Origin of the sequence: Pseudothauera nasutitermitis (genome assembly GCF_004801295.1) — a bacterium.
Taxonomy (GTDB): Bacteria; Pseudomonadota; Gammaproteobacteria; order Burkholderiales; family Rhodocyclaceae; genus Pseudothauera; species Pseudothauera nasutitermitis.
On record NZ_SSOC01000002.1, the window covers coordinates 458704 to 515810 of the forward strand.

A 57107-nucleotide genomic window follows, 5' to 3' on the forward strand; every position below is an offset into this window, starting at 1 on the left:
TTTTCGAGCAGCCTGCTGGAAAACTCGTAGCGCAGGCCGAATTCGATCTTGCACGCCGTGTCGCCCAGCGCGATGAAGCGCCAGTGGCCGTTCAGATGCTTGAACGGGCCTTCCTTCAGGCGGATCAGCATTTCCTCGGGCCGGCGCTTTGCGTTCTCGGTGCTGAACTGCGCCTTGATGCCGTGGTAGTTGATGTGCAGCGTGGCGGCGGTGTGGGTGTCGTTGCGCACATGCACCTCGGCCCCGCCGCACCAGGGCAGGAAGGCCGGGTAATCCTCGCAGCGGTCGACCAGGTCGAACATCTGCGCGGGGGTGAATTCGATCAGAACGGTCTTGTTGACTTCGGCCATCTTGGGGGAGACTCGGGCGCCATGGCGAACTGCTAGAATGCCCGATTCTACCGCAAAGGCGCGAGCGCCCGCCCGCACGCGCCGGACGATCCAGAACCATGAGCATCATCGACAACCGCAAGGCCTTCCACGACTACTTCATCGAGGAAAAGCACGAGGCCGGCATCGTCCTCGAAGGCTGGGAGGTGAAGGCCATCCGCGCGGGGCGCGCGAACATCAAGGAATCCTACGTGGTGATCCGCAATGGGGAGATCTTTCTTTTCGGCATGCACATCACCCCGCTGGCCAGCGCCTCCACGCACATCCATGCCGACCCCACGCGCACGCGCAAGCTGCTGCTGCACGCCCACGAGATCGACAAGCTGATCGGCAAGGTGGAACGTGCCGGCTACTCGCTGATCCCGCTCGACCTGCACTACAGCAAAGGCCGCGTGAAGGCCACCGTGGGCCTCGCCAAGGGCAAGAAACAGTACGACAAGCGCGAGGACGAGAAGAAGCGCGACTGGGAGCGCGAGAAGCAGCGCCTGATGCGCGTGAAGGCCTGAGCCCCCACCGGCTTGCGACCCACCGAACCTCACAAGGAGCACCCCGCATGACCCTGTTGATTCTCGGCCTCGCGCTGTTCCTCGCCGTGCATTCTGTGCGTCTCTTCGCCGACGGCTGGCGTACCCGGCAGATCGCCCGCGTGGGCACGCTGCAGTACCGCATCGGCCATTCCGTGCTGGCGCTCGCCGGGCTGGTGCTGATCGTCATCGGCTACGCGCAGGCCCGCCTGGATCCGCTGTGGCTGTGGCAGACGCCGATCTGGACGCGCCACCTGGCCGCCCTGCTCACCCTGCCGGCCTTCCTCCTGCTGGCCGCGGCCTGTGTGCCGGGCACGCACCTGAAGGCGCGCATCAGTCATCCGCTGCTGGCCGCCGTGAAGCTGTGGGCGCTGGCGCACCTGCTGGCCAACAACACGCTGGCCGACCTGCTGCTGTTCGGCGGCTTCCTGGTCTGGTCGGTGGCGGCCTTCGCGGTCTCACGCCGGCGCGACCGCCGCGAGGGCAAGGCGCGCCCGGCGGCTGCCGTGCGCAACGACGCGATCGCGGTGGTGCTCGGCGTGCTGGCCTGGGGCGTCATGGCGCGCTTCCTCCACGCCCCGCTGTTCGGCGTCGCGCCGTTCGGCGGCTGAAATACCCGACGGCTCAGGAACTGCAGGACAGCATCGAGCAGCCGGCGCGCTCGCGCGCCCAGTCCGGCCGGCGCGCGGCATGGGCTTGCGCGCCGGGCTGTTCCTCGTAGGGCCGGCGCAGCACTTCCATCAGCATCCTGGTCGGCGCCAGATCGCCCTGCTCCGCCGCGTCGATGGCCTGCTGGGCCAGCCAGTTGCGCGGCACGTAGAGCGGATTGGCGGCGTGCATGCGCGCCACGCGTTCGGCAACTGGGCGGTTTTCCATACGCAGGCGAGCGGCGTGCGTGCCGAGCCAAGCAAGCAACTCCTCGCCGTACTCGGCCCGCCGCTGCGGGGAATAGAAAGCCTCTTCCAGCGGGGCCAGCGAGGGCGTGCCGATATCCACGTCCGCCAGGTAGCGGAAAAACAAGGTCATGTCGATTTCCGCGCGCGTCATCAGCCGGTGCAGCGCGTCGAGACGGTCGGCATCGTCGTCGTTCAGGGCCTCGGCCAGCCCCAGCTTGTCGGCCTGCATGCGCCGGCTGGCGGCCTCGTAGCTCGCCACATAATGCTCCAGCCCGGCATGCAGCGGCTTCACATCGCCGAACAGCGGATACAGCGCATTGGCCAGTTGCAGCAGATTCCAGTGCGCCACGCGCGGCTGGTGGCCGAAGCGGTAGCGCCGCCCGCCGGCATCGGTGGTGTTGGGCGTCCAGCCCGGATCGAAGTTGTCGATCCAGCCATACGGGCCGTAATCGATGGTCAGGCCCAGGATGGACATGTTGTCGGTGTTCATCACCCCATGCACGAAGCCCACGCGCATCCAGTGCGCCACCATGCGCGCGGTGCGCTCGCAGACCTCCAGGAACCACGCTGCGCGGCGCTCCGCCGGGCTGCCGTCGATCCACGGAAAATCGCGCGCGATGACGAAGTCGGCCAGCCGTTCGAGCACCTCCAGTTCGCCGCGCGCGGTGAAGATCTCGAAGTTGCCGAAGCGCACGAAGGATGGCGCCAGCCGGCACACCACCGCGCCCGGTTCCGGGCGCGGATGACCGTCGTAGAACATGTCGCGCACTACCTCCTCGCCGGTGCCCACCAGGCACAGGGCCCGCGTGGTGGGCACGCCGAGATGGTGCATGGCCTCGCTGCACAGGAATTCGCGCAACGAGGAACGCAGCACCGCGCGGCCATCGGCATGGCGCGCGTAGGGCGTGGGGCCGGCGCCCTTCAGTTGCAGCTCCTGGCGGCCGTGGCGGGCGGTGAGCACCTCGCCCAGGCTGATCGCCCGGCCGTCGCCCAACTGCCCTGCCCACTGGCCGAACTGGTGGCCGCCGTAGCACGCGGCGTAGGGCTGCATGCCGGGCAGCAGGCGGTTGCCGGCGAACACCTCGGCGAAGGCCGGCGAGTGCCCCCCGACCTCGTCGAAGCCGAGCATGTCCGCCACTTCGCGCGACCAGGCGAGCAATTCCGGCGCGGCCACCGGCGTGGGCAATACGCGCGAGTAGCACGCGCCGGATACCTGGCGCACGCCCGGCGCCGCGCTGGGGTCGGCGGGCAGTTCGCGCACGAAACGGTTGTCGAAGACGAGATGGTCCATCGGGGTCGGAGGCAGGATCGTTATGGTTGATGTGATTGAGAGTGGCGCCCCCGCGCGCCGGTTCTCCGCTCAACGGCTGGGCGGTGGCGGGAGACGCTCCAGGAAGGCCACCGCGTCGGCCTCCACGCGGCTGCGGCGCATCGGCGGCAGGCTGCGCCACACCACCTTGCCGTAGGGCTTGTCGATCATGCGCGGGTCGCAGATGCACAGCACGCCCAGATCCCGCTCGCTGCGGATGAGCCGCCCGGCGCCCTGCTTCATGTTGATCACTGTACGCGGCAATTGATAGTGCATGAACGGGCTGTGGCCGCTCTTCTGCAGGTGCTCGATGCGCGCAGCGAGCACCGGATCGTCCGGCGGCGCGAACGGCAGCTTGTCGATGATCACCAGCGACAGTGCGTCGCCCGGCACATCCACGCCTTCCCAGAAGCTCTGGCTGGCCACCAGCACGGCGTTGCCGAGGCGGCGGAAACGGTCCAGCAATTCACTGCGCGAGCCTTCGCCCTGCAGCAGCACCGGCAAGTCTTCGTTGGCATCTTCCAGGCCGGCGACGATCAGTTCGTGGATGCGCCGCATCGCGCGCAGCGAAGTGCACAGCACGAAGGTGCGCCCGCGCGCCGCGCGGATCAACGGCAAGGCGCGCCGGGCCACGGCCTCGGCATAGGTCGGCGCGTTGGGGTCGGGCATGCCTTCGGGGGCGTAGAGCAAGGCCTGCTCGGCGTAATCGAAGGGGCTGCCCCACACGGCGGTGAGCGGCGGTGGTTCCAGCCAGGCCAGGCCGAGCTCGCGGCAGTAGTGGCCGAAATCCTGCCCCACCGCGAGCGTGGCGGAGGTGAAGATCCACGCGCGCGGATGCCCTTCCAGTTGGCGGCGGAACACGTTGGCGACGTGCAGCGGCGTGGCGTTGAGTGCGATGGACTGGGCGAACACTTCCACCCAGCGGATCACCTCGGTTTCTTCCGGGGAGCGCCAGCGCTGCAGGCATTCGCCCGCTTCCTGGGTGCGCCGCAGGCAGGCGGCGAGCCCCTCGGAACGTTCGGCCTGCAAGGCCAGGATGGTTTCCAGCCGTGCGAACTCCTCGGCCAGCGCTTCCACCCGGGCGCCAAACTCCGGTTTGCCCTCGGCCTGCGCGGCGGCCATGCGCGCGCTTTCGGCGCCGAACACCAGGCGCAGATCGCGCGCGGCCTTTTCCAGTGACCGGCTGGCATCGATGAGATCACGGCAGTCGGGGGCCCCGGCGATGGTTTCCGAGCGCGTGTCGCGCGCCAGGTCGAGCACCTGCCCGGTGGACAGGCTTTCGCCGAAGAACAGGCTGGCGGTTTCCGGCAGTTGGTGGGCCTCGTCGAAGATCACCGCGTTGCAGGCCGGCAGCAGCTCCCCGGCGCCTTCGTCGCGCAGCACCAGATCAGCGAAGAACAGATGGTGGTTGACCACCACCACGTCCGCCTCCATGGCCGTGCGGCGGGCGGCGAGTACGAAGCATTCCTTGACGTCCGGGCATTCCTGCCCCAGGCAGTTGTCGCGCGTGGAGGTGGCCGCCATCCAGGCCGGCGAATCCTCGCGCACATCGGTGCATTCGGCCTTGTCGCCGGTCTGCGTGACGCGCGCGAAGCGCGCGATGGCGCGCAGGTCGGCGGCGTCCTGCGGACTCTGGAAGCGGCCATCCTGGGCGTTGCGCGCCAGATGATAGGGGCACACGTAGTTGGCCCGCCCCTTCAGCAGGGCGATGCTCACCGGCACCTTGAGGGCGGCGCGCACCACCGGCAGGTCGCGGTTGAAGAGCTGATCCTGCAGGGTCTTGGTGCCGGTGGAGACAATCACCTTGCCGCCGGACAGCAGCGCGGGCACCAGATAGGCGAAGGTCTTGCCCGTGCCGGTGCCGGCTTCGGCGACCAGCACGCGGTTTTCGCGCAGCGCTTCGTCGATCCGTTGCGCCATCTCGATCTGCTGCGCGCGCGCGCTGAAAGACGGGATGGCGCTCGCCAGCGGGCCATCCGGCGAGAAAGCCTGGTCGACAGCACTCATATGGCATGAATCAGGATTACGGCGGAGCCGCAATCCTACCATCGCGGAGCCCTGTTCCGCGCCCCGTGCCGGGATCGATCCGCAGCGGCCCGGCAACACGCATGGAATTAAAGTATCCGCTAATACGCCGATATAATGAACATGCACCCGCCCCGTTACGCATGGCCGGCAGAACGGCAAGGACGGCGGGCAATCCGACGGCCCCTCCAGAAGAAGAAATCATGCAGACAAAACAATCATCCGTCCGTGCCCAGTTGCTCTTTCTCGCCGCCGTCACCTGCGGCCTGTTCATTGCGGCCCTTGCCGGCTCACTGTGGCAGATGCGCGGCAGCCAGGACAAGCTGCTCGATTTCGTCGATGTGGAACTGGCCGTGGAGCGCGACCTCACCACGCTCTACTCCCAAGCACTGCAGAAAGGCCAGGCGGTACGCAACATCCTGCTGGACCCGAGCAACCAGCGCGCCTACAGCAATTTCGACAATGCCCGCAAGCGCTTCGAAGAAGCCCTCGCCCGGCTCGGGCAGCGGCCGGAGATTCTCCAGGGTGGCAGCGCGGCGCTGGCCGACGTGGAGGAAATCTACCGCCGCTGGGGGCCCCTGCAGGACAACGTGATCGCACGGGTACGCGCCGGCGACCTGGACGGCGCGAAGGACATCCTGGTGCGCAGCGAAACCCCCGCATGGCGCGAGATGCGCACCATCCTGCTGGAGCAGATATCCCATCTGGAAAATCTCTCCGGCGAGGTCAAGGGCGAGGCGCTGCGCGGGCTCGAACGCGCCAACCTGATTGCGCTGGCGCTGGCGCTGGTCGCGCTGGGCGCCTGCATCGGCGTCTTGCTGTACGTCATGCGCGGCCTGTTCCGCCAGCTCGGCGGCGAGCCCGCCTATGCCGTCGAGGTGGCGCAGCGCATCGCCGCCGGGCGCCTGGACGAGGATGTACGGGTACAGGCGACGGACCGCGACAGTCTGCTGTCCACGATGAACACCATGCAGAGCGGACTGATCGCGACCATCGGGGAAATCCGCCGGCTCGCCGGCCAGGTGGCTTCATCCATGTCCACCCTGTGCGCCAACGAGGAACACATCGCCGATGCATCGCTGCAGCAGAGCGAGGCCGGCAACGCCATCGCCGCGGCGGTGGAAGAAATGACCGTGAGCATCTCACAGGTCTCCGAACATGCCGACGATGCCAACCGGCTCAGCGAGGAAGCCGCCGGGCAGCTCCAGCACAGCATGCGGGTGATCCACGAGGCTGCCGACACCATCGGCAAGATCGCCGCGCGCATGTCCGCCTCGACCCAGGTCATGACCGATCTGGGCGCCAGTGCGGAAGGCATCTCCGACATCGTCAAGGTCATCCAGGAGGTCGCCGAGCAGACCAACCTGCTGGCCCTGAATGCGGCCATCGAGGCGGCGCGCGCCGGCGACCACGGACGCGGCTTCGCGGTGGTTGCCGACGAAGTGCGCAAACTGGCCGAACGCACGGCGCAATCCACCCATGAGATCACCCGTATGATCCAGCGCGTGCAGGCCAGCACCACCGAGGCCATACACAGCATGGAAGAAGGCCGCGAACTCGCCGACCAGGGCGCACGCAGTGCCGAAGAGGCCCGCGATGCCGTCCTCGCCCTGGAGAACGGCTCCGCTCAGGTACGTGCGGCGGTCGCATCGATCGATGGCGCGCTGCGCGAACAGCGCTCCGCGAGCAACGAGATCGCGCAAAGCATCGAACACATCGCACAGATGAGTGAACAGAACCACACCGCCACGCGCGATTCACTCGCCCGCGCGGATGAACTGAGGGGCCTCGCCCAATCGTTGGAGGCCAGCGTGGGGCGTTTCCACCTGAAATCGTGACCGGCGCCGAGCATCCCTGATACACCATGCGGCGCCCCAGGCCGGGCGGGGATCGGTATACTGGCCCGGTCAGTTTGCTCAAAGGAGCCCCGAGATGGACGTCTCCAGCATCGCCAGCCTGTCCACCGATCTCGCCCAGGCGCGCGTCGGCGACGCCGTGGGCCTGACCGTGCTCAAGAAAGCACTGGATATCCAGGAACAGCACGCCCTGCAATTGATCGCGGCCCTGCCGCAGGTCCCCTCCAACCCGCCGCATCTTGGCCAGAACATCGACGTACGCGCCTGACTTTCCGGCCGGACCTGCAAATGAAAACGCCGCATTTCTCTGCGGCGTTTTCGTTTTTCCAGCCAGCCAGTCGCGGAACAGCTCAGGCCATCCGGTGCGCCTCGGCCAGATAGTCGCGCGTGCGCATCTCGATCAGACGGCTGACCGTGCGGGTGAATTCATGGGCATTGTGCCCTTCGGTGTAGAGCTCATGGGCCTCCACCGCCGCGCTCATCACCAGCTTGACCCGGTGGTCGTACAGTACGTCGATCAACCAGGTGAAACGGCGCGCTTCCGAAGCGTGGCGAGCGTCCATCTTCGGCACATCCGAAAGCAGCAGCGTATGGTGCTCGCGGGCGATCTCCAGATAGTCGTTCTGCGAGCGCGGACCGCCGCACAGCGTGGCGAAGTCGAACCAGATCACCCCCGGCGCCCGGCGCAGCACCGGCAGGCTGCGCTCCAGCACCTCCAGTTCGCCGGCTTCGCCCTCCACGCCGGCCAGACGGCGGAAATCCTGCGCCATGCGCTGCTCGGCGGCCGCATCGTGCGGCACCAGATAGATTTCCATTTTCTCCAGCGTACGCAGACGGTAGTCGGTGCCGTGGTCGACTTCCAGCACGTCGAAGCGGCGCTTGAGCATCTCGATGGTGGGCAGGAAGTTGATGCGCATCAGCCCGTTCGGATACAGGCCGTCCGGCGGATAGTTGGAGGTCATCACGAAGATCACCCCGCGAGCGAGCAGCGCATCGAGGAGCCGCCCGAGAATCATCGCGTCGGCGATGTCCGAGACGTGGAACTCGTCGAAACACAGCAGACGGGTCTGCCGGGCGATGCGGTCGGCCACCTTCTGCAGCGGATCGGGCTCGTGATTGAGCTGGCGCAGATCGTTCTGCACTTCCTGCATGAAGGCATGAAAGTGCACGCGCCGCTTGCGCTGGTAGGGGACCGAGTCGAAGAAGCAGTCCATCAGGAAGCTCTTGCCGCGCCCCACTCCGCCCCAGAAATACACGCTGCGCGGCATGCGCGGACGGGCGAACACCTTGCGCAGGGCCGTCCGGCGGGCCGCCTTGAAGGCGACAAGCTCGGTATACAGCTGCTGCAGGCGTTGTGCCGCGGCGCGTTGCGCCGGGTCGGATTTGTAGCCGCGCGCCTTGAGCTGGGATTCGTAGGCATTCAGCATGCCGTTTTCGGCAACATCGAGAATACGGTGGGGCATGGTGGCGAAAACCTGGCGAAGATGAAAAAGGGAGAAGCTCCCGGGCCGAACCGCGCCCGAAGCTTCTCCCCTGTGCTGCCGTAGCGCGTATCAGGCGTGCAGCGGACGCTTGTCCACCGCCAGCGCGGCTTCGTGCAGCACTTCCGACAGCGTCGGGTGGGCGTGGCAGATGCGCGCCAGGTCTTCCGAGGCCGCGGAGAACTCGATGGCTACCACGCCTTCGGCGATCAGGTCCGAGGCGCCCGCGCCGATGATGTGCACGCCCAGCACGCGGTCGGTGGCCGCGTCGGCGAGGATCTTCACGAAGCCGTCGGTCGCCGCCATGCCCATCGCCCGGCCGTTGAAGGCGAACGGGATCTTGCCCGCCTTGTAGGCCACGCCGGCCGCCTTGAGCTCCTGCTCGGTCTTGCCGACCCAGGCGATCTCGGGGCTGGTGTAGAGGACGTAGGGGATGGCGTCGAAGTTGATGTGGCCGGCCTGCCCGGCGATGGTCTCGGCCACCGCCACGGCTTCTTCCATGGCCTTGTGCGCCAGCATCGGGCCGCGCACCACGTCGCCCACCGCCCATACGCCGGGCAGGTTGGTACGACCGTGGCCGTCGACTTCGATCTGCCCGCGCTCGTTGAGCTTCAGGCCCACCGCCTCGGCGTTCAGGCCGTCGGTGTTGGGCACGCGGCCTACCGAGACGATCAGGCGGTCGGCGTCCAGCTTCTGCGCCGCGCCGTCCTTGTCGGTGTAGGCGATGCTCACGCCCTTCTTGCCGGTCTTCACTTCGCCGATCTTCACACCCAGGCTGATCTTCAGGCCCTGCTTGGTGAGCAGCTTGAGCGCTTCCTTGGCGACGTCCTGATCGGCTGCGGCGAGGAACTCCGGCAGGCCTTCCAGCACGGTCACCTCGGCGCCCAGGCGGCGCCACACCGAGCCGAGTTCGAGGCCGATCACGCCGGCACCGATGACCGCAAGCTTCTTCGGTACGGTGTCGAAATCGAGCGCGCCGACGTTGTCGCAGATCACCTTGTTATCCACCGGAATCCCCGGCAGATGGCGAGCCTTGGAACCGGTGGAAACGATGACCTGCTTGGCCAGCACGGTCTCCTCGCCCACCTTCAGTTCCCAGCCGTCCGGCGCCTGCTTGACGAAGGAGCCGTGGCCGTTGATCAGGGTGACCTTGTTCTTCTTGAACAGCCCCTTGATGCCGCCGGTGAGCTGGTCGACGATGCCGTTCTTGCGCGCCAGCATCTTGCCGACCTCGATCTTCGGCGTGCCCACGCTGATGCCTTGCTCGGCGAAGGCGTGGCCGGCCTCCTCGAACAGGTGCGAGGTGTGCAGCAGCGCCTTCGAGGGGATGCAGCCGACGTTCAGGCAGGTGCCGCCCAGACGCGGTTCGCCCTTGGGATCGGCGTAGGGATTGGATTCGCAGCAGGCGACCTTGAAGCCGAGCTGGGCCGCGCGGATGGCGGCGGCGTAGCCGCCGGGGCCCCCGCCGATGACGAGGACGTCGAATTGCTTGGACATTGGGTTCTCTCCCTTTGAGGATGCGCGCGGGGCGCGCGGCGCGCGCCCCGTCCGGCGTGGGTTACACGTCGAGGATCAGGCGGGCCGGATCTTCCAGCGCTTCCTTCATGGTCACCAGGCCGAGCACCGCTTCGCGGCCGTCGATGATGCGGTGGTCGTAGGACATCGCCAGGTAGTTGATCGGGCGGATGACGATCTGGCCGTTCTCCACCACCGGGCGGTCCTTGGTGGCGTGGATGCCGAGGATGGCCGACTGCGGCGGGTTGATGATCGGGGTGGACATCATGGAGCCGAACACGCCGCCGTTGGAGATCGAGAAGGTGCCGCCGGAGAGCTCTTCCAGCGACAGCTTGCCGTCCTTGGCCTTCTGGCCGAACTCGGCGATCTTCAGCTCGATCTCGGCGATCGACAGGGATTCGGCGCTGCGCAGGATGGGCACCACCAGGCCGCGCGGCGAACCCACCGCGATACCGATGTCGATGTAGCCGTGGTAGACGATGTCGTTGCCGTCGACCGAGGCGTTGAGGATGGGGAACTTCTTCAGCGCGGCCACGGCGGCCTTGACGAAAAAGCCCATGAAGCCCAGGCGTACGCCGTGGGCCTTCTCGAACTTCTCGCCGTACTGCTTGCGCAGGGCCATCACCGGCGCCATGTTCACCTCGTTGAAGGTGGTCAGGATGGCGTTCTCGTTCTTCGACTGCAGCAGGCGCTCGGCAATGCGCGCGCGCAGACGGGTCATCGGCACGCGCTCTTCCGGACGGTCGCCGGTCAGCGTGACGGCGGCCGGCGCGGCGGCGGGCCGGGACTGGGCGGCCACGGCGTCTTCCTTGGTGACCCGGCCGCCACGGCCGGAACCCGCTACGTCGGCGGCGGCAATGCCCTTTTCTTCCAGGATCTTGCGCGCGGCCGGGCTGGCGGCGCCCGCCGGCGCGGCGGCTGCGGCAGCCGGGGCGGCCGGCGGCGGGGTCACCGCCTGTACCGGCGCGGCCGGCTTGGCACCGGCGGCGGCCTTGGCTTCGGTGTCGATCTGCGCGATCAGATCGCCGGAGGCAACGGTTTCCCCATCGCCCTTGATGATCTTGACCAGCACGCCGTCGGCCGGCGCGGGGGTTTCGAGCACGACCTTGTCGGTCTCGATGTCGATCAGGTTCTCGTCACGAGAAACGGCCTCGCCCTCCTTCTTGTGCCACGACACCAGCGTGGCTTCGGAAACGGACTCGGACAGCTGCGGTACCTTGACTTCGATCAGCATGATGGAATTCTCTCCCGGTGTGCGTCGTTATTGATTGGGGGTCTGCGGCGTGGTGTCCTTGATCGGACCGAAAGCGTGCTCGATGACGGACTTCTGCTGCGCGTTGTGCTTGGCGTAGTAGCCCACCGCCGGCGAGGCGGCCGCCGGGCGGCTGACCAGCAGCAGCTTGCGCTTGCCGAGCACGTTGACCAGATGCTGGCGCGAGGCGAGCCAGTACCAGGCACCCTGGTTGCGCGGCTCTTCCTGAACCCACACCACTTCCTTGGCGTTGGGGAACTCGCTGATCGCCTTGGCGAATTCCTCGGCCGGGAAGGGATAGAGCTGTTCGATGCGCACCAGGGCGGTGTCCTTGATGCCCTGCTCGCGGCGGTGCGCCAGCAGTTCGTAGTAGATCTTGCCCTGGCACAGCACGATGCGCTTGACCTTCTTGGGATCGAGCGCCTCGGTTTCGCCGATCACCGTACGGAAGCGGCCCTGGGCCAGTTCGTCGATGGAAGACACCGCTTCCTTGTGGCGCAGCAGCGACTTCGGCGTGATGATCACCAGCGGCTTGCGCACCGGGCGGATCATCTGGCGGCGCAGCAGGTGGAAGATCTGGCTGGGCGTGGTGGGCACGCAGATCTGCCAGTTATTTTCCGCCGCGTTGTTCATCAGGCGCTCCAGACGCGCGGAGGAGTGCTCCGGCCCCTGCCCTTCGTAGCCGTGCGGCAGCATCAGCGTGAGGCCGGTCAAGCGGCCCCACTTGGCCTCGCCGGAGCTGATGAACTGGTCGAGCACGACCTGGGCGCCGTTCACGAAGTCGCCGAACTGTGCTTCCCAGATCACCAGCTCATTGGGCTCGGCGGTGGAATAACCATACTCGAAGGCCAGCACGGCTTCTTCGGAAAGCACCGAGTCGAAGCACTGGAACGCTGCCTGGCCATCCTGGATGTGATCCAGCGGACGGTAGCTGCCCTCGGCCCAATTCTCGCGCTTCTGGTCGTGCAGCACGGCATGGCGGTGGAAGAAGGTGCCGCGGCCGACGTCCTCGCCGGAGATGCGCACCGGATAACCCTGCGCCAGCAGGCTGGCGTAGGCCAGATTCTCGCCCATGCCCCAGTCCAGCGGCAGTTCGCCCTTGCCCATGGCGGCGCGGTCTTCGATGATCTTCTTGACCCGCGAGTGCAGCGTGAAGCCTTCCGGCAGCGTGGTCAGACGCTCGGACAGGCGGCGGATCTCCTGCACCGGAATGGCGGTATCGGCCTCGTCGGTATAGGGCTGCTTGTGGAACGGCGACCAATCCACCGAGAACTGGCGGCTGTGCCCGGACAGCACCGGGTTGTACAGCAGTTCGCCCTTGTCCAGATGCTCGCGGTACTCCTTGATCATCTGCTCGGGTTCATCGGCGGCCAGCGTGCCCTCGGCGACCAGGCGATCGGCGTACAGCTTGCGGGTGCCCGGATGTTGATTGACCTTGCGGTACATCAGCGGCTGGGTGACCATCGGCTCGTCCTGCTCGTTGTGGCCGAGCTTGCGGAAGCAGACGATATCGACCACCACGTCCTTCTTGAATTCCTGGCGGAATTCCACGGCCAGCGCGGTGACGAAGGCCACCGCTTCCGGATCGTCGCCATTGACGTGGAAGATCGGCGCCTCGACCATCTTGAAGATCTCGGTGCAGTACAGCCCGGAGCGGTAGTCGCGCGGATCGGAGGTGGTGAAGCCGATCTGGTTGTTGATGACGATGTGCACCGTGCCGCCGGTGCCGTAGCCGCGCGTCTGGGAGAAGTTGAGCATCTCCTGGTTCACGCCCTGGCCGGCCACCGCGGAGTCGCCGTGGATCAGCACCGGCACGACCTGGATCTTCTCGGTGTCCTTGCGGCGCACCTGGCGAGCATATACCGAGCCTTCGACCACCGGGTTGATGATTTCCAGGTGGGAGGGGTTGAACGCCAGGGTGAGGTGCACCGGGCCACCCGGGCTCATCACGTCGGACGAGAAGCCCATGTGGTACTTCACATCGCCGGCGGAGAGATCGCCGCCGGCCTTGCCCTCGAACTCGGCGAACAGCATCTTGGGCGACTTGCCCAGGGTGTTGACCAGCACGTTGAGGCGGCCGCGGTGGGCCATGCCGATGACGATTTCCTGCGCGCCCAGGCCGCCGGCCACGCGGATCACCTCGTCCATCGCCACGATGGTCGATTCGCCGCCTTCCAGCGAGAAGCGCTTCTGGCCGACGTAGCGGGTATGCAGATACTTCTCCAGGGTTTCCGCGGCGGTGGTGCGCTCGAGGATGCGGCGCTTGGTTTCCACCGAGAAACGCGGCGTGGCGCGAATGCTTTCCAGGCGGCTCTGGATCCAGCGCTTCTGCTGGATGTCGGAGATGTACATGTACTCCGAGCCGACCGAACCGCAGTAGGTCTGGCGCAGCGCTTCGAGGATCTCGCGCAGGGTGGCGTGATCGGTGGAGAAGCCGTGGAAGGAGCCGACGTTGAACTGCTGGTTCAGATCGGCTTCGGTGAAGCCGTAGTAGGACGGCTCCAGTTCGGCGATCTGCGGACGTTCGGTGCGCTTGAGCGGATCCAGGTTGGCCCAGCGGTTGCCCAGGAAGCGGTAGGCATTGATCAGTTGCAGCGTGCTGACCTGGCGCTTCTCGCCACCATCGGCGGAAACCACGGTGCGCACCGGGCCGCGCTTGGCCATCTGCTCGAAGGCGGCGATGACCGGGCCATGCGCCACGTCGCGCACGGCGGCGCCGGCCTGGGCCTGCAGCTGGTCGAAATAGGTCCGCCAGTTTTCCGGCACCGAGGCCGGATCGGCGAGGTAATTCTCGTAGAGCTCTTCGATGAACGGTGCGTTGGCGCCGAACAGATGCGAAGTGGAAAGATGCTGCTTCATCATGATGAAAGCCACCTGTATGTCTTGTGTTCCGTCCAGAGGAATCGTTGCGCCTCAGAGCGCGACAATGCCCAGCCGAAGGAAAAACGGGATGGCCACGCTCGCGCTGGACCACCCCGGAATGCGGTTCTTGTTTACCGCTGTTCGTATCTCCCTACCCTCTCCACCTCCGCATCCTTACTGACGCTGCGCGAGTTCCGGAACGTCGCGCCGCGCCGCGCCGATGTACAGCTGGCGCGGACGGCCGATCTTGTATTCCGGATCGGTGATCATCTCTTCCCACTGGGTGATCCAGCCCACCGTGCGCGCCAGCGCGAAGATGCAGGTGAACATGGAGGTCGGGATGCCCAGGGCCTTCTGCACGATGCCGGAGTAGAAGTCCACGTTGGGATAGAGCTTCTTCTCGACGAAGTACTCGTCTTCCAGCGCGATCTTTTCCAGTTCCTTGGCGAGCTTGAACAGGCGGTCGTTCTCCAGGCCCAGCTCGCCCAGCACCTCGGCGCACACCGTGCCCATCAGCTTGGCGCGCGGGTCGAAGTTCTTGTACACGCGGTGGCCGAAGCCCATCAGCTTGAAGCTGTCGTTCTTGTCCTTGGCGCGCTTGATGTATTCGCCGACGCGGGAGACGTCACCGATCTCTTCCAGCATCTGCAGGCAGGCCTCGTTGGCGCCGCCGTGGGCCGGACCCCACAGGCAGGCGATGCCGGCCGAGATGCAGGCGAAGGGATTGGCGCCCGAGGAACCGGCCAGACGCACCGTGGAGGTAGAGGCGTTCTGCTCGTGGTCGGCGTGCAGCGTGAAGATCACGTCCAGCGCGCGCACCAGTACCGGGTTCGGCTCATAGCGTTCGCACGGCGTGCCGAACATCATGTGCATGAAGTTGGCGGTGTAGTCCAGATCGTTGCGCGGGTACATGAAGGGCTCGCCCTTGTTGTACTTGTAGGCCATCGCGACGATCGTCGGCAGCTTGGCGATCAGGCGGTTGATCGAGATGCTGCGGTGCTCGGCGTCGGAGAAGTCCATCGCATCGTGGTAGAAGGCCGACAGCGCGCCGACCACGCCCACCATGACCGCCATCGGGTGTGCGTCGCGACGGAAGCCCGAGTAGAACTTGGTCATCTGATCGTGCAGCATGGTGTGCTGCTTGATCGTGGTCTCGAAATTGACCTTCTGCTCGGCGTTCGGCAGTTCGCCGTTCTTCAGCAGATAGGCCACTTCCAGGAAGTTGCACTTGTCCGCCAGTTGCTCGATGGGGTAGCCGCGGTACAGCAATTCGCCCTTGTCGCCGTCGATGAAGGTGATCTTGGACTTGCAGCTGGCCGTCGACAGGAAGCCGGAATCGTAGGTGAACAGCCCGGTCTTGCCGCCCAGGGTGCGGATGTCGATGACGTCCTGCCCATGGGTGCCAACCATCACCGGGAATTCCACGGTCTTGCCGTCGACGCTCAGGGTTGCGGTGCGTTCAGTGCTCATAGTTTGTCTCTCTTCCATGCCCGTTAGACTATTCACAAACCCGCAGCCGCAGCCGCGGGCCGACTCCCTGTGGATGACTCCCTTGCCGCGCTAGCGTTCGCGCAGCAGGGCAATCATTTCTTGCCAGCGCTCCTGTCCGCACTCCTTGCTGCCGTTGACCATGGCCCACAGGTCGTAGTCGTCGCAGCGCAGCAGGTCGTCCAGATCCGCCAGTTGATCGTCGGACAGACGATCGAAATGCCGCTCCAGAAAGCGCGTGAACACTAGGTCGAGCTCGAGCAAAGCCCGCCTGCACTGCCAGCGCACGCGCCCCCGGTTGATCGTCATACAGCCCGCCGCACCATCTGCTCCTTGATCTTGCCGATGGCGCGGGTCGGGTTGAGACCCTTCGGACAGACGTCGACGCAGTTCATGATGGTGTGGCAGCGGAACAGACGATACGGGTCCTCGAGGTTGTCAAGGCGCTCGTTGGTCGCCTGGTCACGCGTGTCGGCAATGAAACGGTAGGCCGCCAGCAGGCCCGCCGGGCCGACGAACTTGTCCGGGTTCCACCAGAACGACGGGCAGGAAGTCGAGCAGCACGCACACAGGATGCACTCGTACAGACCGTTGAGTTCCTCGCGGTCGTCCGGGCTCTGCAGGCGCTCGCGCTCCGGCGCCGGGTCGTTGTTGACCAGGTAGGGCTTGATGGAGTGGTACTGCTTGAAGAACTGCGTCATGTCCACGATCAGGTCGCGGATCACCGGCAGCCCCGGCAGCGGGCGCAGCACGACGGGCTGCGGCAGGCCGTCGATGTCGGTCAGGCAGGCCAGGCCGTTCTTGCCGTTGATGTTCATCGCGTCCGAACCGCACACGCCTTCGCGGCAGGAACGGCGGAAGGACAGCGAATCGTCCTTGGTCTTCAGGCGCACCAGGGCATCGAGCAGCTTCTTGTCGGAAGCTTCCAGCTCCACGCTGATGTCCTGCATGTACGGCTTTTCGTCCTTGTCCGGATCGTAGCGGTAGATCTTGAATTGAACGGTACGCTTGCTCATTTGTGCTGTTCTCCCGCGCTCAGTAGGTGCGCTTGGCGAGCGCGATGGGGTCCACGTCATCGGACAGGGGCTTCAGGTTCACCGGCTTGTAGTCGAGGCGGTTGCCCTCGGAGTACCACAGGGTGTGCTTGAGCCAGTTCTTGTCGTCGCGGCCGTTGGGATTCTCGGCGGTATCCGGCGCATCGTCGCGCACGTGGGCGCCGCGCGATTCCTTGCGCGCCTCGGCGGAGATCATCGTCGCCTTGGCGACCTCGATCAGGTTGTCGAGCTCCAGCGCTTCGGTACGCGCGGTGTTCCACACCTTGGACTTGTCGCCGATCTGGGTGGTCTTGGCCTGCTCGGCCACTTCCTTGATCTTTTCCACGCCTTCGACCAGCAGGTCGTTGAAGCGGAACACGCCGGCATGCTTCTGCATGGTGCGCTGCATGTCGAGGCGCACGTCATGCACCTCGGTGCCGCCCTTCTGCGTTTCCAGGCGGTTGATGCGCGCCAGCGAGACGTCGGCGGCATCGGCGGGCAGCGGCTTCAGCGTCAGGTTGCCGGACTTGAAGTCCTCGACCACGGTTTCGCCCGCGGACTTGCCGAACACCAGCAGATCGAGCAGCGAGTTGGTGCCGAGGCGGTTGGCACCGTGCACCGAGGCGCAGGCGCATTCGCCGGCGGCGTAGAAGCCGGACACCGGGACGTTCGGATTGCCGTCCTTGGGCACCACGACCTGGCCCTTGTAGTTGGTCGGAATGCCGCCCATCTGGTAGTGGCAGGTCGGCACCACCGGGATCGGCGCCTTGATCGGGTCCACACCGGCAAACTGGATGGAGATCTCGCGAATGCCAGGCAGGCGCTTCAGGATGGTCTCGGGCGACAGGTGGGTGATGTCCAGCAGCACGTGATCCTTGTCCGGACCGCAACCACGCCCTTCATTGATCTCGGTGACCATGGAGCGGGACACGACGTCGCGCGAGGCCAGATCCTTCAGATTGGGCGCATAGCGCTCCATGAAGCGCTCGCCCGAGGCGTTGCGCAGAATGCCGCCTTCGCCGCGCACCCCTTCGGTGATCAGCACACCGGCACCGGCCACGCCGGTCGGGTGGAACTGCCAGAACTCCATGTCTTCCAGCGGGATGCCCGCACGCGCGGCCATGCCGACACCGTCGCCGGTATTGATGAAGGCGTTGGTGGAGCTGTAATAGATGCGGCCGGCACCGCCGGTGGCGAAGATGGTGGCCTTGGCGTGGAAGATGGAGACCTCGCCGGTTTCCATTTCGATCGCGGTCACGCCGACGACATCGCCCTCGCTGTTGCGGATCAGGTCGAGCGCCATCCATTCGACGAAGAACTGGGTGTTGGCGCGCACGTTGCGCTGATACAGCGCGTGCAGCATGGCGTGGCCGGTACGGTCGGCGGCGGCACAGGAGCGCATCACCGGTGCCTGGCCGTAGTTCATCGAATGGCCGCCGAACGGACGCTGATAGATCTTGCCGTTGTCGGTACGGTCGAACGGCATGCCGTAGTGTTCGAGCTCGACCACCACCTCGTTGGCCTTGCGGACCATGAACTCGATGGCGTCCTGGTCACCCAGCCAGTCCGACCCCTTCACGGTGTCGTACATGTGCCAGTGCCAGTTGTCCTCGGTGGAGTTGCCCAGGGAAGCAGCCACCCCGCCCTGCGCCGCCACGGTGTGCGAGCGGGTCGGGAAGACCTTGGTGAGCACGGCGGTCTTCAGACCCGCCTCGGACAGTTGCAGCGCGGCGCGCAGACCGGCGCCACCAGCGCCGACGATGACCGCGTCAAAGGTACGCTTTGCGACGTTCACGCTTACAGCCTCCACAGAATCTGGGCAGCCCAGCCGGCGTAGCCGACGAGCAGGAAGATGGTGACCACGTGCAGGGCCAGACGCAGGCCGACCGGTTTCACGTAATCCATCCAGATGTCCCGCACCCCGATCCAGGCGTGGAAGAACAGCGCCAGGAAGAACAGGAAGGTGAGGAACTTGAACACACCGTTGGCGAACAGCGCGGACCAGGCTTCATGGCTGAATTCCGGCAGCGACAGCGCACAGGCGGCGAAGATCAGCGTATAGATCGCCATATAGACGGCGGTGGCACGCTGGGCGATCCAATCCTTGAGGCCGTAATGGGCCCCGACGACGATGCGATTTACCATAGTGCCACCCCGATGACGGCGGTGAGCGCGAGGCTCACGATCAGAACGATGCGCGACGAATTGCGCGCTGGCTGCAGGTCGATGCCTTTGTGCAGATCGAGCAGCAGGAAGCGGATGCCCGCACAGAAGTGGTGCAGATAGGCCCACAGCAGCCCCAGCAGGACCAGCTTCGCCAAGGGGTGGCCCACTACCGCGCTGAAGGTAGCAAAGCTGTCCTGGCCGAGACTCAGATCGAACAGGTACAGCAGAAAAGGCAACAGCAGGAACAGCCCTGCCCCGCTGACCCGGTGAAGGATCGACACGATACTCGGCAATGGCATCCGGATCTCGTGGACGGCCAGATGCTTCGGCCTAGGTTTGCGCACACTCACTTCTGACATGAAGTTTCCCCTCTTACATGTGCGGCGAGTTTTCCGCCGCTGCTCCCAAAATCGCCGGATTATATCCGTGCCACCGCCCGATCCCGCGCTGACGCGGCATCGGTTCGGTCAACTCAATTCATTCAGATAAAAATGTTCCGCGGTGGAATACAGCCCGCGCCGCCATTCGACCGGCTTGTCGCCATAGGTATAGGTCACCCGCTCCACGGACAGCAGCGGCGTTCCCTCAGCGACCTTCAGCGCCTCGCCGGTGGAACGGTCGGCGGCCACGGCGCGGATGCGCTCCTGCGCGCGGATCATGCGCAGCCCGAAGCGCGTCTCGAACAGGCTGTACAGCGAACCGCTCCAGCCCTGCAGGGTTTCCATGGAAAGCCCCTGGAAGATTTCCCCGGGCAGATAGATTTCATCGATCACCACCGGCTTGGTGCCGAACCTGAGCAGGCGGCGCAGGATGATGATCGGTGCGCCCTGCTCGATGCCGAGCATGCGCGAGGCCTCCTGGCCGGCCTTGGCACGCCAGCAATCCAGCGGCACACTCTGCGGATGCGACAGATCGCCATCCATCGGCACCAGCCGCAGGAAACGGAACATTGCGCGGGGATCGTTGTGCGAGGCCACGTAGGTGCCCTTGCCCTGCTTGCGCACCAGCAGATTTTCGGCGGCCATCTCGTCGATCGCCTTGCGCACGGTGCCTTGCGACACGCTGAAGCGCGTAGCCAGTTCCTGTTCGCTCGGGATGACCTGTCCGGGACGCCATTCCCCGGATTCAAGCGCCTGAAGGATCAGACTCTTGATCTGCCGATAGAGAGGGCTGAAGGTGGGCGATTCCTGGCTCATCCGCGTATTGGAGCATAAAAAATCGATAACGTCTATGTATGGTCTTATGTCTTATATATGATGTAAGACATGAATTGACAGGCCGCTCGCTTGCTTCTAACATCCTGTGGCCCCGAGTTCTGCCCATCGCCCCGCCGGACTTAACCGCCCAAGGCGCGCAACCCCGGGCGCACGACCGAACCCACCGTACCGTCTTCTCTAGAGGGAGAATATCCATGAGCAAAGCCCCCGTCCGCGTCGCCGTCACCGGTGCCGCCGGCCAGATCGGCTACAGCCTGCTGTTCCGCATCGCTTCCGGTGAAATGCTGGGCAAGGACCAGCCTGTCATCCTGCAACTGCTCGACCTGCCCCAGGCCCAGAAGGCGGTCAAGGGCGTGATCATGGAACTGGAAGACTGCGCCTTCCCGCTGCTCGCCGGCGTGATCGCCACCGACGACCCCAACGTCGCCTTCAAGGACGCCCAGGTCGCCCTGCTGGTCGGCGCCCGTCCGCGCGGCCCCGGCATGGAGCGCAAGGATCTGCTCACCGAAAACGCCAAGATCTTCACCGTCCAGGGCGCGGCCATCGGCCAGTACGCCGATCCGGACGTCAAGGTGCTGGTGGTCGGCAACCCCTGCAACACCAACGCCTACATCGCCAAGGAAGTGGCGGTGAAGTACGGCCGCGTGAAGGCCGGGAACTTCACCGGCATGCTGCGTCTGGACCACAACCGCGCCCTGTCACAACTGGCCGCCAAGACCGGCCGCGACGTCGCCAGCCTGAAGAACCTGGTGGTGTGGGGCAACCACTCGCCCACCATGTACGCCGACTACCGCTTCGTGAAGTCCGGCGCCGACAGCGTCAAGAGCCTGATCAACGACGAAGCCTGGAACAAGGACGTCTTCCTGCCCACCGTCGGCAAGCGCGGCGCCGCCATCATCGAAGCGCGCGGCCTGTCCTCCGCCGCCTCGGCCGCCAACGCCGCCATCGACCACATCCGCGACTGGGTGCTGGGCTCCAACGGCGAGTGGGTCACCATGGGCATTCCGTCCGACGGTTCCTACGGCATCCCGGAAGGCATCATCTACGGCTTCCCGGTGACCACCGAGAATGGCGAATACAAGATCGTCCAGGGCCTGGAAATCGACGCGTTCTCGCGCGAGCGCATGACCCACACGCTCAACGAACTGCTCGAAGAGCGCGAAGGCGTGAAGGACCTGCTCGCCTGACCGGCACGCAGCGCACGTGATGCAGGGCGCGCGGCTTCCGGCCGCGCGCCTTTTTTCTTTCATCGTCCCACTTGCTATGCTTGAACGCTTCCAAGATCAAGCGCACCGAACCCGATGAGTACAGCCCAGCACCCGCGTGACGTTCTGTTCGCCGGCGAAAAACCCTTCCCGGCCCTGCCCGTGGTCGACCACTACGCCGGCTCCGAAAAGCTGATGTGCAAGGCGCTCTCGCTGCAGCACGAATTCGGCCCCCTGTTCGATCTGACCTGCGACTGCGAGGACGGCGCGCGCGCCGGCGCGGAAGCCGAGCACGCGCAGATGGTCGTCGAAGTGGTCAACAGCGCGGACAACCGCCACGGCAGAGTCGGCGCGCGCATCCATGACATCACCCATCCCCACTGGCGGGCGGACCTCGACATCCTGGTGCGCGGCGCCGGTGCACGGCTGGCCTTCATCACCCTTCCCAAGGCCCGTTCGGCGGCCGACGCGGCCGAGCAGATCGCCGAACTGCGGCGCATCGAGGCCGAGATCGGCCTGGCCCGTGCCCTGCCGGTGCACGTGCTCATCGAAACCCACGGCGCCCTGCGCGAAGTCTGGCAGATCGGCGCGCTCGACGGCGTGGAGTCCCTGGATTTCGGCCTGATGGATTTCGTCTCTGCGCACCACGGCGCGATTCCCAGCAAGGCGATGACCAGCCCCGGGCAGTTCGAACATCCGCTGGTCGTGCGCGCCAAGGCGGATATCGCCGCCGCCGCGCTGGGCTGCGGCGTGGTGCCGACCCACAACGTCACCACCGAGCTCCAGGATGCCTGGGTGATCCGCATCGATGCCGAACGCGCGCGACGCGAATTCGGCTACCTGCGCATGTGGAGCATCCACCCCAGGCAGATTCTGCCCATTGTCGAGGCCATGCGCCCCGACTTCTCCGAGGTGGAAGACGCGGCGGGCATCCTGGGCGCTGCGCAGGATGCCAACTGGGGACCAATCCGCTACACAGGCCGCCTGCACGACCGGGCCTCCTACCGCTATTACTGGGAACTGCTGCAGCGCGCCCGCCAGACCGGCATGAATCTGCCGGACGACGTGACGCGCCGCTTCTTCGCCGACTGAAGCGCTGCTCAGCCGGCCGAGGGGCTTTCAGCCCTTTGCCGGCGGAGCCTTGCGCGCCGTACGCGGCCTGGCCGCAGGCTTGGCAGCCGCCTGCGCGGCGGAAGCCTCGGCCGCCGCCTTCACCTGTGCGGCTGCAGACGGCACCGCACTCGGCACTGCCGGTTTCGGAACGGCCGGTTTGGCCGCCGCCGGTTTCGATGCGGCCGGCTTGCCTGCCGGCGCCTTGGCTGCGGCTGGTTTCGGCGTTGCCGCCTTCTTCGCTACGCCCGCCTTCGCGGCCGTCACTGCCTTGGGTTTCGCCGCAGGCTTGGCGGCAGCTGCCGTGGGAGTCGAAACGGGCTGCGTTGCCGCCACCGGCGCCGGAACGGGTTTCGCCTTCACCGCAGCCGCCTTGGGGAGGCTTGCGGACTTGGGCGGGGCTGCAGGCTTGGCTGCTTTGGGCGCTGCCTTGGCGGCGGGTTTGGCCGTCACCGTACCGGCGGCCTTCTGCGGCACACCTCGCACGGCCCTCGACGGTGCGGCCCCGGCCGGAGCGCCAGCCGCCTTGGGCGTGGTGCCCGAAGCGGCCTTCTTCACCGTAGCAGCCGCGGGCTTGGCGGCCGCCACGGGTTTCTTCACGGCGGCTTTCGGCTTGCTCGCGGTTTTGGGCTTGACCACCGCTACGGGTGTCTTCGCCGCGGCAGCCGGCACCTTGGCGGGCGGGGGCACCGGGCGCTTGCGCACCGGGGCGGACTCCGAGAAGGCCGACAGCCAGGGCAGGAAGAAGTCGATCGCGGGCGGCTGGTCCTTGCGATCCTCGGCAAGTGCCGGCAGCCAGGGACTGGGCCGATTCGCCACGGAATCGAGCCATTCGCGCCACTGCTCGCCAACATAGGCGGCCCAGTCCTGCCAGGCGGACATGGGTCTGGCCCAGGCCGAAACGAACAGGCCGGACAACTCTGAATAGGGGGCGAAAAACGCCTTGCCGCCCTCGGAATCATCATTCCATTTCATCCTGCGCTCCTTCTCGGGACAGTACAAACGGATAGAGCTTACCGCAGACCCCGCACCGTTTGTGTAAACGTGCACGAAATACGCCCGAAAACCCCGCCGGACGCGAGGAACAGCCCTGTAGCGGCGCGCTGCGCGCGATGATATGGTTGCACGCGGGGAGACGTTCCCCGGCAACGACCGGCCTGGGCACACCCCGGCCCGCACGATGGACGACACTCCCGCCCAATCCGATCCGGCCCAAGAAACCCTGCTCAGCGCATTGATCTCCTCGGAAGTGTCCGTCGGCCAGATCGTGCGGCCGAGCATCCTGGAGTGCGCTCCCGATCTGCCCCTGTTCGAGGCCGCCGAGCGCATGAGCTGCACCCGGGTGAGTTCCATCCTGGTGGTCGAGGATGATCAGGCGGTGGGCATCTGGACCGAGCGCGATGCGCTCGCCGTGGATTTCGACAATCCGGCCAGCTTCAACCGCCCGATCCGCGAGGCGATGAGCGCGCCGGTGCGCGCCATCACGCGCGATCTCAGCCTGCAGGAACTGGCCGTCCGCTTCCGTGACGAGCAGGTCCGCCACTATCTGGTGGTGGACGACGAGGGCCGGCGCTGCGGCATCGTCTCGCAGACCGACGTGGTGCTCAACCAGGGCATCGAGCATTACCTGAAGCTGCGCAAGCTCGACTCCGTGGTCAAGGGCAGCCTCAATCCCCTGCCCGCCAGCGCGCCGCTCAACGAGGCGGCGAGGCGCATGCGCAGTTCGGCGGTGGATGCCGTGGTGATCGCCTTCGACGACGGCGAATACGGCATCCTCACCGAACGCGACCTGACCCGCCTGGTGGCCAACCGCTCCGGCAACAGCCCGGTCGGGGAACTGGCCAGCCGGCCGCTGATCACCGTCAGCGAGGAAGCCAGCCTGTACCACGTGCGCTGCCTGCTCGCCGACCGCCGCGTACGCCACGTCGGCGTGCAGCGCGAGGATGGCAGCCTGGCCGATCTGGTCAGCTTCAGCGACATCCTGTCGGGCATGGAGCTGGTCTACGTACACGAGCTGCAGCACGCCCTGCGCGAGCGCGACATGGCGCTCAACGCCTCGCAGCGCAACCTGCACCTGGCCGAGAAGGTCATCGAAACCTCGCTGGAAGGCATCCTGATCACCGACGAGAACGTGCGCATCATCTCGGTCAATCCGGCCTTCACGCGGCTCACCGGCTACAGCCCGGAAGAAGTGCTGGGACGCAATCCCTCGCTGCTCAATTCCGGCCGCCAGAATGCCGAGTTCTATCAGCGCATGTGGACCCACTTGAGGGCCGAGGACCACTGGCAGGGCGAGATCTGGAACCGCCGCAAGAATGGCGAACTGTACCCGGAACTGCTGACCATCACCGCCATCCGCGACCGCGAGGGGCGGCTGACCAACTACGCGGCGGTGTTCAGCGACATCAGCCAGTTGAAGGAAAACGAGGCGCACATCCGCCACCTCGCCTACTTCGACCCGCTCACCGGCCTGCCCAACCGCCGCCTGCTCGAGGACCGTCTGCAGGTCGCCCTGGCCCACGCGCACCGCAACCGCAGCCGCGCGGCGGTGCTGTTCATCGATCTCGACCGCTTCAAGCGCATCAACGACAGCCTCGGCCACGAGGTCGGCGATCAGTTGCTGGTGGAAATCTCCCGCCGCCTGTGCGCCTGTCTGCGCGAGGACGACACCGTGGCGCGCATGGGTGGCGACGAGTTCATCGTCGTGCTCAGCGACCTGGTCGATCCGGACGACGCCGCCTATACCGCCAGCCGCATCATCGATGCGCTGCGCGCGCCGGTATACGTCGACGAACACGAACTGACGGTGACCACGAGCATCGGCATCAGCATCTTCCCCGATGACAGCCGGGAGGCCGCCGCGCTGATCAAGAACGCCGACATCGCCATGTATCGCGCCAAGGACGAGGGGCGCGACAGCTTCCAGCTCTACCAGCCGGCGATGAATGCCCGCTCGCTCGAACATCTTGCGCTGGAGAGCGCCCTGCACCGCGCCCTGGAGCGCGAGGAACTGGTGCTCCACTACCAGCCGCTGATCGACATCGCGCGTGCACGGATCGTCGCCTCCGAGGCCCTGCTGCGCTGGCAGCATCCCGATCTCGGCCTGGTCGCGCCCGGCGATTTCATCTCGCTGGCCGAGGAAACCGGCCTGATCGTCGACATCGGCGAATGGGTGCTGCGCAACGCCTGTCTGCAGCACCGCCGCTGGCGCGAGGCCGGTCACGGCGAGTTGCGCATGCTGGTCAATATTTCCGCGCGCCAGTTCCGCGACGACAACCTCCCGCGCCTGGTCGCCCAGGTCATGGCAGAAACCAGCATGCCGACGGGTCAGCTCACCCTTGAACTGACCGAAAGCATGCTGATGGAAGACAGCAGCCGCAGCATCGATGTGCTCGAAGAACTGCGTGGCCAGGGCGTACGCCTGGCGCTCGACGATTTCGGCACCGGCTACTCCTCGCTGGCCTATCTGAAGCGTTTCCCCATCGATGAACTGAAGATCGACCGCCTGTTCATCCGCGACATCGATCGCAACCCGGACGACGCGGCGATCGCCGACGCCATCATCAAGCTCGCCCACAGCCTGGGGCTGCGCGTCGTCGCCGAAGGGGTGGAAACCGCCGAGCAGTTGGAAATCCTGACGCGCCACGGCTGCAATTTTGCGCAGGGTTTCTACTACAGCCGGCCGGTGCCCGCCGCCCAGTTTCCCCTGCCGGATTGAACCGGGGCACGACCGCCGATTGCGGATGAGCGGGATTGTATTTCCGACAGGTTTCTGTAAGCTTGCACCCGGGTGTCCGTTCCAGACCAACGAACGGGCAGGTTTCTCGTGCTGGTCGGGCCGCCGCACGGCGTACGGACGCGCCCATGCACACCTGCACACCCGGCCAGGCCCCGTCTTCACGGCCTCTCCGACCCTCCCCTTTCCCCTTTTCCGGTAGACATGCATGAACCCGACGACGATCCAGGTCATCGGCGCGGTGCTGTTCGCGCTCGCCGTATTGCACACCTTCTCCACCAAGTTCTTCGAACGCCTCGCCCACAGCCGCCCCAGGCACGCCGGCCTGTGGCATCTGCTGGGCGAGGTCGAGGCCGTGTTCGGCTTCTGGGCGATCGTGCTGATCGTGTTCATGGCCTTCACGGTCGGCAAGGATCAGGCCGTCGAGTACCTGGACACGCGCAACTACACCGAGCCGCTGTTCGTCTTCGCGATCATGGTGGTGGCTGCCAGCAAGCCGGTACTGCAGGCGGCCTCCGCCATCGTTCGGGTATTTGCGCGCTCGCTGCCGTTCAGCGAGCAGGTGGCGGTGTATTTCACCATCATGGCGGTGGTGCCGCTGCTCGGCTCCTTCATCACCGAACCGGCGGCGATGACCCTGGCCGCGATGATGCTGCGCGAGCGCTACTATGCACGTGGGTTGTCCAACCAGCTCATGTACGTGACCATCGGCGCACTGTTCGTGAACATCTCCATTGGCGGCACACTGACCAACTTCGCCGCGCCGCCGGTGCTGATGGTCGCCGCCACCTGGGGCTGGGATACGCTGTTCATGTTCTCCCACTTCGGCTGGAAGGCCGCCATCGCCGTGGTCATCAACGCTGCCGCGGCCACGCTGCTCTTCCGTGAGGAACTGACCCGGCTCGCCGGGCAGAAACTGCATCCAGAAGGTGAAGCGCGTGACGCCGTTCCCGCGCTGATGGTCGGCATCCACCTGTTCCTGCTGTTCCTGATCGTGCTGTTCGCCCACCACCCGCCGGTGTTCCTCGGCGTGTTCCTGCTGTTCATGGGCCTGGCCACCGCCTACCCGGCCTGCCAGGAACGCCTGATCCTGCGTGAAGGGCTGATGGTGGCCTTCTTCCTCGCCGGGCTGGTGATCCTCGGCGGGCAGCAGGCCTGGTGGCTGGAGCCGCTGTTGAAGAGCATGGATGCCACCACGGTGTATTTCGGCGCCACCGCGCTCACCGCGATCACCGACAACGCCGCGCTGACCTACCTGGCCTCGCTGGTCGATGGCCTGTCGGACGAGTTCAAGTACGCGGTGGTGTCCGGCGCGGTCACCGGCGGCGGCCTCACGGTGATCGCCAACGCCCCCAACCCCGCCGGCATGTCCATCCTGCGCCGCCATTTCAATGACGGCGCGGTGAACCCGCTGAAGCTCCTCCTTGCCGCGCTGCCGCCCACGCTGGTGACCATCCTGGCCTTCCGGCTGCTGTAAGACAGCAGCGCACGCTCAGTCGGCCGCCGGGCGTTCCCCGCCGGCGGCCAGCAGGGCGCGGATTTCACGCAATTTGGCCTTGATCTTGCGGGCGTTCTCCGGCCCCATGCGGATCATGATCTTCTGCCCGGCGGACAGTGCTTCCAGCCTGGGATCGGCGAACAGGTAGCGGATCTTGGGCTGTACCAGTTCGATCGGACCACTGATCTCCGGAGCGGCCACCACATGGTCGATCACCGCCACCAGCCGGTCGTTGAAGCGTGCCGACGGATAGCCCAGCTCCTCGTAGGCCTCCTGGAACAGCGGGTAGAAGCGCGCGTACAGCGCCACCAGCGCCTGGGCGGGCACCGCCTCGGCCAGGCGCACATACGGTGTGTAGCGCGCCGCATTGTCGGCGGCGATGGTGAATGCGCCGGTTTCCGCCGTGACGCGGAACGCCCCCTCGGCCTGCCGCAAGGGCGCGCGCGCGATGGGCAGACGCTCGCCCGGCAGGTTGTCGACGGTAACGACGATGCGTCGCACCAGATTGCCGCTGATCAGCAGGCGCAGGTGCTCGCCCAGGCCCGGCAGTCCGGCGAGCGCGGATTGCAGCGCCGCGTCGCTCTCATCCAGCGCCGGCAGCGGTTCCACGTCGTCCTCGGGCTCGGGCTGCGGCGGCGGATAACCGGGCGCGGGCTCGATCAGGCCGCTTGCCGTGCCGGGCTCGGCTGGTACGTCGGGCAGTGGAGGCGGCGGGGGCGCGGGCACCTCCACGCCGGCAACCGGCGGGGGTGGAGCCTCTTTGCTCCCGGTCCACAGAAAATAGCCCACTACCGCCACCACCACGAGCAGCAGCGCGGCGATCCATCCGCCGCGCCCGGACGTGACGCGCTTCGCTTCCTTCACCATGTCGCCTCTCCAGCGTCCAACATCGGGATAAGAGTCATACACCCGTCGGCGCGTTCAATCAAATCGCGCGCATCCTCCCCAACGAAAACGCCCCCGCCGGTTTCCCGGAAGGGGGCGTTGTCCTGCTGAATGGACGGGCGCTTCGAAGTGGCGCCCTGCTCCAGTCTCCCTACCTCAAACTTCAACCGTATCGGCGACGCTCCTGAACTCCTCGATCTGATCGAAGTTCATGTAGCGGTAGATGTCGCCGGCCTTCTTGTTGACGATCTCGACCTGCTCCAGGTACTCGGCCACCGTCGGAATCTTGCCCAGCAGCGCGCACACCGCCGCCAGTTCCGCCGAGCCCAGATACACGCGGGTATCCAGCCCCAAGCGGTTGGGGAAGTTGCGCGTGGAGGTGGACATGGCCGTGCTGCCCTTGCGGATCTGCGCCTGGTTGCCCATGCACAGCGAGCAGCCCGGCATCTCCATGCGTGCGCCGGAGCGGCCCAGCACGCCGTAGTAGCCTTCCTCGTTGAGGATCATCGCGTCCATCTTGGTGGGCGGGGCGATCCACAGGCGGGTCGGGATGTCGGACTTGCCGTCCAGCACCTTGCCGGCGGCGCGGAAGTGGCCGATGTTGGTCATGCACGAACCGATGAAGACTTCGTCGATCTTGTCGCCGGCCACTTCGGAGAGCAGCTTCACGTCGTCCGGGTCGTTCGGGCAGGCGACGATGGGCTCCTTGATGTCGGCCAGATCGATCTCGATCACCGCGGCGTATTCGGCATCGTCATCGCCCTTGAGCAGTTCGCCGTTGGCGATCCACGCTTCCATGGCCTTGATGCGGCGCTTCAGCGTGCGGGCATCCTCGTAGCCGTTGGCGATCATCCACTTCATCAGGGTGATGTTCGAGTTCATGTACTCGACGATCGGCGCCTTGTTCAGATGCACCGTGCAGCCGGCGGCGGAGCGCTCGGCCGAGGCATCGGTGAGTTCGAAGGCCTGTTCCACCTTGAGGTCCGGCAGCCCTTCGATTTCCAGGATGCGGCCGGAAAAGACGTTCTTCTTGCCCTTCTTCTCCACGGTCAGCAGACCCTGGCGGATGGCGTACAGCGGAATGGCGTTGACCAGGTCGCGCAGGGTGACGCCCGGCTGCAGCGTACCCTTGAAGCGCACCAGCACCGATTCCGGCATATCCAGCGGCATCACCCCGGTGGCGGCGGCAAAGGCCACCAGGCCGGAGCCGGCCGGGAAGGAGATGCCGATGGGGAAGCGGGTGTGGCTGTCGCCGCCGGTGCCCACGGTGTCCGGCAGCAGCAGGCGGTTGAGCCAGGAGTGGATCACGCCGTCGCCCGGACGCAGGGCCACGCCGCCGCGGGTGGAGATGAAGGACGGCAGTTCGCGGTGCATGCGCACGTCCACCAGCTTCGGATAGGCCGCGGTGTGGCAGAAGGACTGCATCACCAGGTCGGCGGAGAAACCCAGGCAGGCCAGATCCTTCAGTTCGTCGCGGGTCATCGGGCCGGTGGTGTCCTGGCTGCCCACGGTGGTCATCCTGGGTTCGCAGTAGGTGCCCGGGCGGATGCCCTGGCCTTCCGGCAGGCCGCAGGCGCGGCCGACCATCTTCTGCGCCAGGCTGAAGCCCTTGCCGGTGTCGGCCGGGTTCTGCGGCAGACGGAACAGGGTGGAGGGCGGCAGGCCCAGCGCCTCGCGCGCCTTGGCGGTCAGGCCGCGGCCGATGATCAGCGGAATGCGGCCGCCAGCACGGACTTCGTCGAGGATCACCAGGGTCTTGAGCTGCGATTCGGCGATCACCGCACCGTTCTTCAGCGCGGTGACCTTGCCGCTGGCCTGGTCGACCTGCAGCTCGATCTCATCGCCCATGTCCATCTGGCCGGCGTCGATCTCGATCGGCAGCGCGCCCGCGTCTTCCATGGTGTTGAAGAAGATCGGCGCGATCTTGGAGCCCAGGCACACGCCGCCGAAGCGCTTGTTCGGCACGTAGGGGATGTCCTCGCCGGTGAACCACAGCACCGAGTTGGTCGCGGACTTGCGGGAAGAGCCGGTGCCGACCACGTCGCCGACGTAGGCCACCAAGTTGCCCTTGGCCTTGAGGTCTTCGAGGAACTTCACCGGGCCGCGCACGCCCGGCTCTTCCGGGGTGATGCCCGGACGCGGGTTCTTCAGCATGGCCAGCGCGTGCAGCGGGATGTCCGGGCGGGACCAGGCATCCGGCGCCGGGGAGAGGTCGTCGGTATTGGTTTCGCCGGTGACCTTGAACACGGTGAGCTTCTGCGAGGCCGGCACTTCCGGGCGGCTGGTGAACCACTCGGCATCGGCCCAGGACTGCAGCACCGCCTTGGCGTTGGCGTTGCCCTTGTCGGCCAGTTCCTTCACGTCGTGGAAGTAGTCGAACATCAGCAGGGTCTTCTTCAGGCCCTCGGCGGCGATGCCGCCGACCGCGCCCTCATTCCCCGAACTCGCCAGCAGGTCGATCAGCGGCTTGATGTTGAAGCCACCCAGCATGGTGCCCAGCAGTTCGGTGGCCAGGGCAGCGGACACCAGTCCACAGGCTTCTTCGCCCTTGGCGACCTTGGCGAGGAACTCGGCCTTGACCTTGGCCGCGTCATCCACGCCGGCGGGCACGCGGTGCGTCAGCAGTTCGACCAGAAAAGCCTCCTCGCCAGCGGGCGGATTCTTCAGCAGGGCGACCAGATCGATGGTCTGCTGCTTGTTCAGGGGCAGCGGCGGGATGCCGAGGGCGGCACGCTCTGCGACATGGGCACGGTAGGCTTCAAGCACGGCGTCTTCCTTTATCGTGACGTTGACTGGAGACCGGGGATCGCCCGGTGACGGTTGAGATTATATGTCTTTTATAAGACTTGCGGTGCAACGCAGCATCGCGGCAAACATCAGGGCGCGATTCTACGCTCGGGCAGGCCCCCACGCATCCGCGCCGGCGCGCTTTTTTACCATTCCACACTCGCCGTTTCGGCCCGTCTGCGCTAAGAAGAAACGACATGCCTGGAGTCGCCCTCCGGGAACGCGGACCGCGGGAAAACGGTCCGACACAGCACAGAACCACACCCCACCACCATCGATCGCGCTCAGGGAGAATCGCCATGACCACACAGCCGTTCGCCTCGCTCAAGCGTTTCACCACGCCTTCGGGCCGCCAGGCGCTGTTCCATGACCTGTCGGTGCTGGAAACCGCCGGACTGGGGCGCGTAGCGCGCCTGCCGGTGTCCATCCGCATCGTGCTCGAGGCCCTGCTGCGCCATTGCGATGGCCAGCGCGTCACCGTCGAGCACGTGCGCCAGCTCGCCGGCTGGCAGCCCGATGCGCCGCGCACCGAGGAAATCCCCTTCGTCGTCGCCCGCGTGGTGCTGCAGGACTTCACCGGCGTGCCCCTGCTCGCCGACCTCGCCGCGATGCGCGCGGTGGCCGCCGCCACCGGCCACGATCCGAAGCGCATCGAACCGCTGGTACCGGTGGATCTGGTGGTCGACCACTCCGTGCAGGTCGACCACTATGGCACCCCGCAGGCGCTGCGCCAGAACATGGAACTGGAATTCCAGCGCAACCGCGAGCGCTACCAATTCATGAAATGGGGCATGCAGGCCTTCGACACCTTCGGCGTGGTGCCGCCGGGCATCGGCATCGTGCACCAGGTGAACCTGGAATACCTGTTCCACGGCGTGCGCCGTGAAAACACACCCGAGGGCGAGCTGTGCTACCCCGACACCCTGGTGGGCACCGATTCGCACACCACCATGATCAACGGCGTGGGCGTGGTCGGCTGGGGCGTGGGCGGCATCGAGGCCGAGGCCGCCATGCTCGGCCAGCCGGTGTATTTCCTCACCCCGGACGTGATCGGCGTGGAACTCAAGGGCGCGCTGCGCGAAGGCGTCACCGCCACCGATCTGGTGCTCACCGTCACCGAGATGCTGCGCCGCGAGAAAGTGGTGGGCAAATTCGTCGAGTTCTTCGGCGAAGGCACCGCCAGCCTGTCGGTGACCGACCGCGCCACCATCGCCAACATGGCGCCGGAGTACGGCGCCACGATGGGTTTCTTCCCGGTCGACGAGAAGACCGTGGCCTACATGCGCAACACCGGACGCAGCGCGGAAGACTGCGAACTGTTCGAGACCTGGTTCCGCACCCAGGGCCTGTTCGGCGTGCCGCGCGCCGGCGAGGTGGATTACACCCGCGTGCTGACGCTGGATCTGGCCGACATCGTGCCCTCGCTGGCCGGCCCGAAGCGCCCGCAGGACCGCATCCCGCTCGACCAGATGGCCAGCCGCTTCAGCCAGCTGCTGAGCACCCCCGAAGTGGATGACGGCTTCGGCGTGCCGGAAGCCTCGCTGTGCACGCGCTTCCCCACCCGTCTGCCGGAGGTCACGCTGGGCCACGGCGACGTGCTGATCGCGGCGATCACCTCGTGCACCAACACCAGCAACCCGGCCGTGCTGATCGCCGCCGGCCTGCTGGCGAAGAAGGCGGTGGACAAGGGCCTCACGGTCGCGCCGCACATCAAGACCTCGCTGGCACCCGGCTCGCGCGTGGTCACCGAATACCTGGAAAAGGCCGGCCTGCTGGAACCGCTGGCCAAGCTGGGATTCGCGCTGGCCGGCTACGGCTGCACCACCTGTATCGGCAACGCCGGCGACCTGGCACCGGAACTCAATGAGGCGATCACCGAGAACAAGGTGGTGGCCGCCGCCGTGCTGTCGGGCAACCGCAATTTCGAGGCGCGCATCCATCCCAACCTGCGCGCCAACTTCCTTGCCTCGCCGCCGCTGGTGGTGGCCTTCGCCATCGCCGGGCGCGCCAGCATCGACCTGAGCAGCGAACCGCTGGGCACCGGGCGCGACGGCCACCACGTATATCTGCGCGACATCTGGCCGACTTCCGAGGAGATTGCCGAAATCCTGCCCTATGCGCAGGATCCGGCCACCTACCGCCGACTGTACGCCGATTTCACCAGCGACCACGACCTGTGGAACGCCATCGCCGCACCGACCGGGCAGGTGTATGACTGGCCGAAATCCACCTACATCGCCCGTCCGCCGTTCTTCGACGACTTTTCCCCGCAGCCCGGCGGCATCGGCGACATTACCGGCGCGCATACCCTGCTGCTGCTCGGCGATTCGGTGACCACCGACCACATCTCGCCGGCCGGTTCCTTCGGCGAGGCCACCCCCGCCGGCCAATGGCTGAAGGCGCACGGCGTGAAGCGCGCGGACTTCAACTCCTACGGCTCGCGGCGCGGCAATCATGACGTGATGGTGCGCGGCACCTTCGCCAACGTACGGGTGAAGAACCTGATGCTGCCGCCGCGCGAGGACGGCGCGCGCGTGGAAGGCGGCTACACCCTGCTCGACGGCGAGCAGACCACCGTGTACGACGCCGCGATGGCCTGGCAGCAGCGCGGCGTGCCCACCATCGTGTTCGCCGGCGAGGAATACGGCACCGGCTCCAGCCGCGACTGGGCGGCCAAGGGCACCGCCCTGCTGGGCGTGAAGGCGGTGGTGGCACGCAGTTTCGAGCGCATCCACCGCTCCAACCTGGTCGGCATGGGCGTGCTGCCGCTGCAGTTCAAGGGCGAGGATTCGTGGCAGAAACTGGGGCTGACCGGCACGGAGACCTTCGACGTGCTCGGCATCGGCGCCGGCCTGCAGCCGCGCCAGGATCTCACCCTGGTGATCCACGACGCCAGGGGCAAGCGCCGCGAGGTGGCGGTGCTGTGCCGCATCGACACCCCCATCGAGGTGGACTACTACCGCCACGGCGGCATCCTGCCCTACGTGCTGCGCCAGATCCTCGCCTGAAGCCCTCCCCGCGCCGTGCCGGCAACGGCGCGGCGCGGGCCATGCGCGGCGGGCGGCGGACGTTTATGATGCCGGGCGTCCGCACCACCGCCCTGCCCCACAATGCCGCGCAAGACCCAAGCTCCCTGCCCCTGCGAATCCGGCCAGCCCTACGCCGACTGCTGCGGCCCCGCCCACGACGGCCGGCGCCCGCCCACAAGTGCCGAGGCCCTGATGCGTTCGCGCTACAGCGCCTTCGCACTCGGCCGCGCGGACTGGCTTCTGGCGAGTTGGCATGCCAGCACCCGCCCGGCCACCCTGGATCTCGCCGAAGATCCCGCGCCCAAATGGATCGGCCTGCGCGTACTGCGCCACGAGCAGCGCGATGAAAACCACGCCATCGTCGAGTTCGTCGCGCGCTACCGGCTCGGCGGACGGGCCGCCCGCCTGCACGAACTCAGCCGCTTCGTGCGCGAGGACGGGCACTGGTATTACGTGGATGGCGATCCGCGCGAGGACTGAGTTCCCCGGTTATCGGGGCAGTCGCGTCCACCGCATCCGTCCTCTTTCGAGCGCCCCGGCCGTTCCCGGAGTTGATGGGCATGGCTGTCGGCTCATACGCTCCCGCCCTTCGGGTTCCCGCGCCGTGGGGCGCGCTGCCGTCCGGGCCGGAACTCGGGCGCTGCGCGCCCTCAGACAGCCGGCCCGGACTTCCCCGGCAGCGCGCCCCACGACGCGGCGGGAGCGAAATCGCCGACAGCCATGCCCATCAACTCCTCCCCACATGCCCGCTGGAACTTCGGCAGCCCCCCCCGGCACCTGCATGCACCGATATGGACTCGCCCAGGCCACCGGCATCCGCATGCAATGCCTATAATCGACCCTCATCTCCCCGGCCCTGCGGACCCTCGCCGTGAATCTCGAAAAAGTCATCTTCGGTTTCTTCATCGTCCTTGCCGCCACGCTCAACTTCGGCTTCTTCACCGGCGACATCGACAACCCGGCGCATCACGACGTCTATGAGCTGTTCGCCGCCATCGTGGTCAGCCTGATCGCCACCGTGCTGAAGTTCGGCGACCGCACGCAGATCGGCGCGGTGCATCTGTCCACCAGCCTGGTGGCCGACCTGCAGCTGATCGCCGCCGCCATGGTGTGGGGCTATGCCGCCCACGTCTCGCCGGCCGGGCTGACACCGGAAATGGTGGCCCGCGTGGTCTCGCTGTCCGGCGGCGCGCTGCTGGCCAACGGCGTCTCGGTGGTCATCCTGATTGCCGAAACCATCATGCAGCGCCGCTGAACACCCTGGCCCGGCGACCATGACGCCGCTGCAACGCCACCACGGCATCTTCTTCCTGGTCCTGCGGCGCCTGCGCGCGCCGCTGATCGTACTGATCACCATTCTCGCGGTGTCGGTGCTCGGGCTCACCCTCGCGCCCGGCCTGGACGGCGCCGGGCGGCTGAGCTTCTTCCACGCCTTCTACTTCATCAGCTATACCGCCACCACCATCGGCTTCGGCGAAATCCCCGTCGAATTCTCCAACCAGCAGCGCATGTGGGTCACCATCTGCATCTATCTGTCGGTGATCGGCTGGGCCTATACGCTGGGCACCGTGTTCACCCTGCTGGCCGACCGCAACCTGCACCTGGCCATCCGCACCCAGCGCTTCGCACGCGCGGTGCGCCGGCTGCGCGAACCGTTCTATCTGGTGTGCGGCTACGGCGAAACCGGCCGGCTGATCTGCAGCGCGCTCGACCGCATGGGCGTGCGCGCGGTGGTGGTCGAGCTGGACGACGCCAAGGTCGGCGAACTCGACCTGCACGGCTACACCGCCGACGTGCCGGCGCTGGCAGCCGATGCCGGCAACCCGGAAACCCTGAGCTTCGCCGGGCTGACCAGCCCGCACTGCGCCGGGGTGATCGCGCTCACCGACGACGACTCGGCCAACCTCGCCATCGCCATCACCGCGCGCCTGCTCGCGCCGCGACTGCCCGCGCTGTGCCGCGCGGAAAGCCCGGAAACCGCGGCCAACATGGCCTCCTTCGGCACCCGGCACATCATCAATCCGTTCGAGAAGTTCAGCGAATACATGGCGCTCGCCGTGCAGTCGCCGGCGGCCTGGCAACTGCTCGCCTGGCTCACCAGCCTGCCCGGCAGCACTGTCGAGCATCACCGCGATCCGCCGCGCGGGCACTGGATCCTGTGCGGCCACGGGCGCTTCGGCAAGGCCATGTTGTCCACGTTGTCGCGCGAGTCGATGCCGGTCACCGTGATCGACCGCCAGCCTCCCGGCGACGCGCCGCACCGCTGGGTGCAGGGCGACGGCACCGGCGCCGAGGCGCTGCTCGCCGCCGACGTGCGCCAGGCGGTGGGCCTCATCGCCGCCACCAGTTCGGACGTGGACAACCTGTCGGCCGCGGTCACCGCGCGCGGGCTGAATCCGGGGCTGTTCGTCGTATTGCGGCAGAACCACTACAGCAACCACGCGCTGTTCGATGCTTTCGACGCCGACTTCAACATGGTGCCCAGCGAGATCATCGCGCACGAGTGCCTCGCCGTCTTGTCGACACCGCTGCTCGCCCCCTTCCTGCGCGAGATGAAGGCGCGCGACGAGGAATGGCGCGTCTGGCTGCTGAAACGCCTCACCGGGCGCTTCGGCTGGGAGGCCCCCACGGTGTGGAGCGAACGCATCAACATCGCACGCGCGCCGGCCCTGCACCGCCGCCTGATGGCCGGCGAGGAAGTCGGCCTGGACACCCTGCTGCGCTCGCCGCAGAAACGCGCCGAATACCTGCCCTGCGAAGTGCTCTACATCCAGCGCGACGACAGCGACCATCTGGTCATGCCGCTGGGCGACACCCTGGTGCGCCCGGGCGATGAACTGCTGCTCGCCGGACGCCGGCGCGCGCGCGGCGCGCTCGGCCTCAGCCTGGCCAACGAACAGGCGCTGGCCTACCTGCTCAGCGGCGTCGACCTGCCCGGCGGCTGGATCTGGGAACGCCTGGCCAGGCGCAAGCAGATCCGCAAGGAACGCCGGCTGCCCGGCTGACGCCGCGCGACGCCTTACTCCGTTTCATCTCCCTCGCCGACCAGCAGCACGCTCTGCCCGGCGAAGGCCACGCGTTGCCCTGCATGCAGCTTGGCGCGCTTGCGCTGCTCCACCCGTCCATCGACATGCACCTGCCCGGCCTCCACCGCCGCATGCGCGGCGCCGCCGGAGTCCGCCCAGCCGAGCGCCTTGAGCAATTGATCGAGTTGAATGGTCTCGCCACGCACGGCAAAACGTTGGGACATGCGGATCTCCGGCACCGCCAGGGCTGGCGGGTAGAATTTCGGTGGCACGGCCGCGCCGCGCGGCCGCCTGAAACCGATATTTTCCCCGAGAAACCGCTACCCCGCCATGCCCGCCCCAGCGCTGACCCCGGACACCCTGCTGCCCCGCATCGCCGCCACCCGCCTGGCGGCCCTCGCCAGTGGCGCCCTGCAGCCCATCCATACCGAACACACCGAGATCGACGAACACGGCACCCGCTTCGCCGTGCGCTGGCTGTCCACCGTGGAAGCCAAACACACCGAACGCGAACGCGCCGCCGGGCACCGCCGGGTGGACTTCAACCCCTTTCTGCCGCCGGACCCCGCCCTCACCGTCGGCGCGCTGGGAGCGGCCCATCTGGCGGTGCTCAACAAATACCCGGTGATCGACCGCCACCTGTTGATCATCACCCGCGCCTTCGAGGCCCAGCACACCCCGCTCGGCACCAGCGACCTGGGTGCGCTGGCGTGCGTGCTCGGGCCGCATGGCGGCCTGGGTTTCTACAACGGCGGCGAAGTGGCCGGCGCCAGCCAGCGCCACAAGCACCTGCAGTGGATTCCGCACACCCCCGGCGAAGCGCAGTTGGGCACGCTGGCAGGCTGCGGCGCACTTCCTTTCCGGCATGCCTGGATCGCGCTCGACGGCGTGGATTGGGATGCGCCGGAACAGGCCGGCGAAGGCCTGCGCCAGGCCCTGCGGTCAGCCTGCGCGCAACTGGGCATGCCGGACGCCGCCGATCCGATGCCGCCCTACAACCTGCTGCTCGACCGCCAACGCCTGCTGCTGGTGCCGCGCCGCCGCGAGCATTGGGAAGACATCTCGGTGAACGCGCTGGGCTTCGCCGGCTCCCTGTTCGTGCGCCGCCCGGCACAGATCGACGCCATCCGGCGCATCGGCCCGCTGCAACTGCTGGCCGAAGTGGGTTTTCCGCGCTGAAAGGTGTTCAGGCCGCCCTGGGCAGCGGCGAGAAAGGCAGCGGCGGCAGGCCGATGGTGGCGCGCAGCTCGTCGCACTTGGGATTGGGCGTGCCGTCGTCGAAATACACCGGGAACTCGCGGCACGGCGTCGGCCGGTTCTCGTAGATCGTGCAGGACACCGCCTCGCCCACCGTGCCGGAAAGCGCGGCGCAGCGCCGGGGCATGCTGTTGCTGCCCTTCATGCAGCGCAGATAGGGGGTGAGCCGCTCGGTCATCCCCGCGGGGACGAAGCCGCCCGGCGCGTCGTCCGCCTCGGCCCAGTAGAACGAGATGCGGAAATGCGTGCAGCAGATGCCGCACTCGATACAGGGATTCCAGGTTTCCATGCCCAACGCGCCCTCGGATGCACCAGGGCGGAGCGATGGCCCGGCCCTCCGGATCGGCGGCGCGCCCGCCATGGGGACGCCGGACTCGGCGCGCGGATTCTAGCGCCTCCATGGCCGGAATCAAGCCCCGCGAAAAATCCGCAAGCAGCTGTTATGAAACAATTTTCATGGAAAAAATATTTCCATGAAGATACCAGACGGGCATTCATAGCGGCGCCATGCCATGGCGCCGCCGCGCGCGCTCGCAGCCCGCATCGCCGATGCCCAGTGGCGCGTAGGGTGCGAAGTCCCGGCACGGCGGCGGACGGCGCGTGTAGATGGTGCATTCCACCGCCACACCCACTTCGCCGCGCAGGGCCACGCAACGCGGCGCGGCCTCGTCAGTGCCACGCATGCGCACGAGTTGCGCGGTCACCGGCAGGGTGAGTTCGTCGGGTACGCCACCGCTTTCCCGGCTGGCCAGCATGGCCGGGTGGAAATCCACCCGGAAGGCGGTGCAGCACGCACCGCAGCGCGTGCAGGGGTCCGCACCGGCGGCAGGGCTCAGCTCTCCGCGCCGCAGCACTTCTTGTACTTCTTGCCGCTGCCGCACGGGCACGGCTCGTTGCGCCCGGGGCCTGCCCGAGGCACAGCGGCGGGCGCATCGACGGCTACCGGCCCCGCCAGCGGCAGACCGGCTTCCCGCCAGCGCGCGCGGATGCGCGCGACCGCTTCGCCGGCCTCCTCCAGCCACAGCAGCCGGGTTTCCTCGTCGGCACTGTCGGCCGCCGGGCTGCCCCAGGTGGTCGCCATGGCGGCGATCTCCTCGCGCACCGCGCCGGCCTGCTCGGCCGGCACTCCGGCTTCCCAATCCTCCGGCCACAGTTCCAGCCCCTGGGTGAAGCCGGCCATCCACTCCTCGCCGATGGCCAGCGTGTCGCCCTCGCCGGCGGCGAAGCAGAACGGCTCCCAGCCCTCTTCCTCGCCGATGCTCACCGCCAGTTCGTTGTGGTAGCGCAGCACCAGCCGGATGGCCTGCTGGACCTGGCGGCCGGAACCGAAGGAGATTTCCTCGCCGTGCGCGCTCCACACCGCCGGCAGCCAGGCCACCGGCTCCATCGGCACGGGGCTGACGACCACGGCGGCGAGAAAGCCGTCGAGCATCTCCAGATCCATGCAGTCCTCGGGCACCGCGTCGGAGACGAGCAGTTCTTCCAGTGCCTCGAACTCGTCGTCGCTGAGCAGGTGGGCGTCGATGTCTTGCTGGTTCATGGCCGTGCTCCGTCGATTGAATCCATGTTGTCGCGCGCCGCTGCGCCGCCCTCGCCCAGATCGCAGACCAGCCGGTACAGCGGCTGGCCGGAGTCGCGGTACTTGCGCTCGAACGGGGTCAGCGGCACTTCGGCGGTAAAGATCTCCCAATTCACCGGGCAGCTGCTTGCCATGCGCAGGGCGAGCGCGAATTCTTCAATATACACCCCCCAGTTGCTGCGGCATTCCAGCACGCCGCCCAGCCGTGGCACCCAGGGAAATACCGGATGCGCATGCCAGCGCCGCGCGAGGTGGCCGATCTTGGGCCAGGGGTTGGGGTACAGGATGTAGTGGCGCGCCAGACGCAGGCCGGCATCGTGCAGCAGCCGCCAGTAATCGACCAGATCGGCGCGCACGAATACGAGGTTGGCCGGCATCAGCGCTTCCGGATAGGGCTTGCGGCGTTCCAGGCGGTCGGCGGACTGGTCGACGCCGATCACCCAGTGGTCCGGATGGGCGCGGGCGATCTGGATGGTGCTGTGCCCGACCCCGCAGCCGGCATCGAGAATCAGCGGCGCGCGGCCGTCCCAGCCGGCCAGGCTGGCCTCGAAGGCGGCGCGGTTGTAATCGGTGCAGGGCTTGCGGAACGGCGTGGACAGGTGCCGTTCCACCAGGCGGGCGAGCTTGTCGTGGGCGCCCTGCTGGGCGCTGGTCGGAATGCGGGAATTGGCGTAACTCACGGAACGATGCGCAGGGAATCAGGCGGCAGCCGCCTCGGTGGGCGCAAGGATACCGTGACGGACCAGCGCGGCGTCCACTTCCGCCGGCAGGCGCAGCGCGCGCAAGGCGTCGAACAGCGTGCCGGCGGCCGGGTGTGCACGGCGCAGCAGGCCCAGCCATTGCTTGAGCCGGCCGGGCGCATGGCGGGCCTCGACGCGGGCGCGCACGCGGCACCAGTAGTCGCCGAGCAGGCCGCGCAACTCGGCCCATTCCGCCGCACGCTGCGCCGCATCGACCGCCGCGGCGTCCAGGCCGGCACGGATGCGCCGCGCCAGGAATGGATCGGACACCGCGCCACGGCCGAGCATCACGTCGTCCGCACCGCTCACCGCGCGGCAGCGTCGCCAGTCCGCCACATTCCATACCTCGCCGTTGGCGACCACCGGCACCCGCACCGCACCGGCGATGCGCCCCACCCACTCCCAATGGGCCGGCGGCCGATAGCCTTCGGCCTTGGTGCGCGCATGCACCACCAGTTCCTCCACGCCGCCCGAGGTCAGCGCCTGGGCGCACTCCAGCGCACGCCCCGGATCACTCACCCCCAGACGCATCTTGGCACTGTACGGCAATCCGGCGGGCACCGAGGCACGCACGGCGAGCGCGATGCGATGCAGCAGTTCCGGCTCGTCCAGCAGCACGGCGCCGCCGCGATGGCGATTCACCGTGGGCGCCGGGCAGCCGAAATTCAGATCGATGCCAGCCGGCCGCAGCGCAGCCAGCACGGCGGCGGCCTCCCCCATGCGTTGCGGATCGGAACCGAGCAGTTGCACGCGCACCGGCGTGCCGGCAGCGGTGCGCCCACCGGCGGACAGTTCCGGGCTGATACGCCGGAAGAAGCGCGGCGGCGGCACGCTCGCCGACACGCGGGCGAACTCGGTCACCGCCAGATCGTAGCCCCCGGCACGCGTCAGCACCTCACGCAGATCGTGATCGAGCAGGCCTTCCATCGGGGCGAGCAGCAGGCGCAAGGGGATTTCTCCGGCGGAGGAGGAAAGGCGCGCATTCTAGACTCTGTTGCCGCCGGTTTCAGCGGTCTCGCGCGGCGCGCCTTGCCTTCTCCCGCGCAACGGCGGATAATCGCGCGTTTTCAACATCCAGGGCGGCCACATTCACCGCCCGCTTGCATCAAGGACCAATCATGAAAGCGGACATCCATCCCAACTACGCCGAAGTCGCGGTGACCTGCTCCTGCGGCAACGCCTTCACCACCCGCTCCACGCTGGGCAAGCCGGCCCTGCACGTCGAAGTGTGCTCCGCCTGCCACCCGTTCTACACCGGCAAGCAGAAGATCGTCGACACCGCCGGCCGCGTCGAGCGCTTCCGCCAGAAGTACGGCAACGTCCAGCGCGCCAGCTGAGCGGGACGCAGCTCCGCAGAAAAAGGCAGCCGCGGCTGCCTTTTTTGTTGCCTATTGCAGCACGGCCGGCCACCGGCGTCCGGTAAGGATAGAATCCCCCTTCCGACCGCCTTCCGGCATCGCCTCGTCATACGGCCCCGCCTACGTATCGCAGCATGATCGCCACGCAGAATTCCCGCCCCCCGCCATTCCAGCGCCTGTTCGGCCCGCTCGGCCTGATCGTCCTGGCGGCGCTCTACCTGCTCGCCGGTGTCGCCGGACACGACCCCTGGCGCGGTGACGATGCCATCCACTTCGGTCCGGTGCTCGGCATGCTGCAGGGCGAAGGCCTGCTGTTCCCGCGCATCGCCGGCGACGCCGCCACGCAGTACCCGCCCCTGTATTACTGGGTTGCCGCCCTGCTGGCGCAGGCCCTCGGCTGGCTGTTGCCGGCGCATGACGGCGCGCGCTTCGCCAGTGCGCTGTTCACCGGGCTGACGCTGTGCTGGACCGCGCAGGCCGCCGACCGCCTGTACGGCCGCCCCGCCCGCGCGCCGGCGGTGCTGCTCACCCTGGGCACGCTCGGGCTGTTGATCAACGCCCATCTGACCCAGCCCATGCTCGCCCTGCTCGCCATGCAGGCGCTCACACTGGCCGGTCTCGCACGCGTTCCGCGCGCACCGCTGGCCGGCGCGCTGCAGGCCGCGCTGGGCGCCGCACTGGCCTTCCTGGCCGCCGGCCTGAGCGGAGCCTTGCTGACCCTGCCGCTGTTCGTCCTGGTTCTGGTGTGCGCGCCGGACTGCCGCACACCGCGCGCCAGCGGCGCACTGCTGCTCGGCGTGTGCGTGGCCCTGGTGCTCGGCATGCTGTGGCCGCTGGCGCTGCACTACCAGCACCCCGAACTGTTCCGCCTGTGGTGGGCCGAGCACTGGGGCGGCTTCGGCAGCCGACTGCTGGCGCGCGACGAGATCGGCGGCCTGCTGGAAGAGTCCGGCTGGTTCCTCTGGCCGCTGTGGCCGATCGCACTGTGGGCGCTGTGGCACGGCCGCCGCCGGCTGATCGGCCTGCCCATTCTGCTGCCGCTGATCGCCACCCTGCTCACTGCCGCCTGGGTGGTTGTCGACGGGCGCGAACCGCCCGCCGGCCTGCTGCCGATGATCCCGCCGCTGGCCCTGCTGGCCGCCGCCGGCGCGCCCCATCTGCGCCGGGGCGCGGCCAATGCCTTCGACTGGTTCGGCGTGATGACCCTGGGCCTGTTCGCCCTGCTGGTCTGGCTGGGCTGGACCGCCCAGGTGTTCGCCTGGCCGCCGGGGCTGGCCCGCCATGTCGAACGCTACGGCAGTGATTTCGTCCTCCACGGGCAGACTTTCCAGGCCGTCATCGGCATCACGCTGACGGCCGCCTGGCTGCTGCTGGTCTGGCGCATGCCGCGCAGCCCGAACCGCGGCCCCGCCAACTGGGCCCTGGGCACCACCCTGCTGTGGTGCCTGGCCGCGTTGCTGCTGATGTCCTGGTTCGACCACGGCCGCAGCTACCGCGCACCGGCCGAATCGCTCGCCCGCGTGCTGGCCGACGAACACCCGGACTGCATCGCCACCACCGGTCTGTCCGACGACGTGCGCGTATCGCTCGACTACTTCGCCGGCCTGCGCCCGGAACCGGTGCGCGCCGCCGGCAGTCCATGCAGACTTCTGCTGGTCCATGACGACCGCCGCGCTGCGCCGCGCCAGCTTCCCGACGAGTGGAAGCTGGTCTGGGAACATCGGCGCGGAGGCGGCCGCCAGCTCGACATCTTCCGCCTCTACCGCCGTGACTGACGCCTTCACCGCTCCGCAGCACCTGCCCGCCTGGACACACCTGGCCGCCCACCGCGAACGCCTGGGCACGCGGCACGTCGCTGACCTGTTCGCCGCCGACGCCGGCCGTTTCGGCACGCTGTCCCGCGAGGCCGCCGGACTGCTGGTGGACTTCTCCCGCCAGCGCCTCGATGCCGAAACCCTCGACGATCTGCTCGCCCTGGCCGCCGAAGCGCGCCTGGGCGACGGCATCGCCGCGCTGTTCGGCGGCCAGGCGGTCAATCACACCGAAGGCCGCGCCGCGCTGCACATGGCGCTGCGCCGCGGCTGCCGCGTGCCGGCGGCGGACGCCGACGAACTGGCGCGCACCGCCACGCGCATGCGCGAATTCGCCCGGCAACTGCGCAACGGCGAACTGCGCGGGGCGAGCGGCGAGGCCATCCGCCGCGTCGTCAACCTCGGCATCGGCGGCTCCGATCTGGGCCCGCGCATGGCCGCCGAAGCACTCGCCGGACCAGCGGCAAGCACCCCGGTGGAGGTGCGCTTCGTCGCCAACATCGATCCGCGCGAACTGGACGAAGCGCTGGCCGGCGCACGCGCCGAGGAAACCCTGTTCATCGTCTCCTCGAAAAGCTTCACCACCGCCGAAACCCTCGCCAACGCCCATGCCGCACGCACTTGGCTGCGCGCCACGCTCGGCGAGGCCACGCCGCTGGACGCGCATTTTCTCGCGGTCAGCAACGCCACCGGCGCGGCGGCGGCCTTCGGCATTCCAGCCGACCGCGTGCTGCCCATGCCCGAATGGGTGGGCGGACGCTACTCGGTGTGGTCGGCCATCGGCCTGCCGCTGCTGATCGCCCTCGGCGAGGACGGCTTCGACGCCCTGCTGGCCGGCGCACGCGAGATGGACGAGCACTTCCGCAACGCGCCGCTGACCGCCAACCTGCCGGTGCTGATGGGCCTGGTCGGCCTGTGGAACGCCGACTTCATCGGCGCCTCCACGCTCGCCGTACTGCCCTACGCCCACGGCCTGCGCAATTTCCCGGCCTGGCTGCAGCAACTGGAAATGGAAAGCAACGGCAAGCGCGCGCTGCGCGACGGCACGTTCACCGCAGTAGCCACCTCGCCGGTGGTCTGGGGCGGCGCCGGCACGGTCGGCCAGCACGCCTTCCACCAGCTGTTCTACCAGGGCACGCACTGCGTGCCCGTGGATTTCATCGTCACCGCCGGCAAGGGTGATGCGCGCCGCCAGGCGCTCGCCGACAACGCGCTGGCGCAGGCCGCCGCGCTGACCCACGGGCGCAGCCTGGACGAGGCGCGCGCCGCGCTGCGCGCACGCGGGCTGCCGCCCGCCGAAATCGAGCGCCTCGCCCCGCATCTGGAAATTCCCGGCAACCAGCCGAGCACCACGGTGCTGCTGGCCGATCTGGATCCCGCCAGCCTGGGCCGGCTGATGGCGCTGTACGAGCACAAGGTGTTCGTGCAGGGCTGGATCTGGGGCATCAACAGCTTCGACCAGTACGGCGTCGAACTGGGCAAGGAAATGGCCCGCCGGCTGGCCGACGACCCCGATGGCGCGCGCGACGGCGCCACCCTGGGCATGCAGCGCGCGCTGGCGCGCCGGGGCGGCTGAACCGGCGGCGGCCGCTCAGCCGTAGATCAGGCACATGCCCGGCGTGCTGACACGCGGGGCGAAATAGCCGAGCAGATAGAAGAACAGCACCAGCGCGCCGATCCACAGCAGTATGCGGCGGCGCGCCCGCAGCCAGGCCAGCAGGTTTGCCGCGCGGCGCCGCATGAGGGTCAGCCTAGAAACCGCAGTTGGACGCGCCCGAGTGTGCGTCTGGCGGGCCGCCTGGCAAGGCGCGACGAAGCCGCATGGTCATTCCCTGCAATGAGGAGCAACGCGGCCAGGCGGCCCGCCAGGCGTGCAATCGGGTGCGTAGCGCGCTCACCGCAGCGGTGAGGCCTGGCGAAGGCATGGAACGCAGTGTTCATCTGGCTTTCGGGATATGAATAAGCGGTCAACTGCGGTTTCTAGGCTTATTCCAGCCGCAGGAAGGTGTCGCGGTAGTGGCGCAGTTCCGCGATGGATTCGTGGATGTCGGCGAGCGCCTCGTGGCTGCCGCGCTTCTTCAGGCTGCCGTACACCTCGGGCCGCCAGCGCCGCGCCAGCTCCTTCAGCGTGGACACGTCCAGGTTGCGGTAGTGGAACCAGGCTTCCAGCTTCGGCATGTAGCGCGCCAGGAAGCGGCGGTCCTGGCAGACCGAGTTGCCGCACATCGGCGACACGCGCTCGGCCACCCAGTCCTTGAGAAAATCCAGCATGCGCTGCTCGGCCTCCGCCTCGCCGATCGTGGAACTGCGCACCCGCTCGGTCAGGCCGGAGCGGCCATGGGTGTTGCGGTTCCATTCGTCCATGCCGTCGAGCACCGCGTCGGGCTGATGCACGGCGATCACCGGCGCCTCGGCGACCACGTTCAGATTGGCATCGGTGATGACGATGGCCATCTCGATGATGCGGTCGCGCTCCGGCTCCAACCCGGTCATTTCCAGGTCCAGCCAGATGAGGTGATCTTTATCCTGTGCCATAATCCTTCGGCCATTGCGAAACGTTCAAGAGGCCGATTGTCGCATGGATCGGCACCGGCTTCCCCCGCATCGCTCTTCCCCTTCTCGCCTTTCCCGTCCCGATGACCGCCCAGGCCTTCGCCACCCTGTTCGTCGCCGTGCTGTTTGCCGGCATGTTGCTCAAGGCCGTGCTGCTGACCCGCCAGGTCCGCCACGTGCGCGCGCACCGCGAGCGCGTGCCAGCCGCGTTCGCCGAACGCATCGCCCTGCATGCCCACCAGAAGGCCGCCGACTACACCGTGGCGCGCGCCCGCCTCGGGCGGATCGAACTCGCCGTATCCGCCGCGTTCGTCCTGGCCCTGACGCTGGGCGGCGGGCTGCAGGCGCTCGCCGACCTGTGGGCCGGCCTGCTGGCGCCCGGCGGCCTGGTGCCCGGCCTCGCCCTGCTCGGTACGCTGGGCGTCTTGAGCTGGCTGGTGGATCTGCCCTTCGCGCTGATACGCACCTTCGGCATCGAAAAGCGCTTCGGCTTCAATCGCATGACGCCCGCCCTGTACGCCGCCGACACGGCACGCGAGGCGCTGCTGGCGGTACTGATCGGCCTGCCGGTACTGGCCGCCGTGCTGTGGCTGATGGGCACGATGGGCGAATACTGGTGGCTGTGGGTATGGGCCTTCTGGCTGGGCGTGAATCTGCTCGCCCTGCTGATCTGGCCGACCTTCATCGCCCCGCTGTTCAACAAGTTCACACCGCTGCAGGACGACGCCCTGCGCGCCCGCGTGGAAGGCCTGCTGGCACGCTGCGGCTTCCAGGCGCGCGGCCTGTACGTGATGGACGGCTCGCGCCGCTCGGCGCATGGCAACGCCTACTTCACCGGCTTCGGCGCGGCACGGCGCATCGTGTTCTTCGACACCCTGCTGGAAAAGCTCGCCCCGCAGGAGGTGGAAGCCGTGCTGGCGCACGAGCTGGGGCATTTCCACCACCGCCACATCGTCCAGCGCATCGCCCTGCTGGCGCTGACCAGCCTGGGGGTGATGGCCCTGCTCGGCTGGCTGATCGCCGAACCCTGGTTCTACGCCGGGCTGGGCGTGCGCGAGGCGCACACGGCCAGCGCGCTGGCGCTGTTCTCGCTGGTACTGCCGGCCTTCGCCTTTCCGCTCGCCCCGCTGATGAGCCACTGGTCGCGCGTGCATGAATTCGAGGCGGACCGCTACGCCGCGCGCCAGACCCGCGCGGACGATCTGGTCGGCGCGCTGGTCAAGCTGTACCGCGACAACGCCGCCACGCTGACGCCCGACCCGCTGTATTCGAAGTTCTTCGATTCCCATCCGCCGGCGGCCATCCGCGTGGCCCATCTGGAAGCCCTGCCGCGGTGAACAAGGCGCGCGCAGCCGGCGGCCCGCGCATCCACGGGCGGATCACCGCGGCCTTCGGCCGCCATTACGAAGTGCTCACCGCGCAAGGCCGCCTGCAGGGCTACCCGCGCGGCAAGAAGAGCGTGTTCGCCTGTGGTGACGAGGTGGAACTGGCACCGGGCGGCGACGGCCAGGGCGCCATCGAACATCTGCACGAGCGCCGCAACCTGCTGTGGCGCTCGGATGCCTTCCGCGAGAAGCTGATCGCCGCCAACCTCACCCAGGTGGTCATCGTGGTGGCCACCGAGCCGGCCTTCTCCGATCTGCTGGTGTCGCGTTGCCTGTGCGCCGCCGAATCGCAGGAGCTGAAGTCGCTGATCGTGCTGAACAAGGCCGATCTGGCCGAACGCCTGCCGGCCGCGCGCGAGGCGCTGGCGATGTTTACCGCACTGGGCTACCGCGTGGCCGAAGTCAGCGCACTGGCCGGCGTCGAAGCACTGCACCCATTGCTCGCAGGAGAGCGCAGCATTCTGGTCGGCCAGTCCGGCATGGGCAAATCCACGTTGACCAACGCGCTGATCCCCGAGGCCAACGCCGCCACGCGGGAGATTTCCACTGCGCTGGACAGCGGCAAGCACACCACCACCTTCGCCCGCCTCTATCCGTTCTACGGGGATGGATGGTTGATCGACAGCCCCGGCATGCAGGCCTTCGGGCTGGCCCATCTGGATCCCGGCCATCTGGCCGAATGCTTCGTGGAGCTGCGCCCGCATCTGGGCAGTTGCCGCTTCCGCGACTGCCGCCACGAAAGCGAACCGGGCTGCGCACTGCGCGCCGCGCTGGAAGACGGCGCCATCCACGCGCGCCGCTTCGAGCACTACCGCCAGATCCGCAGCGAAATCGCCGAGGCCAAGCGGCTCAACCCTGGCTGGTAAGGGGCCACCGCCCCAGGCTCAGCTGCGCGATCCGCTCACCGGCACCAGGAAGTCGTCGGCGATGCGGTTACCCAGATCCTGCACGCGCGCGAGCAGGCGCACCACGTAGTTGTGCAGGCCGTCGCGCACGATGTCGTCGATGCGCCCGAAGCGCAGCTGCGCCTCCAGTTCGCCGGCGCGGCGCTCGGTTTCCGCCGACTGGTCGTTGGCGACTTCGCGCAGGTTGGTGTACACCTCCTTCATGCAGCGCGCGATGGAACGCGGCATGTCGACGCGCAGCAGCAGCAGCTCGGCCACGCGCGACGGGGTGATCAGGTCGCGATACACCTTGCGGTACACCTCGAAGGCCGACACCGAGCGCAGCAGCGCGCTCCACTGGTAGTAGTCGGCGGCGCCGCCTTCCACCTCGCCGGCGGGCAGCAGCAGCTGGTACTTCACGTCGAGGATGCGCGCGGTGTTGTCGGCGCGCTCCAGGAAGGTGCCCAGGCGGGTGAAGCGCAGCGACTCGTCCTGCAGCATGGTGCCGATGGTGACCCCGCGCGACAGGTGCGAGCGGTACTTCACCCACTCGAAGAATTCGCTGGCACCCAGGTCGGCGAACTGCTCCCGGGTGAAGTCGCGCATCTTCAGCCAGGTGCCGTTGGTGGTCTCCCACAGTTCGGAGGTCAGCGTGCCGCGCACGGCATGGGCGTTCTCGCGCGCGGCGCGCAGACAGTTGCGCACGCTGGAGGGGTTGTCGTCGTCGAAGATCATGAACTCCAGCACTGCATCCGGGGTGATCTCCGCATAGCGCTGGTGGAACGGCGCCTCCAGCCCCATGATGCGCAGCGTGGCGCCCCAGGCCTGTTCTTCCTGCACCGCGGATTGCGGCATCATCGACATGCGGTGATTGACGTCCAGAATGCGCGCGACGTTCTCCGCGCGCTCCATGTAGCGGGCCATCCAGTAGAGATGGTCGGCGGTACGGCTCAGCATCTGCGTTCTCCCTGTCTATCCTTGTCGTACCGCGCTCAGGCTTCCAGCACCCAGGTGTCCTTGGTGCCGCCGCCCTGCGAGGAGTTGACCACCAGCGAGCCCTCGCGCAGGGCCACGCGGGTCAGCCCGCCGGGCACCAGCTGGACTTCCTCGCCGGACAGCACGAAGGGGCGCAGGTCGATGTGGCGCGGCGCCACGCCGGATTCGACGAAGGTCGGGCAGGCCGACAGCGCCAGCGTGGGCTGGGCGATATAGCGTTCCGGATGGGCCACCAGCACTTCGCGGAAGGCTTCGATCTCGGCCTTGGTGGAGGCCGGGCCGACCAGCATGCCGTAGCCGCCGGCGCCGTGCACTTCCTTGACCACCAGCTCCGCCAGGTTGTCCAGCACGTAGGCGAGATCTTCCTTGTTGCGGCACATGTGGGTGGGCACGTTGTGCAGGATGGGTTCCTCGCCGAGATAGAAGCGCACCATCTCCGGTACGTAGGGATAGATCGACTTGTCGTCCGCCACGCCGGAACCGATGGCGTTGGACAGCGTGACGCGGCCGGCGCGGTAGGCCTGCAGCAGGCCGGGCACGCCGAGCACCGAATCCGGGCGGAAGGCCAGTGGATCGAGGAAGTCGTCGTCGATGCGGCGGTAGATCACGTCCACGCGCTGCGGCCCCTGCGTGGTGCGCATGAACACCTGGTCGTCCTGCACAAACATGTCCTGCCCTTCCACCAGTTCCACACCCATCTGCTGGGCCAGGAAGGCATGCTCGAAATAGGCGCTGTTGTAGGCCCCCGGGGTCATCACCACCACGGTGGGATCGGTGACCCCGGTGGGCGCCACGGAGCGCAGGGTCTTCAGCAGCATGTCCGGGTAGCGGTCCACCGGCGCCACGCGGTAGCGCGAGAACAGGCGCGGGAACAGCCGCATCATCATCTTGCGGTTCTCCAGCATGTAGGACACGCCGGAAGGCACGCGCAGGTTGTCCTCCAGCACGTAGTACTCGCCCTTGCCGGCACGCACGATGTCCACCCCGGCGATGTGCGCGTACAGGTCGCGCGCCACGTCCACGCCCTGCATGACCTTGCGGTACTGGGCGTTGTTGAGCACCTGTTCGGTGGGGATGTGGCCGGCGCGCAGGATGTTCTGTTCATGATAGATGTCGTGGATGAACAGGTTGAGCGCCTTCACGCGCTGGCGCAGGCCGGCGGCCAGGGTATGCCATTCGTCGGCGGGGATGATGCGCGGGATGATGTCGAAGGGGATCAGCCGCTCGGTGCCGGCGTCCTTCTCGCCATACACCGCGAAGGTGATGCCGTGGCGGTGGAACAGCGCGTCGGCCTCGGCGCGCTTCTGCGCCAGGCGCTCTTCCGGCATCTCCGAAAGCCAGTTGGCGTAGGACGAGTAGTGCGCGCGGACGTGCCCGCCCTCGTCGCTCATCTCGTTGTAGTAGTGCTTGATCGTCATGGCGCTGAGCCCGCCTCGCAGGAGTGGAACGGTCACCATTCTGACAGCGAAAAACATGCCAGGGCTGCGGGGCCTGTCACAGCGGGAAAGCAGGCTATCCGCCGGCTTTATGCACCATGCCGGTGCATGGCACCATGCCAGGGCGGATGGCGTGGTGCATGCGCGGGCGCCGTGCAGCACCCGCGCATCTGAGGGTGGAAAGCGCCTCAGTAGGTCTTGTAGGGCAGGAACTTGCCGCTCATGGTGATGCGGACGCGGTCGCCGGCCTCGTTGGGTTCGCGCTGCAGATCCATCTTGAAGTCGATGGCGCTCATGATGCCGTCGCCGAACTCTTCGTGGATGAGCTCCTTGAAGGTGGTGCCGTACACGCTGATCAGCTCGTAGAAGCGGTAGATCAGCGGATCGGTGGGCACGGCCGTGGGCAGCGAGCCCTTGTAGGGCACCACCTGCAGCTGGGCCACGGCGTCTCCGGGGAGATCGAGCAGCTTGCCGATGGCACTGGCCTGGGCTTCGGTCAGGGTCATCTGGCCAAGCAGCGCGGCAGTGCTCCATTCCTTGCTGTGGCCAACGGTTTCGGCCAGTTTCGCCCAGCTCAGCTTCTTCCTGATCCTGGCGGTGAGGATCAGGGCGGTGACTTCTTCGCGGGTCATGGTGTGTTCTCCTTCAGGCAGAGGCTTTGGTGACGTGGGTTTGGGCCGGCTGGCCCGCGGGCAGGGCGACGATCTCGGCGCTGGGCGCGGCGAGACCGGGACGGACGACGGGTGGATGGCGCGGGTCACAGCCCTCGGCGCCGGCCTCCTCGGCAAAGGCCTTGGAGCGGTTCACCAGGAAATCCACCAGGTGATTGCGGATGCGGTAGAACTGCGGGTCGTGGTGCATGGTGGTGCGCGAACGCTCGCGCGGCAGGGTGACTTCGACGATCTCCGCAATGCGCGCCAGCGGGCCGTTGCTCATCAGCACGATCTTGTCGGCGAGCAGGATGGCCTCGTCCACGTCGTGGGTGATCATGAACACGGTCTGCGCGGTGGCCAGCACGATCTTCAGCAGTTCGTCCTGGATGGTGCCGCGCGTGAGCGCGTCGAGCGCGCCGAAGGGTTCGTCGAGCAGCAGCATCTTCGGCTCGATGGCGAAGGCGCGCGCGATGCCCACACGCTGCTTCATGCCGCCGGAGAGCTCCGCCGGCTTCTTGTGCAGCGCGTGGCCCAGGCCGACCATCTCCAGGTACTTGGTGCTGTGTGCCTCGATCTGATGGCGGGTCCAGTCCGGGTAGCGCGAACGCACGCCGAATTCGACGTTCTTCAGCGTGCTGAGCCAGGGCAGCAGCGCATGGCCCTGGAACACCACGCCACGGTCCAGCGAAGGGCCGCGCACTTCCTTGCCGTCCATGATCACCACGCCGTCGCTGGCCTCGTCCAGCCCGGCCAGCACGTTGAGGATGGTGGTCTTGCCGCAGCCGGAATGGCCGATGATGCAGACGAATTCGCCCTTCTCGATGCCGAAATGGACGTTCTCGAACACCGTCAGGCCATCCTTGCCTCGCGGACCGGGAAAGCGTTTGGCGAGCCCTTCGACCTTGAGGAATGGTGCGTTCATCGGCTTACTCCTTGTAGGTCACGGCGCGCGCCAGGCGGGCCAGCGTGGTGTCCAGCAGCATCCCGATGAGGCCGATGAACAGGATGGCGCTGATGATGTTGGCGATGGACAGGTTGTTCCACTCGTTCCACACGAAGTAGCCGATGCCGGTGCCGCCCACCAGCATCTCGGCGGCCACGATGACCAGCCAGGCGATGCCGATGGAAATGCGCATGCCGGTCATGATGGTGGGCGCGGCGGCCGGCAGGATCACCTGGAAGGCGGTGCGCAGGCGGGAGACTTCCAGCGTGCGCGCCACGTTGAGCCAGTCGCGCCGCACGCTGGAGACGCCGAAGGCGGTATTCACCAGCATCGGCCACAGCGAGCAGATGAAGATCACGAAGATCGCCGAGATGCCCGAGTCCTTGATGGTGTACAGCGCCAGCGGCATCCAGGCGAGCGGCGAGATGGGCTTGAGGATCTGGATGAAGGGGTCCAGCGCGCGGTACACCAGCGGCGACATGCCGATCACGAAGCCCAGCGGAATCGCCACCAGCGCGGCCAAGCCGAAGCCCAGCAGCACCCGCGCGATGGAATGCGCGAGCTGGATGCCGATGCCCTTGTCGTTGGTGCCGCGGTCGTAGAACGGGTCCGACAGGTGCTCCCACAGCTTGGCGCCGACCTCGGCGGGCGTCGGCATGGCCGACTGCCCGCCACCGGCCGCCGCCGCGCCGAGCAGCGCGGCGTACTCGTCGTCGGCGGCCACCGCGGTGGCGGCGTCGGGCTGCGTCGCCACTTGCCAGACCCCCAGGAACAGCAGCAGGAAGATCAGCGACAGCAGCGGCGCGCGCCAGCGCTTGCGTTCGTCCATGGGCTCAGCTCCTGCGGATGGCGAAGCTGTTCACATAGTCGTCCGGGCGGCCCGGATCGAAGGGTTTGCCCATGATCTCGATGGCCTTGGACGCGGCCGGCGGCTCCAGGCCGACCTCCTTCATCAGCTTCACCGCGTCGGTGGCGAGGAACACCTCCCTGGCCACGCCGGCGTAGTCGATGTCGCCCTTGATCTGCCCCCAGCGCTTCATCTGGGTGAGGATCCACACCGCGAAGGCGTCGTACGGGAAGGGGTCGAAGTCGATCCGGTTCGGGTCGCGCACCACCTTGCCCAGACCGTCGGCGAAGGTGCCGGTGAGCACCTGCTCCACCACCGTGACCGGCTGGTTGAGATAGTTGGCCGGGGCGATGGCGGCGGCGATTTCCTTGCGGTTTTCGGCCTTGCGGGCATAGGCCGTGGCATCCAGGATGCCCTTCAGCAGCGCCTGATAGGTGTTCGGCATGGTGGTGACGAACTCCTTGCTGGCGGAGAACACGCAGCACGGGTGGCCATCCCAGATTTCCTTGGACAGCAGATGGATGAAGCCCACGCCGTCGTACACCGCGCGCTGGTTGACCGGGTCCGGGGCAAGGAAGCCGTCGATGTTGCCGGCACGCAGGTTGGCGACCATTTCCGGAGGCGGCACGGAACGGATCTGCACGTCGCGGTCCGGGTCGATGCCATGCTCGGCCAGGTAGTAGCGCAGCAGATAGTTGTGCATGGAATAGTCGAAGGGCACGGCGAACTTGAAGCCCTTCCAGTCCTTGGGATCACGCTTGTCCTTGTGCTTCATGGACAGGGTGATGGCCTGGCCGTTGATGTTCTCGACGGCTGGGGCGGTCCAGGGAATCGGGCTGGAGCCGGTGCCGGTGGAGATCGCCAGCGGCATCGGCGAGAGCATGTGCGCCGCGTCGTACTCCTTCGACAGCGCCTTGTCGCGGATCACCGCCCAGCCGGCGGTCTTCACCACTTCCACGTCCAGCCCGTACTTGGCGTAGAAGCCCAGCGGATGCGCCATGATGATGGGCGTGGCGCAGGTGATGGGGATGAAGCCCACCTTCAACTTGGTCTTCTCCAGCGCCCCGCCGCCCTGGGCGAAGGCCTCCTTGGCGGCTGCCAGCGGGAACAGCCCGGCCACCGCGGCCATCGCGGTACTGCCGCCGACCGCCTTCAGGAAACGGCGGCGCACGGCATCCTGCGGGAACAGCGCGCGCATCACCGCGCCCTCCACCACGCGGTCCTGCATCTGGCGTTGCTCCAGCACTTCGGCGGCATCGTGTTCGGCCTGGCTGTGGTGGCGGCCGCAGGCACAGCCACCTCGATGCAGGCGGATCTCGGGATCGAACGGGTTGCGGAAGGCGGACATGTGATCGGCTCCTTGTTCGGATTTCAAGCGGTTTGCAGGCGGGCCGCCGCGGCGGGCGTGGCGTACTCGATGTCGTGTTCGTACTGGGCGTAGGCGCGCTGGTATTCCATGACGCGTGCCACCTCGTGGATGAACTCTGCGCCGTAGCCGGCGCGGCGCAGCAGGTGGAAGCCCAGCTCCATGCCAGCGCTGATGCCGCCTGCGGTGACGATGCGCCCGGCGTCGACCACGCGCGCACGGCTGATGCGGCAGGCCGGAGCGATCTCGGCCAGGCGGTCGATGGGGGTCTTGCCCAGGTGCGAGGACTCCAGCCGGTCCGGCTCCTTGCGGTTGGTAGCGGGCAGGCCGTCAAGCAGGCCCATCGCGCCGTAGATCCACGAGCCGGTGCAGACGCTGGTGAGCAGGCAGTCTTGCGGCAGTGCGCGGATGTAGCCATGCAACTTGCCGTTGTGCATCTCCTGGCGCGTGCCGAAGCCGCCGGGAATCAAGAAGGCGTCGAGCGCGGGCTGATCGCCCAGCGCGTAGCTGGGCAGCACGGTGAAGCCGGCCTGGGTGTGCACCGGGCGCATGGTCTCGGCCATCAGAAACACATCCAGCTCCGGATCGAAGCGCCGCGCCACGGAGAACACCCCATAGGGCGCGGCGTAGTCGATGACTTCGGCGTCCTTGAACACGTACACCCCGAGTCTGAATCCTGCCTTGCGCATCACGGAGAACCTCCTGGAAACTTGCTGGCTGACGGTTCCCATCATCCGCGCCGGGCCGGTGCGGCGGTATCGCGCGATCCGTGATTGTTCTGTAGTGCTGGCACTACACAGCGTGGCCGGCGCGGCGACCGGCTCAGCCCAGCAGATCGTGGCGGTTGGCGTAGTGGAGCAGTTCGACGATGCTGCGCACGCCCAGCTTGTCGAAGATGCGCGCGCGATAGGTGGAGATGGTGTTGCCGGACAGGCTCAGCTGCGCGGCGATGTCCGACACCGAATGGCCGCGCGCCAGCAGTTCCAGCACCTGGAACTCTCGGTTGGAGAGGCTTTCGTGCGGCGCGCGGGCCTCGTCGCTGCGCACGCTGCGGGCCAGCAGCTCGGCGATGGACGGCGTCACATACACGCCGCCGGCGGCCACCCGCTCGATGGCGCCGAACAGCTCGTCCGGCGAGCAGCCCTTGTTCAGGTAGGCGCCTGCCCCGGCACGGATCGCACGCACGGCGAACTGCGATTCCGGGTACACCGAGAGCATCACCACACCCACGGCAGGGAACTCGGCACGCACGTTCTTCAGCACGTCCAGCCCGTCGCGCTCGCCAAGGGCGATGTCCAGCAGCATCACGCGCGGCGCGCGTTCGCGCACCGCACGCAGGGCCGAAGCACCGTCATGGGCCTCACGGATGTCGCCAATGGCCGCATTCTCGGAGAGGATTTGCACCAGCCCGCGGCGGATGATCATGTGGTCGTCCACCACCAGCAGATCGATGCCGCACGCACTCATGCGAGTACTTCCGGCAGGTTCAGGGTTACGCGGGTGCCCCGCCCCGGCCCGCTGTCCATGGCCAGTTGCCCGCCCAGCGCGCGGGCGCGTTCGTGCATGCCCAGCAGGCCGAAGCTGGTGGGCTCGGCCGGCACCCGCATGCCGCATCCGTCGTCGGCCATCTCCAGCACCAGCGCCCGGCCCTCGGCACGCACATCCACGTCCACGCGGCCGGCGGCGGCATGGCGCTGCACGTTGGTGAGCACTTCCTGGGCGATGCGGTAGAGAGCAGTCTCCGCCTCGTGTCCCAGCCGGCACCGCTCTGCCTCCGGTGCCACGCGCAGGCTGCAGCGCAAGCCGGTGCGCGTTTCGGTGTCCTGCAGCAGGTATTCCAGCGCCGCCCACAGGCCCAGATGATCCAGCACGCCGGGGCGCAGGTCGTTGAGAATGCGGCGTACCGCCCCCATCGCCCCTTGGCCGATCTCCAGCGCCGTGTCGATGTGGGTGCGGACCTTCTCGTCGGTGCCCAGGCGCCTGCGCAGCCAATTCAGCTCCAGTTGCAT

At 67.3% G+C, this 57107-nt stretch carries 52 protein-coding genes (2 of these 52 only partly in view); 18 read left to right on the top strand and 34 right to left on the bottom strand.

The annotated features are described in order from the left end of the window. Nucleotides 1–350 carry the 5' portion of a type II toxin-antitoxin system RatA family toxin gene (locus tag E6C76_RS06245; protein ID WP_136347379.1) on the bottom strand. The gene continues 88 nt to the left of window position 1, outside the view, so the window shows 350 of its 438 coding nt (coding positions 1–350); it begins with the start codon at nt 348–350; the stop codon falls past the left edge of the window. Nucleotides 351–448: 98 nt separating this feature from the next. Between E6C76_RS06245 and smpB the strand changes: the two genes are divergently transcribed. Together smpB and E6C76_RS06255 are read left to right on the top strand one after the other, a co-directional pair. Continuing rightward, nucleotides 449–895, top strand: coding sequence for an SsrA-binding protein SmpB (smpB, locus tag E6C76_RS06250; RefSeq protein WP_136347380.1), 447 nt, complete (start codon nt 449–451; stop codon nt 893–895). A gap of 47 nt (nt 896–942) precedes the next feature. Further along, complete coding sequence (locus E6C76_RS06255; RefSeq protein WP_136347381.1) at nt 943–1524, top strand: NnrU family protein; 582 nt, start codon at nt 943–945, stop codon at nt 1522–1524. 13 nt (nt 1525–1537) lie between these two features. On the opposite strand, the gene E6C76_RS06260 is transcribed toward E6C76_RS06255, so the two are convergent. Together E6C76_RS06260 and E6C76_RS06265 are read right to left on the bottom strand one after the other, a co-directional pair. After that, nucleotides 1538–3100: a protein adenylyltransferase SelO gene (locus E6C76_RS06260; protein ID WP_136347382.1), complete on the bottom strand. Its 1563-nt coding sequence runs from the start codon at nt 3098–3100 to the stop codon at nt 1538–1540. A gap of 69 nt (nt 3101–3169) precedes the next feature. After that, complete coding sequence (locus tag E6C76_RS06265; protein ID WP_136347383.1) at nt 3170–5125, bottom strand: ATP-dependent DNA helicase; 1956 nt, start codon at nt 5123–5125, stop codon at nt 3170–3172. A gap of 221 nt (nt 5126–5346) precedes the next feature. Between E6C76_RS06265 and E6C76_RS06270 the strand changes: the two genes are divergently transcribed. Both E6C76_RS06270 and E6C76_RS06275 read left to right on the top strand, forming a co-directional pair. After that, on the top strand, nt 5347–6981 hold the full coding sequence (locus tag E6C76_RS06270) for a methyl-accepting chemotaxis protein (protein WP_168734257.1): 1635 nt from the start codon (nt 5347–5349) through the stop codon (nt 6979–6981). Between the two features lie 94 nt (nt 6982–7075). After that, a complete protein-coding gene (locus tag E6C76_RS06275; protein WP_136347384.1) occupies nt 7076–7267 on the top strand; it encodes a YjfB family protein in 192 nt (63 codons plus the stop codon). Between the two features lie 82 nt (nt 7268–7349). On the opposite strand, the gene zapE is transcribed toward E6C76_RS06275, so the two are convergent. The 11 genes from zapE to E6C76_RS06330 all read right to left on the bottom strand — a co-directional run bounded on the left by zapE (nt 7350) and on the right by E6C76_RS06330 (nt 19993). Continuing rightward, the gene (gene zapE, locus E6C76_RS06280; RefSeq protein WP_136347385.1) at nt 7350–8462 is read right to left on the bottom strand and encodes a cell division protein ZapE; all 1113 of its coding nucleotides are present in this window, start codon (nt 8460–8462) and stop codon (nt 7350–7352) included. A gap of 90 nt (nt 8463–8552) precedes the next feature. Further along, nucleotides 8553–9977, bottom strand: a complete 1425-nt coding sequence (gene lpdA, locus E6C76_RS06285; RefSeq protein ID WP_136347386.1) for a dihydrolipoyl dehydrogenase — start codon at nt 9975–9977, stop codon at nt 8553–8555. A 61-nt stretch (nt 9978–10038) separates the two neighbouring features. Then, complete coding sequence (gene odhB, locus E6C76_RS06290) at nt 10039–11229, bottom strand: 2-oxoglutarate dehydrogenase complex dihydrolipoyllysine-residue succinyltransferase (RefSeq protein WP_136347387.1); 1191 nt, start codon at nt 11227–11229, stop codon at nt 10039–10041. Between the two features lie 27 nt (nt 11230–11256). Beyond that, on the bottom strand, nt 11257–14109 hold the full coding sequence (locus E6C76_RS06295; RefSeq protein ID WP_136347388.1) for a 2-oxoglutarate dehydrogenase E1 component: 2853 nt from the start codon (nt 14107–14109) through the stop codon (nt 11257–11259). A gap of 174 nt (nt 14110–14283) precedes the next feature. Beyond that, entirely contained in the window at nt 14284–15579 is a 1296-nt protein-coding gene (gltA, locus tag E6C76_RS06300) for a citrate synthase (protein WP_136347389.1), read from the bottom strand. Nucleotides 15580–15669: 90 nt separating this feature from the next. Continuing rightward, complete coding sequence (locus E6C76_RS06305; protein WP_136347390.1) at nt 15670–15906, bottom strand: succinate dehydrogenase assembly factor 2; 237 nt, start codon at nt 15904–15906, stop codon at nt 15670–15672. Beyond that, on the bottom strand, nt 15903–16613 hold the full coding sequence (locus E6C76_RS06310; RefSeq protein ID WP_136347391.1) for a succinate dehydrogenase iron-sulfur subunit: 711 nt from the start codon (nt 16611–16613) through the stop codon (nt 15903–15905). Before E6C76_RS06310 ends, E6C76_RS06305 begins: the two co-directional genes overlap by 4 nt. 19 nt (nt 16614–16632) lie before the next feature. After that, a complete protein-coding gene (sdhA, locus tag E6C76_RS06315) occupies nt 16633–18426 on the bottom strand; it encodes a succinate dehydrogenase flavoprotein subunit (RefSeq protein WP_136347392.1) in 1794 nt (597 codons plus the stop codon). Between the two features lie 2 nt (nt 18427–18428). Further along, nucleotides 18429–18776 (bottom strand): succinate dehydrogenase, hydrophobic membrane anchor protein, encoded by a 348-nt coding sequence (gene sdhD, locus E6C76_RS06320; RefSeq protein WP_136347393.1) that lies wholly within the window; start codon nt 18774–18776, stop codon nt 18429–18431. Then, nucleotides 18770–19156 carry a succinate dehydrogenase, cytochrome b556 subunit gene (sdhC, locus tag E6C76_RS06325; RefSeq protein WP_136347394.1) on the bottom strand — a complete coding sequence of 129 codons (387 nt, stop codon included), beginning with the start codon at nt 19154–19156 and terminating at the stop codon, nt 18770–18772. Before sdhC ends, sdhD begins: the two co-directional genes overlap by 7 nt. A gap of 108 nt (nt 19157–19264) precedes the next feature. After that, nucleotides 19265–19993 (bottom strand): GntR family transcriptional regulator, encoded by a 729-nt coding sequence (locus tag E6C76_RS06330; protein ID WP_136347395.1) that lies wholly within the window; start codon nt 19991–19993, stop codon nt 19265–19267. A gap of 215 nt (nt 19994–20208) precedes the next feature. Here E6C76_RS06330 and E6C76_RS06335 point away from each other — a divergent pair, with 215 nt between their 5' ends. Beyond that, nucleotides 20209–21201 (top strand): malate dehydrogenase, encoded by a 993-nt coding sequence (locus E6C76_RS06335; protein ID WP_136347396.1) that lies wholly within the window; start codon nt 20209–20211, stop codon nt 21199–21201. Nucleotides 21202–21315: 114 nt separating this feature from the next. Continuing rightward, complete coding sequence (locus E6C76_RS06340; RefSeq protein WP_136347397.1) at nt 21316–22311, top strand: HpcH/HpaI aldolase/citrate lyase family protein; 996 nt, start codon at nt 21316–21318, stop codon at nt 22309–22311. A 27-nt stretch (nt 22312–22338) separates the two neighbouring features. On the opposite strand, the gene E6C76_RS06345 is transcribed toward E6C76_RS06340, so the two are convergent. Continuing rightward, complete coding sequence (locus tag E6C76_RS06345; RefSeq protein WP_136347398.1) at nt 22339–23304, bottom strand: hypothetical protein; 966 nt, start codon at nt 23302–23304, stop codon at nt 22339–22341. Nucleotides 23305–23509: 205 nt separating this feature from the next. Here E6C76_RS06345 and E6C76_RS06350 point away from each other — a divergent pair, with 205 nt between their 5' ends. Together E6C76_RS06350 and E6C76_RS06360 are read left to right on the top strand one after the other, a co-directional pair. Further along, nucleotides 23510–26047, top strand: coding sequence for an EAL domain-containing protein (locus E6C76_RS06350; protein WP_136347399.1), 2538 nt, complete (start codon nt 23510–23512; stop codon nt 26045–26047). Nucleotides 26048–26273: 226 nt separating this feature from the next. Further along, entirely contained in the window at nt 26274–27542 is a 1269-nt protein-coding gene (locus E6C76_RS06360) for a putative Na+/H+ antiporter (RefSeq protein WP_136347401.1), read from the top strand. A gap of 15 nt (nt 27543–27557) precedes the next feature. Here E6C76_RS06360 and E6C76_RS06365 read toward each other — a convergent pair whose 3' ends face one another. After that, nucleotides 27558–28430: a DUF3014 domain-containing protein gene (locus E6C76_RS06365; protein WP_136347402.1), complete on the bottom strand. Its 873-nt coding sequence runs from the start codon at nt 28428–28430 to the stop codon at nt 27558–27560. Between the two features lie 174 nt (nt 28431–28604). Further along, nucleotides 28605–31214: a bifunctional aconitate hydratase 2/2-methylisocitrate dehydratase gene (acnB, locus tag E6C76_RS06370; RefSeq protein ID WP_136347403.1), complete on the bottom strand. Its 2610-nt coding sequence runs from the start codon at nt 31212–31214 to the stop codon at nt 28605–28607. A gap of 320 nt (nt 31215–31534) precedes the next feature. On the opposite strand from acnB, the gene acnA reads away from it, so the two are divergent. From acnA to E6C76_RS06390, 4 genes are all read left to right on the top strand, one after another. Beyond that, entirely contained in the window at nt 31535–34243 is a 2709-nt protein-coding gene (gene acnA, locus E6C76_RS06375; RefSeq protein ID WP_136347404.1) for an aconitate hydratase AcnA, read from the top strand. Between the two features lie 102 nt (nt 34244–34345). After that, complete coding sequence (locus E6C76_RS06380) at nt 34346–34744, top strand: YchJ family protein (protein WP_136347405.1); 399 nt, start codon at nt 34346–34348, stop codon at nt 34742–34744. Between the two features lie 391 nt (nt 34745–35135). Beyond that, entirely contained in the window at nt 35136–35519 is a 384-nt protein-coding gene (locus tag E6C76_RS06385) for a DUF6394 family protein (RefSeq protein WP_136347406.1), read from the top strand. Between the two features lie 19 nt (nt 35520–35538). After that, nucleotides 35539–37269 (top strand): potassium channel family protein, encoded by a 1731-nt coding sequence (locus E6C76_RS06390; protein WP_136347407.1) that lies wholly within the window; start codon nt 35539–35541, stop codon nt 37267–37269. Nucleotides 37270–37283: 14 nt separating this feature from the next. On the opposite strand, the gene E6C76_RS06395 is transcribed toward E6C76_RS06390, so the two are convergent. Beyond that, a complete protein-coding gene (locus tag E6C76_RS06395; RefSeq protein WP_136347408.1) occupies nt 37284–37514 on the bottom strand; it encodes an RNA-binding S4 domain-containing protein in 231 nt (76 codons plus the stop codon). Between the two features lie 106 nt (nt 37515–37620). Here E6C76_RS06395 and E6C76_RS06400 point away from each other — a divergent pair, with 106 nt between their 5' ends. Further along, complete coding sequence (locus tag E6C76_RS06400) at nt 37621–38469, top strand: ATP adenylyltransferase family protein (protein WP_136347409.1); 849 nt, start codon at nt 37621–37623, stop codon at nt 38467–38469. Between the two features lie 7 nt (nt 38470–38476). On the opposite strand, the gene E6C76_RS06405 is transcribed toward E6C76_RS06400, so the two are convergent. The 5 genes from E6C76_RS06405 to E6C76_RS06425 form a co-directional block, all read right to left on the bottom strand. Next, on the bottom strand, nt 38477–38836 hold the full coding sequence (locus E6C76_RS06405; RefSeq protein ID WP_136347410.1) for a YkgJ family cysteine cluster protein: 360 nt from the start codon (nt 38834–38836) through the stop codon (nt 38477–38479). A gap of 205 nt (nt 38837–39041) precedes the next feature. Next, nucleotides 39042–39401, bottom strand: coding sequence for a YkgJ family cysteine cluster protein (locus E6C76_RS06410; protein WP_230976169.1), 360 nt, complete (start codon nt 39399–39401; stop codon nt 39042–39044). Next, nucleotides 39380–40087, bottom strand: coding sequence for a UPF0149 family protein (locus E6C76_RS06415; RefSeq protein ID WP_136347411.1), 708 nt, complete (start codon nt 40085–40087; stop codon nt 39380–39382). The genes E6C76_RS06410 and E6C76_RS06415 overlap by 22 nt, the downstream gene beginning before the upstream one ends. Then, nucleotides 40084–40806: a tRNA (guanine(46)-N(7))-methyltransferase TrmB gene (gene trmB, locus E6C76_RS06420; RefSeq protein ID WP_136347412.1), complete on the bottom strand. Its 723-nt coding sequence runs from the start codon at nt 40804–40806 to the stop codon at nt 40084–40086. Before trmB ends, E6C76_RS06415 begins: the two co-directional genes overlap by 4 nt. An 18-nt stretch (nt 40807–40824) precedes the next feature. Beyond that, on the bottom strand, nt 40825–41814 hold the full coding sequence (locus E6C76_RS06425; protein WP_211090124.1) for a tRNA dihydrouridine synthase: 990 nt from the start codon (nt 41812–41814) through the stop codon (nt 40825–40827). A gap of 170 nt (nt 41815–41984) precedes the next feature. Here E6C76_RS06425 and rpmE point away from each other — a divergent pair, with 170 nt between their 5' ends. From rpmE to pgi, 3 genes are all read left to right on the top strand, one after another. Next, nucleotides 41985–42203, top strand: a complete 219-nt coding sequence (gene rpmE / locus E6C76_RS06430) for a 50S ribosomal protein L31 (RefSeq protein WP_136347413.1) — start codon at nt 41985–41987, stop codon at nt 42201–42203. A 155-nt stretch (nt 42204–42358) separates the two neighbouring features. Next, on the top strand, nt 42359–43999 hold the full coding sequence (locus tag E6C76_RS06435) for an ArnT family glycosyltransferase (RefSeq protein ID WP_136347414.1): 1641 nt from the start codon (nt 42359–42361) through the stop codon (nt 43997–43999). After that, nucleotides 43992–45611 carry a glucose-6-phosphate isomerase gene (gene pgi, locus E6C76_RS06440; RefSeq protein ID WP_230976170.1) on the top strand — a complete coding sequence of 540 codons (1620 nt, stop codon included), beginning with the start codon at nt 43992–43994 and terminating at the stop codon, nt 45609–45611. Before E6C76_RS06435 ends, pgi begins: the two co-directional genes overlap by 8 nt. 15 nt (nt 45612–45626) lie before the next feature. Here the strand turns inward: pgi and E6C76_RS22020 are convergent, their stop codons facing one another. Further along, on the bottom strand, nt 45627–45776 hold the full coding sequence (locus E6C76_RS22020; RefSeq protein WP_168734258.1) for a hypothetical protein: 150 nt from the start codon (nt 45774–45776) through the stop codon (nt 45627–45629). Nucleotides 45777–46021: 245 nt separating this feature from the next. Then, complete coding sequence (gene orn / locus E6C76_RS06445; protein ID WP_136347416.1) at nt 46022–46570, bottom strand: oligoribonuclease; 549 nt, start codon at nt 46568–46570, stop codon at nt 46022–46024. A 101-nt stretch (nt 46571–46671) separates the two neighbouring features. Here orn and E6C76_RS06450 point away from each other — a divergent pair, with 101 nt between their 5' ends. After that, entirely contained in the window at nt 46672–47925 is a 1254-nt protein-coding gene (locus tag E6C76_RS06450) for a M48 family metallopeptidase (RefSeq protein WP_136347417.1), read from the top strand. Nucleotides 47926–47954: 29 nt separating this feature from the next. Continuing rightward, complete coding sequence (gene rsgA, locus E6C76_RS06455; protein WP_136347597.1) at nt 47955–48839, top strand: ribosome small subunit-dependent GTPase A; 885 nt, start codon at nt 47955–47957, stop codon at nt 48837–48839. Nucleotides 48840–48857: 18 nt separating this feature from the next. Here the strand turns inward: rsgA and E6C76_RS06460 are convergent, their stop codons facing one another. The 9 genes from E6C76_RS06460 to E6C76_RS06500 form a co-directional block, all read right to left on the bottom strand. Beyond that, on the bottom strand, nt 48858–49814 hold the full coding sequence (locus tag E6C76_RS06460) for an alpha-E domain-containing protein (RefSeq protein ID WP_136347418.1): 957 nt from the start codon (nt 49812–49814) through the stop codon (nt 48858–48860). A 35-nt stretch (nt 49815–49849) separates the two neighbouring features. Next, on the bottom strand, nt 49850–51271 hold the full coding sequence (locus E6C76_RS06465; RefSeq protein WP_136347419.1) for a circularly permuted type 2 ATP-grasp protein: 1422 nt from the start codon (nt 51269–51271) through the stop codon (nt 49850–49852). Between the two features lie 206 nt (nt 51272–51477). After that, a complete protein-coding gene (gene cynS / locus E6C76_RS06470; RefSeq protein ID WP_136347420.1) occupies nt 51478–51921 on the bottom strand; it encodes a cyanase in 444 nt (147 codons plus the stop codon). Between the two features lie 13 nt (nt 51922–51934). After that, the gene (locus E6C76_RS06475; RefSeq protein ID WP_136347421.1) at nt 51935–52864 is read right to left on the bottom strand and encodes an ABC transporter ATP-binding protein; all 930 of its coding nucleotides are present in this window, start codon (nt 52862–52864) and stop codon (nt 51935–51937) included. 4 nt (nt 52865–52868) lie between these two features. Continuing rightward, nucleotides 52869–53714 carry a nitrate ABC transporter permease gene (gene ntrB, locus E6C76_RS06480; RefSeq protein WP_136347422.1) on the bottom strand — a complete coding sequence of 282 codons (846 nt, stop codon included), beginning with the start codon at nt 53712–53714 and terminating at the stop codon, nt 52869–52871. 4 nt (nt 53715–53718) lie between these two features. After that, the gene (locus tag E6C76_RS06485; RefSeq protein ID WP_136347423.1) at nt 53719–55080 is read right to left on the bottom strand and encodes a CmpA/NrtA family ABC transporter substrate-binding protein; all 1362 of its coding nucleotides are present in this window, start codon (nt 55078–55080) and stop codon (nt 53719–53721) included. A 23-nt stretch (nt 55081–55103) separates the two neighbouring features. Then, entirely contained in the window at nt 55104–55787 is a 684-nt protein-coding gene (locus E6C76_RS06490) for a DJ-1/PfpI family protein (protein ID WP_230976187.1), read from the bottom strand. Between the two features lie 133 nt (nt 55788–55920). Further along, nucleotides 55921–56565 (bottom strand): response regulator, encoded by a 645-nt coding sequence (locus E6C76_RS06495; protein WP_136347425.1) that lies wholly within the window; start codon nt 56563–56565, stop codon nt 55921–55923. Beyond that, nucleotides 56562–57107 carry the 3' portion of a PAS domain-containing sensor histidine kinase gene (locus E6C76_RS06500; RefSeq protein WP_136347426.1) on the bottom strand. 618 nt of this gene lie beyond the right edge of the window, so the window shows 546 of its 1164 coding nt (coding positions 619–1164); its start codon lies off the right edge, out of view; it ends in the stop codon at nt 56562–56564. Before E6C76_RS06500 ends, E6C76_RS06495 begins: the two co-directional genes overlap by 4 nt.

Coding starts and splice junctions, on each gene's coding strand:
- E6C76_RS06270 (WP_168734257.1), top strand. CDS start 5,347: ATGCAGACAAAACAATCATCCGTCCGTGCCCAGTTGCTCTTTCTCGCC.
- E6C76_RS06435 (WP_136347414.1), top strand. CDS start 42,359: ATGATCGCCACGCAGAATTCCCGCCCCCCGCCATTCCAGCGCCTGTTC.
- zapE (WP_136347385.1), bottom strand. CDS start 8,462: ATGCCCCACCGTATTCTCGATGTTGCCGAAAACGGCATGCTGAATGCC.
- E6C76_RS06380 (WP_136347405.1), top strand. CDS start 34,346: ATGCCGCGCAAGACCCAAGCTCCCTGCCCCTGCGAATCCGGCCAGCCC.
- gltA (WP_136347389.1), bottom strand. CDS start 15,579: ATGAGCACTGAACGCACCGCAACCCTGAGCGTCGACGGCAAGACCGTG.
- E6C76_RS06395 (WP_136347408.1), bottom strand. CDS start 37,514: ATGTCCCAACGTTTTGCCGTGCGTGGCGAGACCATTCAACTCGATCAA.
- E6C76_RS06305 (WP_136347390.1), bottom strand. CDS start 15,906: ATGACGATCAACCGGGGGCGCGTGCGCTGGCAGTGCAGGCGGGCTTTG.
- smpB (WP_136347380.1), top strand. CDS start 449: ATGAGCATCATCGACAACCGCAAGGCCTTCCACGACTACTTCATCGAG.
- E6C76_RS06495 (WP_136347425.1), bottom strand. CDS start 56,565: ATGAGTGCGTGCGGCATCGATCTGCTGGTGGTGGACGACCACATGATC.
- E6C76_RS06475 (WP_136347421.1), bottom strand. CDS start 52,864: ATGAACGCACCATTCCTCAAGGTCGAAGGGCTCGCCAAACGCTTTCCC.
- E6C76_RS06275 (WP_136347384.1), top strand. CDS start 7,076: ATGGACGTCTCCAGCATCGCCAGCCTGTCCACCGATCTCGCCCAGGCG.
- E6C76_RS06450 (WP_136347417.1), top strand. CDS start 46,672: ATGACCGCCCAGGCCTTCGCCACCCTGTTCGTCGCCGTGCTGTTTGCC.
- rpmE (WP_136347413.1), top strand. CDS start 41,985: ATGAAAGCGGACATCCATCCCAACTACGCCGAAGTCGCGGTGACCTGC.
- E6C76_RS06310 (WP_136347391.1), bottom strand. CDS start 16,613: ATGAGCAAGCGTACCGTTCAATTCAAGATCTACCGCTACGATCCGGAC.
- acnA (WP_136347404.1), top strand. CDS start 31,535: ATGACCACACAGCCGTTCGCCTCGCTCAAGCGTTTCACCACGCCTTCG.
- E6C76_RS06485 (WP_136347423.1), bottom strand. CDS start 55,080: ATGTCCGCCTTCCGCAACCCGTTCGATCCCGAGATCCGCCTGCATCGA.
- E6C76_RS06415 (WP_136347411.1), bottom strand. CDS start 40,087: ATGAACCAGCAAGACATCGACGCCCACCTGCTCAGCGACGACGAGTTC.
- E6C76_RS06490 (WP_230976187.1), bottom strand. CDS start 55,787: ATGCGCAAGGCAGGATTCAGACTCGGGGTGTACGTGTTCAAGGACGCC.
- E6C76_RS06465 (WP_136347419.1), bottom strand. CDS start 51,271: ATGACGATCAAGCACTACTACAACGAGATGAGCGACGAGGGCGGGCAC.
- E6C76_RS06360 (WP_136347401.1), top strand. CDS start 26,274: ATGAACCCGACGACGATCCAGGTCATCGGCGCGGTGCTGTTCGCGCTC.
- E6C76_RS06340 (WP_136347397.1), top strand. CDS start 21,316: ATGAGTACAGCCCAGCACCCGCGTGACGTTCTGTTCGCCGGCGAAAAA.
- E6C76_RS22020 (WP_168734258.1), bottom strand. CDS start 45,776: ATGCGGCGCCGCGCGGCAAACCTGCTGGCCTGGCTGCGGGCGCGCCGC.
- sdhD (WP_136347393.1), bottom strand. CDS start 18,776: ATGGTAAATCGCATCGTCGTCGGGGCCCATTACGGCCTCAAGGATTGG.
- E6C76_RS06295 (WP_136347388.1), bottom strand. CDS start 14,109: ATGATGAAGCAGCATCTTTCCACTTCGCATCTGTTCGGCGCCAACGCA.
- cynS (WP_136347420.1), bottom strand. CDS start 51,921: ATGACCCGCGAAGAAGTCACCGCCCTGATCCTCACCGCCAGGATCAGG.
- E6C76_RS06405 (WP_136347410.1), bottom strand. CDS start 38,836: ATGGAAACCTGGAATCCCTGTATCGAGTGCGGCATCTGCTGCACGCAT.
- E6C76_RS06350 (WP_136347399.1), top strand. CDS start 23,510: ATGGACGACACTCCCGCCCAATCCGATCCGGCCCAAGAAACCCTGCTC.
- ntrB (WP_136347422.1), bottom strand. CDS start 53,714: ATGGACGAACGCAAGCGCTGGCGCGCGCCGCTGCTGTCGCTGATCTTC.
- lpdA (WP_136347386.1), bottom strand. CDS start 9,977: ATGTCCAAGCAATTCGACGTCCTCGTCATCGGCGGGGGCCCCGGCGGC.
- E6C76_RS06400 (WP_136347409.1), top strand. CDS start 37,621: ATGCCCGCCCCAGCGCTGACCCCGGACACCCTGCTGCCCCGCATCGCC.
- E6C76_RS06345 (WP_136347398.1), bottom strand. CDS start 23,304: ATGAAATGGAATGATGATTCCGAGGGCGGCAAGGCGTTTTTCGCCCCC.
- E6C76_RS06255 (WP_136347381.1), top strand. CDS start 943: ATGACCCTGTTGATTCTCGGCCTCGCGCTGTTCCTCGCCGTGCATTCT.
- E6C76_RS06460 (WP_136347418.1), bottom strand. CDS start 49,814: ATGCTGAGCCGTACCGCCGACCATCTCTACTGGATGGCCCGCTACATG.
- sdhC (WP_136347394.1), bottom strand. CDS start 19,156: ATGTCAGAAGTGAGTGTGCGCAAACCTAGGCCGAAGCATCTGGCCGTC.
- E6C76_RS06335 (WP_136347396.1), top strand. CDS start 20,209: ATGAGCAAAGCCCCCGTCCGCGTCGCCGTCACCGGTGCCGCCGGCCAG.
- E6C76_RS06365 (WP_136347402.1), bottom strand. CDS start 28,430: ATGGTGAAGGAAGCGAAGCGCGTCACGTCCGGGCGCGGCGGATGGATC.
- E6C76_RS06260 (WP_136347382.1), bottom strand. CDS start 3,100: ATGGACCATCTCGTCTTCGACAACCGTTTCGTGCGCGAACTGCCCGCC.
- orn (WP_136347416.1), bottom strand. CDS start 46,570: ATGGCACAGGATAAAGATCACCTCATCTGGCTGGACCTGGAAATGACC.
- odhB (WP_136347387.1), bottom strand. CDS start 11,229: ATGCTGATCGAAGTCAAGGTACCGCAGCTGTCCGAGTCCGTTTCCGAA.
- E6C76_RS06330 (WP_136347395.1), bottom strand. CDS start 19,993: ATGAGCCAGGAATCGCCCACCTTCAGCCCTCTCTATCGGCAGATCAAG.
- E6C76_RS06390 (WP_136347407.1), top strand. CDS start 35,539: ATGACGCCGCTGCAACGCCACCACGGCATCTTCTTCCTGGTCCTGCGG.
- E6C76_RS06265 (WP_136347383.1), bottom strand. CDS start 5,125: ATGAGTGCTGTCGACCAGGCTTTCTCGCCGGATGGCCCGCTGGCGAGC.